55 protein-coding genes and 7 pseudogenes (1 of these 62 running past the window's edge) are annotated in these 55378 nt (G+C 59.9%); 28 read left to right on the top strand and 34 right to left on the bottom strand.

Annotated features, from left to right (window positions below; all coding sequences use genetic code 11):
- A protein-coding gene (locus tag GJU48_RS18670) for a hypothetical protein (RefSeq protein WP_094952592.1) crosses the window boundary here: on the bottom strand, positions 1-118 show its start. The gene continues 260 nt to the left of window position 1, outside the view; the window shows 118 of its 378 coding nt (coding positions 1-118); it begins with the start codon at positions 116-118; its stop codon lies beyond the left edge, outside the window.
- A gap of 198 nt (positions 119-316) precedes the next feature.
- Here GJU48_RS18670 and GJU48_RS18665 point away from each other — a divergent pair, with 198 nt between their 5' ends.
- The 3 genes from GJU48_RS18665 to def all read left to right on the top strand — a co-directional run bounded on the left by GJU48_RS18665 (position 317) and on the right by def (position 2189).
- Positions 317-502, top strand: a complete 186-nt coding sequence (locus tag GJU48_RS18665) for a CsbD family protein (protein WP_094952591.1) — start codon at positions 317-319, stop codon at positions 500-502.
- A gap of 182 nt (positions 503-684) precedes the next feature.
- Positions 685-1653, top strand: coding sequence for a YihY/virulence factor BrkB family protein (locus GJU48_RS18660; protein ID WP_094952590.1), 969 nt, complete (start codon positions 685-687; stop codon positions 1651-1653).
- Entirely contained in the window at positions 1650-2189 is a 540-nt protein-coding gene (gene def / locus GJU48_RS18655) for a peptide deformylase (RefSeq protein ID WP_094952589.1), read from the top strand. Before GJU48_RS18660 ends, def begins: the two co-directional genes overlap by 4 nt.
- Before the next feature lie 123 nt (positions 2190-2312).
- On the opposite strand, the gene GJU48_RS18650 is transcribed toward def, so the two are convergent.
- The gene (locus GJU48_RS18650; protein ID WP_094952588.1) at positions 2313-3131 is read right to left on the bottom strand and encodes a class I SAM-dependent methyltransferase; all 819 of its coding nucleotides are present in this window, start codon (positions 3129-3131) and stop codon (positions 2313-2315) included.
- 59 nt (positions 3132-3190) lie between these two features.
- Positions 3191-3628 (bottom strand): GNAT family N-acetyltransferase, encoded by a 438-nt coding sequence (locus GJU48_RS18645; RefSeq protein ID WP_094952587.1) that lies wholly within the window; start codon positions 3626-3628, stop codon positions 3191-3193.
- 302 nt (positions 3629-3930) lie between these two features.
- Here GJU48_RS18645 and GJU48_RS18640 point away from each other — a divergent pair, with 302 nt between their 5' ends.
- The 5 genes from GJU48_RS18640 (at position 3931) to GJU48_RS18620 (ending at position 8389) form a co-directional block, all read left to right on the top strand.
- Entirely contained in the window at positions 3931-4860 is a 930-nt protein-coding gene (locus GJU48_RS18640; protein ID WP_094952586.1) for a fatty acid desaturase, read from the top strand.
- Positions 4861-4869: 9 nt separating this feature from the next.
- Positions 4870-5682 (top strand): phosphate/phosphite/phosphonate ABC transporter substrate-binding protein, encoded by an 813-nt coding sequence (locus GJU48_RS18635; RefSeq protein ID WP_155296068.1) that lies wholly within the window; start codon positions 4870-4872, stop codon positions 5680-5682.
- Positions 5683-5757: 75 nt separating this feature from the next.
- Positions 5758-6381, top strand: coding sequence for a sigma-70 family RNA polymerase sigma factor (locus GJU48_RS18630; protein WP_256671161.1), 624 nt, complete (start codon positions 5758-5760; stop codon positions 6379-6381).
- Positions 6382-6453: 72 nt separating this feature from the next.
- Complete coding sequence (locus GJU48_RS18625; protein ID WP_094952584.1) at positions 6454-7467, top strand: ABC transporter substrate-binding protein; 1014 nt, start codon at positions 6454-6456, stop codon at positions 7465-7467.
- 13 nt (positions 7468-7480) lie between these two features.
- Positions 7481-8389 carry an aliphatic sulfonate ABC transporter substrate-binding protein gene (locus tag GJU48_RS18620; RefSeq protein WP_155296067.1) on the top strand — a complete coding sequence of 303 codons (909 nt, stop codon included), beginning with the start codon at positions 7481-7483 and terminating at the stop codon, positions 8387-8389.
- 382 nt (positions 8390-8771) lie between these two features.
- Here GJU48_RS18620 and gstA read toward each other — a convergent pair whose 3' ends face one another.
- Positions 8772-9374 carry a glutathione transferase GstA gene (gene gstA, locus GJU48_RS18615; protein ID WP_094952582.1) on the bottom strand — a complete coding sequence of 201 codons (603 nt, stop codon included), beginning with the start codon at positions 9372-9374 and terminating at the stop codon, positions 8772-8774.
- A 96-nt stretch (positions 9375-9470) separates the two neighbouring features.
- Here gstA and GJU48_RS18610 point away from each other — a divergent pair, with 96 nt between their 5' ends.
- The 3 genes and pseudogenes from GJU48_RS18610 (at position 9471) to GJU48_RS25765 (ending at position 11829) form a co-directional block, all read left to right on the top strand.
- Positions 9471-10340: a LysR family transcriptional regulator gene (locus GJU48_RS18610; RefSeq protein WP_094952581.1), complete on the top strand. Its 870-nt coding sequence runs from the start codon at positions 9471-9473 to the stop codon at positions 10338-10340.
- 169 nt (positions 10341-10509) lie between these two features.
- Positions 10510-11238 (top strand): annotated as a pseudogene (locus GJU48_RS25770) (PAS domain-containing protein); the annotation flags it as partial.
- 18 nt (positions 11239-11256) lie between these two features.
- The gene (locus tag GJU48_RS25765; RefSeq protein ID WP_371917704.1) at positions 11257-11829 is read left to right on the top strand and encodes a methyl-accepting chemotaxis protein; all 573 of its coding nucleotides are present in this window, start codon (positions 11257-11259) and stop codon (positions 11827-11829) included.
- 118 nt (positions 11830-11947) lie between these two features.
- On the opposite strand, the gene GJU48_RS18600 is transcribed toward GJU48_RS25765, so the two are convergent.
- The 5 genes from GJU48_RS18600 to GJU48_RS18580 all read right to left on the bottom strand — a co-directional run bounded on the left by GJU48_RS18600 (position 11948) and on the right by GJU48_RS18580 (position 17143).
- Complete coding sequence (locus GJU48_RS18600; protein WP_094952578.1) at positions 11948-12460, bottom strand: hypothetical protein; 513 nt, start codon at positions 12458-12460, stop codon at positions 11948-11950.
- Between the two features lie 133 nt (positions 12461-12593).
- Positions 12594-14009, bottom strand: a complete 1416-nt coding sequence (locus GJU48_RS18595; RefSeq protein WP_094952577.1) for an MFS transporter — start codon at positions 14007-14009, stop codon at positions 12594-12596.
- Positions 14010-14149: 140 nt separating this feature from the next.
- Complete coding sequence (locus tag GJU48_RS18590; protein WP_094952576.1) at positions 14150-14887, bottom strand: NAD-dependent epimerase/dehydratase family protein; 738 nt, start codon at positions 14885-14887, stop codon at positions 14150-14152.
- Positions 14888-14901: 14 nt separating this feature from the next.
- Positions 14902-15534 (bottom strand): glutathione S-transferase family protein, encoded by a 633-nt coding sequence (locus GJU48_RS18585; protein WP_094952575.1) that lies wholly within the window; start codon positions 15532-15534, stop codon positions 14902-14904.
- 577 nt (positions 15535-16111) lie between these two features.
- On the bottom strand, positions 16112-17143 hold the full coding sequence (locus GJU48_RS18580; protein WP_176462984.1) for an HTH-type transcriptional regulator GntR: 1032 nt from the start codon (positions 17141-17143) through the stop codon (positions 16112-16114).
- Positions 17144-17355: 212 nt separating this feature from the next.
- Here GJU48_RS18580 and GJU48_RS18575 point away from each other — a divergent pair, with 212 nt between their 5' ends.
- Positions 17356-17889, top strand: a complete 534-nt coding sequence (locus tag GJU48_RS18575; RefSeq protein ID WP_094952573.1) for a gluconokinase — start codon at positions 17356-17358, stop codon at positions 17887-17889.
- An 84-nt stretch (positions 17890-17973) separates the two neighbouring features.
- Positions 17974-19326 carry a GntP family permease gene (locus GJU48_RS18570; protein WP_094952572.1) on the top strand — a complete coding sequence of 451 codons (1353 nt, stop codon included), beginning with the start codon at positions 17974-17976 and terminating at the stop codon, positions 19324-19326.
- A 151-nt stretch (positions 19327-19477) separates the two neighbouring features.
- Here GJU48_RS18570 and alaC read toward each other — a convergent pair whose 3' ends face one another.
- A complete protein-coding gene (gene alaC / locus GJU48_RS18565; RefSeq protein WP_094952571.1) occupies positions 19478-20695 on the bottom strand; it encodes an alanine transaminase in 1218 nt (405 codons plus the stop codon).
- 196 nt (positions 20696-20891) lie between these two features.
- Here alaC and GJU48_RS18560 point away from each other — a divergent pair, with 196 nt between their 5' ends.
- Positions 20892-21374, top strand: a complete 483-nt coding sequence (locus tag GJU48_RS18560; RefSeq protein WP_094952570.1) for a GyrI-like domain-containing protein — start codon at positions 20892-20894, stop codon at positions 21372-21374.
- A 43-nt stretch (positions 21375-21417) separates the two neighbouring features.
- On the opposite strand, the pseudogene GJU48_RS18555 reads toward GJU48_RS18560, so the two are convergent.
- Positions 21418-21695, bottom strand: a pseudogene (locus GJU48_RS18555) (hypothetical protein).
- A 20-nt stretch (positions 21696-21715) separates the two neighbouring features.
- Positions 21716-22204 (bottom strand): GNAT family N-acetyltransferase, encoded by a 489-nt coding sequence (locus GJU48_RS18550; protein ID WP_094952568.1) that lies wholly within the window; start codon positions 22202-22204, stop codon positions 21716-21718.
- 148 nt (positions 22205-22352) lie between these two features.
- On the opposite strand from GJU48_RS18550, the gene GJU48_RS18545 reads away from it, so the two are divergent.
- The 4 genes from GJU48_RS18545 to GJU48_RS18530 are packed head-to-tail and all read left to right on the top strand — an operon-like array spanning position 22353 to position 24906.
- Entirely contained in the window at positions 22353-22772 is a 420-nt protein-coding gene (locus tag GJU48_RS18545) for a YybH family protein (protein WP_094952567.1), read from the top strand.
- 42 nt (positions 22773-22814) lie between these two features.
- A complete protein-coding gene (locus tag GJU48_RS18540) occupies positions 22815-23159 on the top strand; it encodes a YciI family protein (RefSeq protein WP_094952566.1) in 345 nt (114 codons plus the stop codon).
- 35 nt (positions 23160-23194) lie between these two features.
- The gene (locus tag GJU48_RS18535) at positions 23195-23671 is read left to right on the top strand and encodes an SRPBCC family protein (RefSeq protein WP_094952565.1); all 477 of its coding nucleotides are present in this window, start codon (positions 23195-23197) and stop codon (positions 23669-23671) included.
- The gene (locus GJU48_RS18530) at positions 23668-24906 is read left to right on the top strand and encodes an RNA polymerase sigma factor (RefSeq protein ID WP_155296066.1); all 1239 of its coding nucleotides are present in this window, start codon (positions 23668-23670) and stop codon (positions 24904-24906) included. Before GJU48_RS18535 ends, GJU48_RS18530 begins: the two co-directional genes overlap by 4 nt.
- A gap of 30 nt (positions 24907-24936) precedes the next feature.
- Here GJU48_RS18530 and GJU48_RS18525 read toward each other — a convergent pair.
- Both GJU48_RS18525 and GJU48_RS18520 read right to left on the bottom strand, forming a co-directional pair.
- Positions 24937-25035: pseudogene (locus GJU48_RS18525) on the bottom strand (IS3 family transposase); the annotation flags it as partial.
- 258 nt (positions 25036-25293) lie between these two features.
- Positions 25294-26148: a LysR family transcriptional regulator gene (locus tag GJU48_RS18520; protein WP_094953677.1), complete on the bottom strand. Its 855-nt coding sequence runs from the start codon at positions 26146-26148 to the stop codon at positions 25294-25296.
- 88 nt (positions 26149-26236) lie between these two features.
- Between GJU48_RS18520 and GJU48_RS18515 the strand changes: the two genes are divergently transcribed.
- Positions 26237-26677 carry a multidrug/biocide efflux PACE transporter gene (locus tag GJU48_RS18515; RefSeq protein ID WP_094953678.1) on the top strand — a complete coding sequence of 147 codons (441 nt, stop codon included), beginning with the start codon at positions 26237-26239 and terminating at the stop codon, positions 26675-26677.
- A gap of 317 nt (positions 26678-26994) precedes the next feature.
- On the opposite strand, the gene GJU48_RS18510 is transcribed toward GJU48_RS18515, so the two are convergent.
- Positions 26995-27753, bottom strand: a complete 759-nt coding sequence (locus GJU48_RS18510) for an SDR family NAD(P)-dependent oxidoreductase (RefSeq protein ID WP_094953679.1) — start codon at positions 27751-27753, stop codon at positions 26995-26997.
- A 104-nt stretch (positions 27754-27857) separates the two neighbouring features.
- On the opposite strand from GJU48_RS18510, the gene GJU48_RS18505 reads away from it, so the two are divergent.
- Complete coding sequence (locus GJU48_RS18505) at positions 27858-28754, top strand: LysR family transcriptional regulator (RefSeq protein ID WP_094953680.1); 897 nt, start codon at positions 27858-27860, stop codon at positions 28752-28754.
- Here GJU48_RS18505 and GJU48_RS18500 read toward each other — a convergent pair.
- Entirely contained in the window at positions 28751-29668 is a 918-nt protein-coding gene (locus tag GJU48_RS18500; protein WP_094953681.1) for a LysR family transcriptional regulator, read from the bottom strand. The two genes, GJU48_RS18505 and GJU48_RS18500, sit on opposite strands and share 4 nt — an antisense overlap.
- A 94-nt stretch (positions 29669-29762) precedes the next feature.
- Here GJU48_RS18500 and GJU48_RS18495 point away from each other — a divergent pair, with 94 nt between their 5' ends.
- From GJU48_RS18495 to GJU48_RS18485, 3 genes are all read left to right on the top strand, one after another.
- Entirely contained in the window at positions 29763-30521 is a 759-nt protein-coding gene (locus GJU48_RS18495) for a 5-oxoprolinase subunit PxpA (protein ID WP_094953682.1), read from the top strand.
- Positions 30522-30592: 71 nt separating this feature from the next.
- Positions 30593-31471 carry a 5-oxoprolinase subunit B family protein gene (locus tag GJU48_RS18490; RefSeq protein ID WP_094953683.1) on the top strand — a complete coding sequence of 293 codons (879 nt, stop codon included), beginning with the start codon at positions 30593-30595 and terminating at the stop codon, positions 31469-31471.
- A complete protein-coding gene (locus tag GJU48_RS18485) occupies positions 31468-32442 on the top strand; it encodes a 5-oxoprolinase subunit C family protein (protein WP_094953684.1) in 975 nt (324 codons plus the stop codon). The genes GJU48_RS18490 and GJU48_RS18485 overlap by 4 nt, the downstream gene beginning before the upstream one ends.
- A gap of 114 nt (positions 32443-32556) precedes the next feature.
- Here GJU48_RS18485 and GJU48_RS18480 read toward each other — a convergent pair whose 3' ends face one another.
- A complete protein-coding gene (locus tag GJU48_RS18480; protein ID WP_094953685.1) occupies positions 32557-34173 on the bottom strand; it encodes an inorganic phosphate transporter in 1617 nt (538 codons plus the stop codon).
- A gap of 1194 nt (positions 34174-35367) precedes the next feature.
- The gene (locus GJU48_RS18475; RefSeq protein WP_094953032.1) at positions 35368-36390 is read right to left on the bottom strand and encodes a transporter; all 1023 of its coding nucleotides are present in this window, start codon (positions 36388-36390) and stop codon (positions 35368-35370) included.
- A 260-nt stretch (positions 36391-36650) separates the two neighbouring features.
- Between GJU48_RS18475 and GJU48_RS18470 the strand changes: the two genes are divergently transcribed.
- A complete protein-coding gene (locus GJU48_RS18470; protein WP_094953033.1) occupies positions 36651-38279 on the top strand; it encodes a methyl-accepting chemotaxis protein in 1629 nt (542 codons plus the stop codon).
- Here the strand turns inward: GJU48_RS18470 and GJU48_RS18465 are convergent.
- From GJU48_RS18465 to GJU48_RS18455, 3 genes and pseudogenes are all read right to left on the bottom strand, one after another.
- Positions 38280-38405 (bottom strand): annotated as a pseudogene (locus tag GJU48_RS18465) (ATP-binding protein); the annotation flags it as partial. It lies immediately after the preceding gene.
- A 59-nt stretch (positions 38406-38464) separates the two neighbouring features.
- Positions 38465-38770 (bottom strand): PepSY domain-containing protein, encoded by a 306-nt coding sequence (locus GJU48_RS18460; protein ID WP_094953035.1) that lies wholly within the window; start codon positions 38768-38770, stop codon positions 38465-38467.
- 83 nt (positions 38771-38853) lie between these two features.
- Positions 38854-39981, bottom strand: a complete 1128-nt coding sequence (locus tag GJU48_RS18455) for a glycerophosphodiester phosphodiesterase (protein ID WP_094953037.1) — start codon at positions 39979-39981, stop codon at positions 38854-38856.
- Positions 39982-40212: 231 nt separating this feature from the next.
- Here GJU48_RS18455 and GJU48_RS18450 point away from each other — a divergent pair, with 231 nt between their 5' ends.
- Positions 40213-40536 (top strand): DUF2025 family protein, encoded by a 324-nt coding sequence (locus tag GJU48_RS18450; protein WP_094953038.1) that lies wholly within the window; start codon positions 40213-40215, stop codon positions 40534-40536.
- A 128-nt stretch (positions 40537-40664) separates the two neighbouring features.
- On the opposite strand, the gene GJU48_RS18445 is transcribed toward GJU48_RS18450, so the two are convergent.
- Both GJU48_RS18445 and GJU48_RS18440 read right to left on the bottom strand, forming a co-directional pair.
- Complete coding sequence (locus GJU48_RS18445) at positions 40665-40985, bottom strand: antibiotic biosynthesis monooxygenase family protein (RefSeq protein WP_094953039.1); 321 nt, start codon at positions 40983-40985, stop codon at positions 40665-40667.
- Positions 40982-41689 (bottom strand): CTP synthase C-terminal region-related (seleno)protein, encoded by a 708-nt coding sequence (locus GJU48_RS18440; RefSeq protein ID WP_094953040.1) that lies wholly within the window; start codon positions 41687-41689, stop codon positions 40982-40984. Before GJU48_RS18440 ends, GJU48_RS18445 begins: the two co-directional genes overlap by 4 nt.
- Positions 41690-41769: 80 nt before the next feature.
- Here GJU48_RS18440 and GJU48_RS18435 point away from each other — a divergent pair.
- Positions 41770-42642: pseudogene (locus tag GJU48_RS18435) on the top strand (LysR family transcriptional regulator); the annotation flags it as partial.
- On the opposite strand, the gene GJU48_RS18430 reads toward GJU48_RS18435, so the two are convergent.
- The 4 genes from GJU48_RS18430 to GJU48_RS18415 all read right to left on the bottom strand — a co-directional run bounded on the left by GJU48_RS18430 (position 42605) and on the right by GJU48_RS18415 (position 46698).
- Entirely contained in the window at positions 42605-43162 is a 558-nt protein-coding gene (locus GJU48_RS18430; protein WP_155296065.1) for a DUF1003 domain-containing protein, read from the bottom strand. The pseudogene GJU48_RS18435 and the gene GJU48_RS18430 overlap by 38 nt on opposite strands.
- A 76-nt stretch (positions 43163-43238) precedes the next feature.
- Positions 43239-44558 carry a methyl-accepting chemotaxis protein gene (locus GJU48_RS25505; protein WP_094953043.1) on the bottom strand — a complete coding sequence of 440 codons (1320 nt, stop codon included), beginning with the start codon at positions 44556-44558 and terminating at the stop codon, positions 43239-43241.
- A 263-nt stretch (positions 44559-44821) separates the two neighbouring features.
- Positions 44822-45880: a diguanylate cyclase gene (locus tag GJU48_RS18420; protein ID WP_094953044.1), complete on the bottom strand. Its 1059-nt coding sequence runs from the start codon at positions 45878-45880 to the stop codon at positions 44822-44824.
- A 191-nt stretch (positions 45881-46071) separates the two neighbouring features.
- Positions 46072-46698: a TetR/AcrR family transcriptional regulator gene (locus tag GJU48_RS18415; protein ID WP_094953045.1), complete on the bottom strand. Its 627-nt coding sequence runs from the start codon at positions 46696-46698 to the stop codon at positions 46072-46074.
- 123 nt (positions 46699-46821) lie between these two features.
- Between GJU48_RS18415 and GJU48_RS18410 the strand changes: the two genes are divergently transcribed.
- Entirely contained in the window at positions 46822-47880 is a 1059-nt protein-coding gene (locus GJU48_RS18410; RefSeq protein ID WP_094953046.1) for an MBL fold metallo-hydrolase, read from the top strand.
- A gap of 427 nt (positions 47881-48307) precedes the next feature.
- Here the strand turns inward: GJU48_RS18410 and GJU48_RS18405 are convergent, their stop codons facing one another.
- Together GJU48_RS18405 and GJU48_RS18400 are read right to left on the bottom strand one after the other, a co-directional pair.
- Entirely contained in the window at positions 48308-48628 is a 321-nt protein-coding gene (locus tag GJU48_RS18405; protein WP_094953047.1) for a helix-turn-helix domain-containing protein, read from the bottom strand.
- A gap of 197 nt (positions 48629-48825) precedes the next feature.
- Positions 48826-49674, bottom strand: a pseudogene (locus tag GJU48_RS18400) (hypothetical protein); the annotation flags it as partial.
- A gap of 317 nt (positions 49675-49991) precedes the next feature.
- On the opposite strand from GJU48_RS18400, the pseudogene GJU48_RS18395 reads away from it, so the two are divergent.
- A pseudogene (locus tag GJU48_RS18395) lies at positions 49992-50306 on the top strand (LysR family transcriptional regulator); the annotation flags it as partial.
- Positions 50307-50545: 239 nt separating this feature from the next.
- On the opposite strand, the gene GJU48_RS18390 reads toward GJU48_RS18395, so the two are convergent.
- The 5 genes from GJU48_RS18390 to GJU48_RS18370 all read right to left on the bottom strand — a co-directional run bounded on the left by GJU48_RS18390 (position 50546) and on the right by GJU48_RS18370 (position 55113).
- Positions 50546-51190 (bottom strand): HAD-IB family hydrolase, encoded by a 645-nt coding sequence (locus GJU48_RS18390; RefSeq protein ID WP_094950481.1) that lies wholly within the window; start codon positions 51188-51190, stop codon positions 50546-50548.
- Between the two features lie 72 nt (positions 51191-51262).
- A complete protein-coding gene (locus GJU48_RS18385; protein WP_094950482.1) occupies positions 51263-51979 on the bottom strand; it encodes an HNH endonuclease in 717 nt (238 codons plus the stop codon).
- Between the two features lie 99 nt (positions 51980-52078).
- The gene (locus tag GJU48_RS18380) at positions 52079-52657 is read right to left on the bottom strand and encodes a BRO-N domain-containing protein (protein ID WP_094950483.1); all 579 of its coding nucleotides are present in this window, start codon (positions 52655-52657) and stop codon (positions 52079-52081) included.
- A 348-nt stretch (positions 52658-53005) separates the two neighbouring features.
- Entirely contained in the window at positions 53006-54256 is a 1251-nt protein-coding gene (locus GJU48_RS18375; RefSeq protein ID WP_094950484.1) for a ribonucleotide-diphosphate reductase subunit beta, read from the bottom strand.
- A 587-nt stretch (positions 54257-54843) separates the two neighbouring features.
- Complete coding sequence (locus GJU48_RS18370; RefSeq protein WP_094950485.1) at positions 54844-55113, bottom strand: DUF2790 domain-containing protein; 270 nt, start codon at positions 55111-55113, stop codon at positions 54844-54846.
- Positions 55114-55378 lie beyond the last annotated feature (265 nt).

Raw genomic sequence — 55378 nt, 5'->3', positions numbered from 1 at the left:
ACCACCAGATGTTGCGTTTGTGGTCCAGGTCGGTGAAGTGGCAGTTGTTGACGCCGAGTACGGCACCGCCCAGTTCCTGGTTTCTGCGGGCGATGGCCTGTGCTTTATTGAGTTTCATAACCTTCCTACGGGATCTGTTATTCAGCGTTATAGCCTGAATGTGCCGCGCATTCTCGTGGGTTGGCCGCAAAACATAAAGCCAAACCTGCAGGCGGCGATGAAATGCGCGCTGAAAAATAATTGAAACTCTGCTGAACGGCTTCAGGTCAATCTCTACGTAATGACCAAAAACCTCGATTGTTCCAGGAGAAATACCATGAGCAGCACATCGGATAAGGCAAAAGGTTTGGCTAACGAAGCCGTCGGCAACATCAAGCAAGGTGTCGGCAAAGTCACCGGCAACGACAAGCTGCGCGCTGAAGGCGTGGTGCAGGAAAAGAAAGGTGAAGTGCAAAAAGCCGTCGGCGATACCAAAGACGCGATTAACAAGGCCACCAAGTAAGCCTGAATCGCTGGCTGTATGCGTGCAGCCCGACGGCCATCCACGGATGGCCGTTTTTATGTCTTACGTTGAAACTAAAATCTGGTAATTGTTTCAAAGTCGCCAAGTAGGCTACTTTTAATGTAGAAAACGGCCCCTGAGTCGCCCACGACCTCACTCTTTTTGCGGCGAAAGGAGACGCTATGATTTTTCCGGTACTAGACGGCCTCAAGCTCCACAAAGTGCTGGTGCGCACCGTCAAGGAATTCGTCGATGACGAAATGCCCACCTATGCCTCGGCACTGGCTTACCAGATGCTGTTCTCGTTGTTCCCCTTCCTGCTGTTTCTCATTGCCCTGATCGGCTTCCTGCACCTGCCGGACTTCTTCACCTGGCTGCGCTTGCAGTCGGAACTGGTGTTGCCGCCCCAGGCGCTGGAACAGGTCAACCCGGTGATCGACCAGTTGCAGCAATCCAAGGGTGGCTTGCTGTCCGTCGGTATCGTGATTGCGTTGTGGACTGCCTCGGCGGGCGTTCGCCTGATGATGAGCGCGATGAACGCCGCCTACGACGTGGTCGAAGGTCGACCGATCTGGAAGCGCTTCCCGCTCTCGGTGTTCTACACCGTCGGCATCGCCGGCATGCTGCTCGCCGCCGCCGCGTTGATGGTGCTTGGCCCGCAGGTGATGGGGTGGCTCGCCGGGCAGATCGGCATGCAGGAATTTGTGGTCACCTTGTGGACCATCCTGCGTTGGCCGCTGATCGTGATTTTGCTGATGTTCGCCGTGGCCCTCATGTATTACGTGATGCCCGATGTAGAGCAGAAATTCCGCTTCATCACTCCAGGCTCGGTGCTCGCCGTGGTGGTGTGGATCGTTGCTTCCCTGGGCTTTGGTTACTACGTCAAAACCTTCGCCGACTACAACGCCATGTATGGCAGTATCGGTGCGATCATCGTCCTGCTCCTGTACTTCTACATTTCCGCTGCCGTGCTGTTGCTGGGCGCGGAGATGAATGCCGTGATCGAACACATGTCGGCTGAAGGCAAGGACCCGGGGGAAAAGGAGTTTGAAGAAAACGCCGATGCAAGTTCTTACACGGATGAAAAACAGCACGTCTCAGGCCTAGGCCGGGACCACTCCAAGCCCACACCCATTGAGCCTGATCGATGATCCATGAAATTCTGAAAATGGGCGATGAGCGCCTGCTGCGTATTGCACCGCCGGTTCCGCCGGAGATGTTCGACAGCCCCGAGCTTTGGCAGTTGATTGATGACATGTTCCAGACCATGGAGCACGTCGGCGGTGTCGGTCTCGCCGCCCCGCAGATCGGCGTCGACCTGCAACTGGTGATCTTTGGCTTTGAGGCCAGCGAGCGCTACCCGGACGCACCGCCGGTGACGCAGACCATCCTGATCAACCCATTGATCACGCCGCTTAGCCCAGTACTGGAAGAGGGCTACGAGGGCTGCCTGTCCGTGCCTGGCCTGCGTGGCGCCGTGGACCGTTATCAGCATATTCGCTACGAGGGTTTCGACCCCAAGGGCGAGCCGATTGTGCGCATCGCCGAAGGCTTCCACGCGCGGGTGGTGCAGCATGAATGCGATCACCTGATCGGCCGGTTGTACCCATCGCGCATTACCGACTTCAGCAAGTTCGGGTTTATCGAAGTGATGTTTCCGGATATGGATCCCACGGCGGACGAATAGCCCCCTGACACACCATTGATCAGAAATGTGGGAGCTGGCAAGCCAGCTCCCACAGCTACACCATTGATCAGAAATGTGGGAGCTGGCAAGCCAGCTCCCACATTGGTGTTGCGTTCATTCAGACTATTTGGCCGGTTTCACAAACCGCAACGTCATCCGATCCGACTCCCCAATCGCCACATATTTAGCCTTATCCTGCTCCCCCAGCTTCAACGTCGGCGGCAACGTCCACACGCCACCTGGATAATCCTTGGTGTCTTTGGGGTTGGCGTTCACCTCACTCTGCCCGGCCAGCTTGAACCCGGCATCCGTGGCCAGTTTCACCACTTGGGCCGTGGTCAGGTAACCACTGTCCTTGATGGCTTCCAAATCGGCCCCGTCCTTGGCGCGGTGATCTTCCACGCCCAGCACGCCACCCGGCTTGAGCACGCTGTAGAACGCCGTGAACGTGGCGTTGGCGGTATCCGCCGCCACCCAGTTATGCACATTGCGAAAGGTCAGCACGGCATCCGCCGTCGCAGGTTTGCCGAACACCGGCGCCTTGGGGTCGAACTCCACCACGTCGGCCTTGGCATATCGCGTTGGGTCGGCGGCGAATTTCTTCTTTAGGTTTTCTTCGGAGGTGCGCGCGTAGGCGCTGCTGCTGGCGGCCTGCACGGCGGCGATGTAGTGCCCGTGGTCCTTGAGCAGTGGCGCCAGTATTTCGCTGTACCAGCCACCGCCTGGCGTGATTTCTATCACGGTCTGCTTGGCGCCCAAGCCGAAAAACGCCAACGTCTGCTGCGGATGGCGATAGCCGTCACGCGCGCTGTTGGCCGGGTCGCGCCAACTGCCGGCCAATACGCTTGAATATTGCTGGGCAGTAATGGGGGCGTCGGCTGCTTGGCTGAACGCTGGAAAGAGCAGGGCGGCTAGGGATAGAGCTGCGAGCGTCGTTTTCATGATCGTCCTGTAAGGGGTCACTGTGCCACCGAGGCTAGCACGGGCCCCGCACAGGTCGATCACACATTATCCGCAGTCGACCTCACCAAACGTTCTAAGCCCATGGCAATCATTGGCTTGTTACGTTTGTAGCGCGCCCACCGCTCGCTGAGTGATTGCGGCAGCACCGTGTCCTGGCTGAAACCCATACGCTGATACACAGCTTCCAAATCAGGATGGCACAGCAGCCATACCGTTCCTTCCACGTCGGCCACTGCCTGCACAATCAAGCGCGCCGCCAACCCTTGGCCGCGAAACCCAGGGTCAACAAATACGCCGGTCAGCCACTGCCCTCCGACCACGGGCGTGAGGCACAGCCCGGCCACAATCTCGCCGTCGCGCGCCACCCACAAACGCCCGCCCTTAAGCGCCTTCATCGGTGAATTATGGCTGCGGTAAAACTTGTTCAGCAGCGGCCACAGTGGCTCTGCCAGCGGTTCGATGAGCAGTTCGGGCATGGTCTTTAAGCCAGCGTTTTCAAGGGCCGGGGATTATAAGCGCCTTCTGCCCGGCAATAGGTGGTATACCCATTGTTACATCCCCTTTTAGTGGAGCATGCATCATGGCCAAAGGTATGGATTCAAAGAAAGCCGCGAAGAAGAAACCGGCAAAAACCGCCGATGAAAAGCGCGCCGACAAGAAGGCTAAGAAAACCGAGACAGGCCTGTTCGGTCACTGAGTTACAAGCTTAGAACCAAACGATCTGCAAGGTTTTTAGGTCTCGCTGCACAGAGCAGGAAACACCTGCTCTGAGCTGCCGATGGCCAACTACCTTGATCTGACCCAACGCCGGGAAATCGAAGCCCTGGCGCACCGCTTTACCGCCAGAACCGAATGGCCGACCTGGCTGCTGCTGATCGGCGTGTATGCCGGCTGGTTCTCTGTGATGCTCGCCAGCCCTTGGCTGGGCCTGTGGCTCAGCACCCTGTTGCTGGTTCCGTTGGTGACGCTGTGGCTGTCGGTGCAACACGAATTGCTCCACGGCCATCCCACCCGTTCCCTCTTCGTAAACAAACTGCTCGGCTACGCGCCCTTTGCCGTGTGGTACCCCTACACGCTGTACCGCAACAGCCATCTGCTGCATCACAACGATGAAGACCTGACCCTGCCGGGCATCGACCCGGAAAGCCGCTACCTGAATCAATCCCAATGGGACAACAGCTCGTTGTTTAAGCGCGGTGTGCATTGGTTGACCAAAACCGTGCTCGGCCGTTTCCTGCTCGCGGCCCCGCTGGCGATTGGTCGATTGGCGCGCCAGGAATTTCAACGCCTGCCACAGGTGTGGCCGATGTGGCTGGCCCACGGCGCCGTGACGGTCTTGATGCTCAGCTTTATCGCCCACTTCAGCGTAATGCCGGTGTGGCATTACCTGCTGCTGGTCAGCGTGCCAGCCTTGTCCCTGGCCTCGATCCGTTCCTACTATGAACACCGCCCGCACCTGCAACCGGAACAGCGCACCGTGCTCAACGAAGCCGCCTGGCCGTGGACCTGGCTGTTTCTCAACAACAACTTGCACCTGGTGCACCACGACTTGCCGAAACTGCCCTGGTACTTGCTGCCCACGGTCTACCACGCCCGCCGCGAACAGTGGGTGGCGCGCAGCGGTGGTTTTCTGGTGCAAGGTTACGGCCAGTTGATCAGCCGTCACGGCCTCAAGGCCATCGACAGCCCCCGGCACCCTTTTGCGTGAGAGACGACCATGAGTGATCACTATGCCGAGCTGTTGATGTACGTCGCGCCCGAAGCGGTGCAGCAAGCCAACCAGCAATGGCTGACGCGCATATTTGAGCGCCTGAACCTCAGTCGGCGCAACGCCGACCACCTCGACTTGCACAGCCTGTGGCGGGCGCCCGAACTGCTCGTCACGCAAACCTGCGGTTACCCGCTGATGACCCAACTGCGCGGCCAGGTGCGGGTGATCGGGCGCCCACGTTACGAGCTGGCCCACAGCAGCCACGGCGAACATTGCAGCCTGCTGCTGACCCGCGACGACAACCCGCGCACCGCCCTGGCGGACTTCTACAACAGCCGCGGCGTGATCAACGGCCACGACTCCAACAGCGGCATGAACCTGCTGCGCGAACGCCTCGCGCCGTTGCAGCGCGACGGCCGTTTCTTCACCCGTGTCGGCATCAGCGGCGCCCACCGCGAAAGCCTGCGTTGGCTGCGCGAAGACTGCGCCGACCTTGCCGCCATCGACAGCGTCACCTACGACTACCTCGCCCTTTTCGCCCCGCAGGAGGTGGCGGGGCTGCGCATCGTCACCCATAGCGCGCCAAGCCCGACCTTGCCCTACATCGGGCCGCTGCATCTGCGCGACGAACAGGTGGCGCAGATTCGTCAGGCGATGAACCTGGCGTTGCAGGACTTGCCGCAGGTCGTCGAAACGCTGGGTATTCAAGAAGTTTTATCCGCCAGCGAAGACGACTACCACGTGCTGTTGGGACCCCGCTTTCATACGCAGAGGGTTGGAACGATAAGTTATATAAAAATACCTTTTAGATATTATTAAAGAATAAGCAGCCTTGCTAGGATCGCTCCACCGGAACACCGGACATAACGCGCAACCTACTCAGATGGAGCCACTATGTCCGGCGCCGACACTTCACACTGCGATTACGTGGGCGGATTGTTCCGCAGTCATTACGACTGGCTGTGCAGCCGTTTGCACCGCCACTTGGATTCGCGTGCCCACGCCGAAGACATCGCCGCCGACGCCTTCGTCCAACTCCTGAGTTCGTCGGGTGTGACGCCGATCCGCCAACCCCGCGCCTTACTCACCACCATCGCCCAGCGCCTGATGTACCAGCTGTGGCGCCGCCGTGACCTGGAGCGCGCTTACCTCGACGCCCTGGGCAACGACGAAACCTGCACCGCGCCTTCGCTCGAAGACCTGGCGCAAATGCTCGAAGCCCTGCAGGCCATCGACCAGTTGCTCGACGGCTTGCCGGCCAAGGTCAAGGCGACCTTCCTGCTGTCGCAACTCAATGGCCTGACGTATCCCGAGATCGCTGCCGAACTGGGGATTTCCCAGCGCTCGGTCAGTGACTACATGGCCCGCGCGCTCAACCAAACCCGACGACTTCAACAGCCGCCGGCGCCGGGCCAGCAACACAGCTACCTGTCGCCGACCGCGCCGGAAGGGGCGTTCCACTGCACGCGGCCGCGTTCCACTGCACGCGGCTCAGTTATGACGTTCAACCGATCTTGACGACTGCGCAGATCGAATGTGGGAGCTGCCCACTTTGAATGTGTTGTGAATCGAATCTCCAAGAGGCTACTCATGAGAACACTAAAAAACCTGCTCGGTGGTTCGCTACTGGCACTCACCGCCCTGGCCCAGCCAGTCACCGCTGGTGAACCGGTCAAACCGATCCACTTCGGCGACATCACCTGGGAAAGCGGCAGCCTGATCACTGAAGTGCTGCGCCTGATCGTCGAGAAAGGCTACGGCCTGCCCACCGACACCTTGCCCGGCAGCACCGTGAGCCTGGAAGCCGCCCTGGCTAAGGACGACATCCAGGTGATCGGCGAAGAGTGGGCCGGGCGCAGTCCGGCGTGGGTCAAGGCTGAAAGCGAAGGCAAAGTGTTCGGTCTGGGCGACACGGTCAAAGGCGCCACCGAAGGCTGGTGGGTGCCGGAATACGTGATCAAGGGCGACGCCGAACGCGGCATCAAACCCCTGGCACCGGACCTCAAGTCGGTGGCCGACCTGGCGCGCTATAAAGATGTGTTCCGCGACCCCGAAGACCCGAGCCGTGGCCGCTTCCTCAACAGCCCCACCGGCTGGACCTCGGAAATCGTCAACAGCCAGAAGCTCAAGGCGTATGGCCTGACCGATACCTTCGTCAACTTCCGCACCGGCTCCGGCGCGGCGCTGGACGCCGAAGTGGCGTCGTCGATCCGACGTGGCAAACCGGTGTTGTTCTACTACTGGTCGCCGACCCCGCTGCTCGGGCGCTTCAAGCTGATCAAGCTAGAGGAGCCGCCGTTCAACGCACAAGCCTGGAAGACCCTGGCCGACGCCAACAACCCACACCCCATCGGCACCCGCTCGATGCCCGCGCACTTGGCGATTGGCGTGTCGGCGCCGTTCAAGGCGCAGTACCCGCAACTGGTGACGTTGTTTGAGAAAGTCGACCTGCCGATCGACCTGCTCAACGGCATCCTCGCGCAGATGAGCGAGAAACGTGAACAGCCACGCCAAGTGGCGCTGGCGTTCCTCAAAGAGCAACCGCAAGTCTGGCAACAATGGGTACCAGCGGACGTGGCGGCCAAGGTCAAGGCAAGCCTGTAGATCGTTCCCACGCGTGCTGGCTTCAGTTGTGTTGTCGGCAGCGGTTTTAGCCGCCGAACCTTCCACCTTGCGCATCGGCTATCAGAAAAGCTCGGTGAGCATGGTGCTGGCCCGTGAGCACAAGCTTTTCGAAGAGGCACTGCCCGGCACCCAAGTGCAATGGATTGAGTTTCTCGGCGGCCCGCCGCTGATCGAGGCGTTGAACGGCGGCAGCCTGGACATCGGCAATATCGGCGACATCCCGCCGATCTTCGCCCAGGCCGCCGGCATCGATTTGCAGTACTTCGCCGTCGAGCCCAACGAGGGTAAAACCGAAGCGGTGCTGGTGCCCAAGGCCAGCACGATTCAAAGCGTGGCCGAACTCAAGGGCAAGCGCGTGGCGCTGCTCAAGGGTTCCAGCGCGCACAACCTGTTCCTCAAAAGCCTGCTGCGCGCCGGTTTGCAATGGAAGGATGTGAACGTGGTGTACCTGTCGCCGTCCGACGGTCGCGCCGCGTTCGAACAAGGCAAGGTTGATGCCTGGGTGGTGTGGGACCCGTATTACTCCGCTGCCGTGGTCGACGGTTCCGCCCGTGTGCTAGGCGACGGCCAAGGCCTCAACCCGGCCGGCAGTTTCTTTGTGGTCAGCAGCCCGTTTGCCAAACAACACCCGCAGGCCGTCGGCGCGATTATCAAGACCCTCGCCAAGGCCCAGCGCCTGTCCCTGGACCAACCCGAGGACAGCATCGCACTGATGGCCAACACTTTGGGCCTGCCACCGGCCGTGGTCAAAAGCTACTTCGAACACCGCTCACCCGCACCGATTCGCCCACTGGAAGCCGTGGACATCGCCAACCAGCAACGCACCGCCGACCTGTTTTTTGCCAACGGCCTGATCCCCAAGAAGGTCGATGTGCAGCAGATCGTGCTCAAGGCCCCCTAAACCCTGCGGCCAGCGGGCTTCCTGCAACCCGCGGGCCTGTTGTGGCGAGCGGGCTCGCCACAGGAAGCCCGCTCGCCACAAAAACATCCGATTTTAATCAGTGAGCAGACAATGCAACCGATCTGAATCGACTTTCTCAACGGCCTGTACATCGGCGCGCTCCAGGCTTCCTGCAACCCGCGGGCCTGTTGTGGCGAGCGGGCTCGCCACAGGAAGCCCGCTCGCCACAAAAACATCCGATTTTAATCAGTGAGCAGACAATGCAACCGATCTGAATCGACTTTCTCAACGGCCTGTACATCGGCGCGCTCAACTTTTCCAACGACGAAATCCTCACCGCCATCGCAGGCAAGCCAGCTCCCACAGTGAATTGCATTTCAGGTCATGCGGCTTCGGCGGCCAATGCGGCGATCACAGCTTGCCGCTCACCCATCCGCTGCTCAAACGCCGCCAACGCTGGCCACTGCTGCAAATCAATCTCGTGAAACCCCGCCCAGCGCAGCACCACAAACAAATACGTATCCGCCACTGAATACTGCGCGCCGAGCAGATAATCCTGACGCTCCAACGTCTGCACCAGAATCGCAAACCGCTTGTACAACGTGGCCAGGAACATCGCCCGTACTTCACCCTGAATCGCACCATTAAAGAAAATCGCCAGCCCGCCATGAATCTCGCTGGCGATAAAGTTCAGCCATTCCTGCAAGCGCACACGCTCCCAGCTGCCATTGGCCGGGGCCAGGTGGGCGGCGGGCTGCAGGTCGGCCAGGTACTGCAGGATGGCGCTTGCCTCGGTCAGTACTTCGCCGTTGCCCAGTTGCAGCGCCGCGACGTAGCCTTTGGGGTTGATTTGTAGGAAGTCTTCGCCGCCGGCGAAGGTTTTGGCCTGGTTATTCACCCGCACCAGCTCGAACGGCAACGCCAATTCACGCAGCACGATATGCGGGGCGAGCGAACAGGCATTGGGGGAAAAATACAGTTTCATCTAAGGCCGCTCCGTTGGATTTGCGCCAGTCTCACGGGCATGGCACCTTGCGTAAAATTAAACCTTCAAACCCCATCCATAAGGACAGCTACTGCCATGATGAACCTGATGCACTGGCGTTTGTTGGTGGCTGTGGCCGATCACGGCAGCATCACGGCGGCTGCCGAACAGGTGGGCATGACCCAGTCCGCCGCGAGCCAGGCCATGGCGTCCATGGAGGCGACGCTGGGGGCGCAACTGTTCACTCGTGAGCCGCGCAAGACCTTGCCCACTGCGCTGGGGCTGAGTGTGATCGAGCAGGCGCGGGTGATGATGGGGGCGTTGCAAACCATTCGCACCACGGTGGATGAAGCGCGCCCGCTGCTGCGTGGGAGTATTCGCATCGCCAGTTTCCCGATGGTGTTGGCGACCGTTCTGACGCCGTTGTTGCAGCGTTTTCGTCAGTTGAACCCGGGTATCGAGGTCACCACCCTGGACGTCACGGACAGCGAAGTGCACACCTTGCTCGACGCCGGCCTGATCGACCTGGGCGTGGTGCTCAACCCCAAGCCCGAGCGCAACGCCACGGTATTGGGTCGCGGCCTGTGGATGGCGGTGTTGCCGACCCACCATCCACTGGCGCAGCGTGCGGCCGATGCCAGCGTGTCGCTTGAGGAATTGCTCGAACAACCCTTCGTGCTCGCCACCGGTGGCTGTACCGCCAATGCCCGCAGCCTGGCTGTAGACGCCGGGCTGAGCCTGCGCGACATCCGCGTGGAAGTGCGCGAATGGAACAGCGCCTACAGCCTCGTGCGCGAAGGCGTCGGCGTCACCCTAGTGCCTGAAATGGCCTTGCCGGCCCAGCGCAACGGCCTGCGCGTGATGCCGCTTACGGTCCCGCTGTACCGTGAGTTTGCCTTAGTCGGTTCACCAGCCCTTCCGACCTCGGCTGCCGTCAGCGCATTGTTAAAAATGCTGGCTGAATAATGGCCTTGCATAGCGCCAAGCCGAGTCTATGCTCACCCAGAACCGTTGATGACGTTTGGCATATATAGCGTTTTGGATGGTTTTTTCCCTATGAAGGTGTGCCAGCAATAGCCAACTGAAGAATGGAATGCGCCTTCCACGGGCGCCGGGAATCTAGGGTGATCTGACCATGTTCAACCGCCACCACCAATCCGACCTGCAAGAAATCGAACGTTTCTCCTGTGCCCTCACCGAAGCTAACGCCAAACTCGCCGCCATCAGCCGCTCCATGGCGATGATCGAGTTCGACGGCAATGGCGTGATCCTCGACGCCAACCCCAATTTTTGCAAAACCATGGGCTACACCGTCGAGGAGATTCGCGGCAAACATCACCGGCTCTTTTGCGAAGAGGCCTACACCCACACCGAGGCCTACACCAAACTCTGGCGCGACCTGGCGCGGGGCGAAGCCCTCAGCGGCACGTTCATGCGCCTGAACAAGCGCGGCGAAGAGGTGTGGCTCGAGGCCAGTTACATGCCGGTGCTGGACAGCAGCAATCAGGTGCAGAGCGTGATCAAGGTGGCGTCGGATATTTCCGCACGGGTCCACCGTGAACACGAGAACCAGAGCCTGATCGATGCCATCAGCCGCTCCATGGCGGTGATTGAGTTCACGCCCCAAGGCCAGATCCTCAATGCCAACGACAACTTCCTGCGCACCGTGCAGTATTCACGTGAAGAAATCATCGGCCAGCACCACAGCATGTTCTGCCATCGCGGCGAAGTGGAATCCCCAGCGTACAAGGCCTTTTGGGCCTCGCTCAATCGCGGCGAATATCACTCCCATCGCTTTGAACGCAAAAACAAATACGGCAAAACCCTTTTTCTGGAAGCCTCCTACAACCCGATCTTCGACGCCAACGGGCGCCTGTACAAAGTGGTGAAGTTTGCCAGCGACATCACCGAGCAGGTCACCACCCTGCGCACCGCCGCCGATTCGGCCCACGCCACGTCGGTACAAAACGACGCCTGTGCACGCAAAGGTTCGCAGGTGGTGCAGCAAACCGTGCAAATCATCGAAGCCATTTCCAACGACTTGAACCAGGCGGCCCAGAGCATCGATGCGGTGAACAAACAGTCGGACATCATTGGCTCCATCGTGCAGACCATCCGCAGCATTGCCGAACAAACCAACATGCTCGCGCTCAACGCAGCGATTGAAGCGGCGCGGGCCGGCGAGCATGGGCGCGGCTTCGCGGTAGTGGCCGACGAAGTGCGCAGCCTCGCGGCACGTACCAGCCAGGCGACGGTGGAAATTGTTGATGTCGTGCGCAAGAACCACGACCTGTCGCTGAGTGCGGTGTCGAGCATGCAGTCGAGCCTGAGTCGCACGGGGCTGGGGGTTGAACTGGCGAATGAAGCGGGGCAGGTGATCCTGGAGATTCAGGAAGGCTCACGGCATGTGGTGGATGCGATCAGCCAGTTCAACTCGACGTTGCAGCTGCAGTAAACGTCTTGGCGCTCGCTGTCGGCCCTGGGCCGGCAGCGAGCTTTGCGATTTACCCAAGGCGAAGGTTACTTGCGCAAGGAGGGGAGCAGAGTTGCTCCCCTCCTCAAAAGCTACGTAGTCAGATCGCAGCCAAGGTCTCTTTCACGCTCTGTGCCTGCGGGTCAGCGGTCTTCGCCGCGACTTGCTGCTCTTGCTGCTGCTTCATGCGCTCAGCCACTTGCTTGGCAATTGCGTCCTGTTTTTCCTGTGGCATGGCTTGCACCTCTGCCTCAGTCAAACCCTGCTCCTTGAGCAGCTGTTCGCGAATGCGTTCGGCCGGGGTTTTGCTCATGTAGTCGGTGAAGTCGGCACGCGCGGTGCTGGTGCTCGAGCCGGCCGCCGGCACATCCGTCGACGCCGTAGGGGCGGCGGTGGTGGCTTGCAACTGCACACGGGTCTTGGCGAAGGCTTCGTCGATACGGTCGTTGGCCTTGTCCAGGTCCTTCTGCGCAGTCGGCACGGTCACGCTCTGCTGCGCGGCTTGCACGGCACCGCTGTACAGCGCGCTGGCGGCTGCGTTGGCGGGGTCCATGTCGGGGCGCTTGAGCTGTTGCACGGTCGACACAGCTTGAGTGTTGTTGTTAACCAGCATGATCGGTTACCTGTGGATATGTTCGGTGCCACAGGTGGAGCAAATAGTGTGCCGGAGGCGATGCCCCCGGTTTTATTGGAGAGGGTGCGGCCGTCGCGGCAAACATTGTCCAGCTCGCGGCCAAGCGTTGCCGTCAGTGCGCAATATTCTCCAACGCCAAATTGCGCGTACGCGGCCCCAACCAACTGATGGTGATCATCACGATCAACATGCTGCTGGCAATAAACGCGAGCACCCCAGGCGTGCCCAAGTGTTCGAGGATAAAGCCGATCAACAAACTGCTGAACACCGTGGACAAGCGGCTGAACGAATAGCAGAACCCCACTGCCCGCGCGCGGATGTTGGTCGGGAACAGTTCGCTTTGGTAGGCGTGATAGCTGAAGCTCAGCCAGGCGTTGCAGAAGGTGATCATCACCCCGCAGATCACCAGCCCCAGCGCTGTGGTTTGCAGGGCGAACAGGCTGCCGAAGATCATCGCGCCCATGGCCGAGCCGACGATTTGCCATTTGTTTTCAAAGCGGTTGGCTACCTTCACAAACAGCAACGGCCCCAGCGGGTAGGCGAGGGTGATGATAAAGGCGTACATCAAGCTGTGGGTCACGCTCACGCCCTGGCCCGACAGCAACGCTGGCAACCAATTGCCAAAGCCGAAAAAGCCGATGGCCTGGAACACGTGGAACACAATCAGCATCAACGCCCGGCGCCGGTACGGCGGTTGCCAGATATCGGCAAAGCGGCCGTTGCCTTGCACGCTGACGGCTTGCGGCTCCGGTTCATCCAGCGGTTTGCCGTGGTCTTTCTGGCAGCGCGCCTCCAGGCTGTCCATGATCTGCCCGGCTTCGTCAAAGCGGCCTTTCTGTGCGAGCCAGCGCGGTGATTCTGGCAGGCGTTTGCGCAGTTGCCAGATAAACAGCGCAAACACCGCGCTGCTCAACACCACCCAGCGCCAGCCGGAGATGCCAAACGGCGCCTGGGGCACCAGCCACCACGACATCAACGCCACCGCCGGCACCGACAGAAACTGGATAAAAAACGCAAAGGCAAACGCCGAGCTGCGCATGCGTTTGGGCACCAGTTCCGAGAGGTAGGCGTCGATGGTCACGAGCTCAATCCCTAAGCCAATGCCCACCAGAAAGCGCATGCCGATGATGCCCAGGGCGGACGTCTGAATGCCCATCAACACCGTGGCGATCGTGTACCAGATCAGCGCGAAGGTGAAGATTGCCCGGCGCCCGAAACGGTCGGCGATGGGGCTGAGCAGGCTGGCGCCGAGGAACAGGCCCAGGAAGGTCGCCGAGGCAAACGCTGCCTGGTCGGAGAAGCCGAATACGCCTTCGCTGCCGGTGTGGAAAATCCCGTCGCTGATCAAGCCGGGGCTGATGTAGGCGGTCTGGAACAGGTCATACAGCTCAAAAAAACCGCCAATCGACAGCAACGCCACCAGGCGCCAGACGGTGGCGACGGCGGGCAGGCGGTCAATGCGCGCGCTGATATGAGCGGCACGGATTGGGTCGATGCTGTCCGTGGCTGAGGCAGTGAGTGTCGACATGGGGTGGATTCCAGGAGCAGTGACCTGGAATCTTAGCGGGCTAACGGAAATCGGCGCTTGTGAAATTACGTGCGGCAGGCCTCACATTCGCTGATTTATTGCGCCAGGGTGTCAGGTTTAAAGGTTTTATGGCGCGGGGCTCAATAAGTGATGGGGATCTCGAAGGTCTGGAACGCGTCATCCACTGGCTGGTAACCCAACACCCGTGTGGTCTCACTCAAGTCCAGGCGCTTGAAGCGGTTATTGGAAATGCCATGGGCGATCAGGTGCTTCACGCCCTCGGCCTCTACCGAGCGTTGCAGCAGTTGCACGGCGTCACGCGGGCTGAGCCAGGCGCTGAGGTCGCGGGCGTTGTTCAGGTCATGGGTTTCAGGGGATTCGAACGCGCCGATGCGCAGGGCAATGGTCGAGAGGGGCGTCTTGGCTGCGTAATAGCCGCACAGCGCTTCGCCGTAGCATTTGCTCACGCCATACAGGTTGGCGGGCAATACCGGCATGCCGGGGGTGATCTGCCGGTCCACGGGGTAGCCTTCGATGGTTTGCGCACTGCTAGCGAATACCAGGCGTTTAACCCCGGCGGCCACGGCGGCTTCGAACAAGTAGGTGGTGGCGAGGATGTTGTTCGGCAGTAACTCATCGAATGAAGCGCTGGCGTGGGGGATGCCCGACAGGTGCACGATCACATCGATGCCGTCGAGCAGGGCGGCCAAGCTGGACTTGTCGCTGAGGTCGGCGTGCACAAAACGGTGCTCGCCCAGGTCGAAATCCGGCGCGATGCGGTCAGTGAGGGTGAAGCGGTAGCGGTTTTTCGAGGCTTCGAAAAACGTCTTGCCGATTCTGCCGCAGGCGCCGGTGAGCAGTACGTTGAGTCCTTTCACGAAGTGTCCTTGTGTTAGTTATGACCGTCGAGGGCAAAGGTCTTGAAGCCTGGACGCTGGCTGAGGCGTTGGTAGTACGCCGCAATGGCGGGGTAGGGCGGGCGCGCCATGGGCGTGTTCTGCCAGCGGTGCACCGAGAGGCCGATGAGGATATCGGCGAGGGTGAATTCATCGCCGGCCACATAGGCGCAGGTTTCAGCCAGCTGTTGCTCCAGCAGGCCCATCTTGTCATTCCACCGGTGTACCGCGGCGGCAATCTGCGCAGCGTCCAGGCCGTCCGGGTTGTTGCGCACCAGCGCGGTAAAGGCATCGCCCCAGGCGCGGTTGAGTTCCACGGCTTGCCAGTCCACCCATTGCTCGATGCGCGCACGGGGCGCGGGTTCGACGGGTAGCAGGTCCGTGCGTTGGTAAAGGCCGATCAGGTAGCGACAGATGGTGTTGGATTCCCACAGCACGCCATGGTCGTCGATCAGCACCGGCACTTGGGCGTTGGGGTTCAGAGCGAGAAACTCGGCAGACTGGGTGGGCTTGAAGCCGATGCCCCAGTCTTCGCGCACGTAGTCGATGCCCAGTTCCTGGCAGGTCCAGAGCACTTTGCGCACGTTGATGGAGGAGGTGCGGCCTAAGATTTTCAGTGAGTGTCCCATGGTGCTTCCCTGACGATGGAGATGACCAATCTAGCAGGGGTCGGGAACGACAGCGAGGGCGAGAAGTGCACAGGGGCCAAATGTGGGAGCGGGCTTGCTCGCGAATGCGGTGGGTCAGTTAGCCCATCTGTAGCTGACCCGCCGCCATCGCAGGCAAGCCAACTCCCACATTTTTGACCGAGTAGGGCTTGTGTTTGCTGGTCCACTCTGAGGCGCCCCGTTAACCACGATGGCCGAACGCAGGCTTTGGAGCGTGGGTAAACCGGCAGGACGCCGGGTTAGCCGCGATGGGCCAAGGATGGCCCATGGCGGCGGCCCACGGTCCAAAGCCTGCGTGAGGGCACACCGAGCCTAGGCGAGGTGCCGAGTGGTGGGGCAAGAGCGTTTTGGTTACTTTTGCGCTCTTTCAAAAGTGACCCGCTGTAAGAGCGGAACCAATAGAGGCCATGGCCCAAATAACGGATATGCACCCAGCGCCCCCGCGACAACCAAACAGCGGACGCTCTGCGTCCAAAGCATGACGCAGAGCGTCACAAGAGGCATTCCCACGCAGAGCGTGGGAACGATCAGGCCGCGCTCAGGTGCTTTCGCGCACCTGCAACTCAAACCCCATATCCACCACCGGCTTGGCAATCTTGTTGCCCGCCATGATGGTCAGCAAATGCTCCGCCGACCGCCGCCCAATCGCTTCACGCGGTGTGCTGATGCTGCTCAAGCGCGGCACCATGAACGACGACGCCGGCAAGTCGTTAAAGCCCAGCACCGCTACGCGCTCCGGCACGTTGATACCGTGGCGCATGGCTTCCAGCAGCGCACCTTGGGCCAAGTCGTCGTTGCCAAAGAAGATCGCATCCACATCCGGATGGCTGGCCAGCAACTGCAAAAACAACTCGCCACCCAAGCCCACAGAGGAGGGGCGCGGCGTCAGCAATTCCAGCGCCGGGTCATACAAGCCCGCCTGTTGCAGCGCGCGGCGAAAACCTTCACCGCGCAGCAACGTGCGTTGGTCCAACTGCGCGCCGATATACGCCAGGCGCTTGCGCCCACGTGAGATCAAATGTGCCGCTGCCGTTTCACCCGCACTCAGCTGCGAGAACCCTACGCAGTTCACGCCGGCATTCGGGTCCAGGTCCATCATGTACACACACGGCACATTGCTGGCCTCGACCATCCGTCGCGCGCTTTCAGTGCGGTCAAACCCGGTCAGCAGCAAACCGCGTGGCTGGTAGGCCATGTAGTTGCGCAGCAGGTTCTCTTCTTCGTCGCGTGAATAGTGGGAGTTGCCGATCAGTACTTCAAAGCCCTTGGGTCGCAGCACCTGGTGGATGGCTTCGAGGGTTTCGATAAACAGCAGGTTGGACAGCGACGGCACGATGACCACCACTGAATGGCTCTGCGCCGAGGCCAAGGCGCGGGCGGCGGGGTTGACCACGTAGTTGAGTTCGGCGGCGGCCAGTTGCACTTTTTTCACCAGTTCGGTGGCGACCGTGCTGACGCCACGCAAGGCGCGGGACGCGGTAATAGGGCTGACGCCGGCCAGGCGGGCGACTTCATTCAAGGTCGGACGACCGGTGGTGCGGGTATTTTTATCGTTCTTGGAGGTCATCAGGCGGTTGCCAAACAAAAATCGAGGCACTAAGGTAGCGCTGTCTCCAAAAGGCTGCAAATGCTTGAACACAGGGTTGCCTGATCCGGTTCAACGGTTTTGGAGAGGATGCACGCGTCACTCCATAAAAATGACAAGTCGGCGCGGGAAAAGCCTGTTTTTGCACTAGCCTTACAGCGTGCAAAGGTAGCGCTATCTGCGTCCTGAGGTGTTTCATGAGTCAACCTGTTACCGCCCTGGTCATCATGGGTGTTTCCGGCTGTGGCAAGTCCAGCGTCAGCGAAGCCTTGTGCCGCCTGAACGGCGCCACCGCCATTGAAGGCGACAGCTTTCACCCTGCCGCGAACATCGAGAAGATGAGCGCCGGCCACCCCCTCAACGACGACGACCGCGCCGGCTGGCTCGACATCCTGTGCGATGAACTGCGCCGCGCGCTCAAAGCCGGCGAGCATCCGGTGCTCACCTGTTCGGCCCTGAAGAAAAAATACCGTGACCACCTGCGCGAAGCCGCGCCGGGCCTGGGCTTTGTGTTCCTGGAGCTGACCCGCGCCGTGGCCGCCGACCGCGTGTCCCATCGCCCCGGTCATTTCATGCCCGCCAGCCTGATCGACAGCCAGTTCGCCACCCTTGAATCGCCCGTGGGCGAGCCGCTGACCCTGGCGTTAAACGCCAGCGAAGACAGCATCGAGGACCTGGCCGAGCAAACCAATGCCTGGTGGCTGCAGCACGGCTTTGAACCAACCCATTAATTTTTTGCCGGAAAAGATAGCGCTATCCCCGGCGAAAGATTCAACACCGGCTTTAATAACAACAACAAACAGGAGAGACCCCCCATGTTTGGCATGTCCCACGAGTCCTACCTGCTGCTAGATGCAGTGGTCACAATCATCGGGCTGATCGTACTGATCACCAAGTTCAAGGTGCACCCGTTCATTGCACTGATCATCGCGGCCGGCTTCCTCGGCCTGACCTCGGGCATGCCCGTGGACAAGATCATCAAGGCGTTCCAAGACGGCTTCGGCGGGGTGCTCGGCTTTGTCGGCATCATCCTCGCGCTGGGCACGATGCTCGGCAAGATGATGGCTGAATCCGGCGGTGCCGATCAGATCGCCCAGACCTTGATCCGCGCCTTCGGCAAAGACAAAGTGCAATGGGCCATGATGTTCGCCGCGTTCCTGGTGGGCATCCCGCTGTTCTTCGAAATCGGCTTTGTGCTGTTGATCCCGCTGGTGTTTATCGTCGCGCTCCGCACCGGCGTGTCGCTGATCAAGATCGGCATCCCGCTGCTCGCTGGCCTGTCGGCGGTGCACGGCCTGGTGCCACCGCACCCGGGCCCGTTGCTGGCTATCGGCGTGTTTGGCGCGGACATCGGCAAGACCATCCTGTACGGCCTGATCGTCGCATTGCCGACCGCCATCATTGCCGGCCCGATCTTCGGTACGTTTATCGCCAAGTACATTCCGGGCAACCCGTCCCAGGAACTGGTCGACCAACTGGCCCGCGAGCCGGAATCCAAAGACCTGCCGAGCTTCAGCATTACCCTGATCACCGTGCTGCTGCCGGTGTTCCTGATGCTGCTCAAAACCTTTGCTGACGTCGCGCTGCCGGACGGCCACGCCATCCGTAACTGGATGGACATGATCGGCCATCCGATCACTGCGCTGCTGCTGGCATTGCTGCTGTCGCTGTACACCTTTGGCCATCGCCAAGGCATTCATTCCAAGCAAATCCTCAAGCTGCTCGACGCCAGCCTCGCGCCGACCGCGGCGATCATCCTGATCATCGGCGCCGGTGGTGGTTTCAAGCAGATGCTCGTGACTAGCGGCGTAGGTGATGTGATCGGCCATATGGCCGTGAACGCGCAGATCAACCCGATCCTGCTGGCGTGGCTGGTGGCGGCGGTGATTCGCGTGGCCACCGGTTCCGCGACCGTGGCGACCATTACTGGCGCAGGCATTGTAGTGCCGGTGGTAGGGATGATTCCGGGTGTGAACCTTGAGCTGCTGGTGTTGGCGACGGGGGCGGGTTCGTTGGTGTTGTCTCACGTCAACGATGCGGGGTTCTGGCTGGTGAAGCAGTACTTCAACATGACCGTGCTCGAGACGTTCAAAACCTGGACGGCGATGGAGACCATCCTGTCGGTGGTGGCGCTGATCTTTATCATGCTGCTGTCGTTGGTGGTGTAAGCCAGCGGCGCTGACCTCTCGTCGGAACTGTCAACGTTGACAGGTAGTTTGAATGAGCGCCTGTTGCTAGAAAACTCAGTATTTATGATTGATCAATAGCACCCGCTATTGACCCCTGAGGCAGGAGCGAATCAGATCGCTCCTGCCGATCTCAGGCCTCGGTTTTGCGAACTAAGCCATCCGCCCGAAACATCCCGCGAATACCGCGTATCGCCTGGCGAATCCGGTCCTGGTTCTCGATCAGCGCAAAGCGCACGTGATCATCCCCATACTCACCAAAGCCAATCCCCGGGGACACGCACACCTTCGCTTCCAACAGCAGTTTCTTGGCAAATTCCAACGAGCCCATGGCGGCATACGCCTCGGGAATTTTCGCCCAGACGTACATCGACGCCTTCGGGTTCTCGACCATCCAGCCCAGCTCATGCAAGCCCTTAACCAGTACGTTGCGGCGCTGGCGGTACTGCTCGGCGATGTCTTTCACGCATTGCTGATCGCCTTCCAGCGCCGCAATGGCCGCCACTTGCAGCGGGGTGAAGGTGCCGTAGTCGTGGTAACTCTTAATGCGCGCCAGGGCGTTGACCAGTTCCGGGTTGCCGACCATAAAACCAATGCGCCAGCCAGCCATGTTGTAGCTCTTGGACAGGGTGAAAAACTCCACCGCAATGTCCTTGGCGCCGGGCACTTGCATGATCGACGGGGCTTTCCAGCCGTCGTAGACGATGTCGGCGTAGGCCAAATCGTGCACCACCAGTACGTCGTACTGTTTGGCCAGTGCAATCACCCGTTCGAAGAAATCCAGCTCCACGCACTGCGCGGTCGGGTTGGACGGGAAGCCCAGAATCATCATCTTTGGCTTGGGGATCGATCCACGAATCGCCCGTTCCAGCTCGGCGAAGAAGTCCACACCCGGCACCAGCGGTACCGAGCGCACCTGGGCGCCGGCAATCACGGCGCCGTAGATATGAATCGGGTAGCTCGGGTTGGGCACCAGCACGGTGTCGCCTTGGTCCAGGGTAGCCAGCATCAGATGCGCCAGGCCTTCCTTGGAACCGATGGTCACGATGGCCTCGGTTTCCGGGTCGATGTCCACTGCGTAGCGGTCTTTGTACCAGCGCGAAATGGCCCGACGCAGGCGCGGAATGCCTTTGGAGGTGGAGTAGCCGTGGGTGTCTTCACGCTGGGCGACGGTGACCATTTTTTCCACGATGTGTGGAGGCGTGGCGCCGTCTGGGTTACCCATGCTCAAGTCGATGATGTCTTCGCCGCGCCGACGCGCAGCCATCTTCAGCTCAGCAGTGATATTAAAAACATAAGGGGGGAGTCGATCTATGCGCGCAAAGCGGCGCGGCGAACCTTGGTCTGCCATTGTTGCCTCGAGGTACGTAAGCGCCCGGAACCGTCCGAGCGACGTCGGCCACTGCGGTGGCCTGCGGGGCAGACAATACGGTCGATGATGGCCAGTTGTCCAGATGTCGCGGGAAAAATTTCTGCTTGAGGCACCGCACGGATATGCCCCTATACTCGATGCGGGTTTGTTCCCTCATAAGAAGGAGACTGTTCAGATGGATCAGCAGACAAAACAACCGTTAGAGCCACGCATGGAAGCCGGTAAAGCCCTGGTGATCGCAGGCGTCCAAGGGCGTTATTCGAAGGCCACCGTGGGTGATATCCCCAAACTGTGGGAGTTGTTCGACACCTGCATCAAGGACATCAAGCAGCGCGTCGGCGGCGTGACGTATGGCGTTTGCCATAACCCCAAAAATGCCGAATTTGACTATATGGCCGGTGCTGAAGTCCCCACCCGGGGCGACGTGCCGGGCAACTTCGAGTGCATCGAAATTCCGCCGCTCAACTACGCCGTGTTCCCGCATTACGGGCCGGTACAGGCACTTGAGCAAACGTACGAGCGCATCATGTTCGAATGGCTGCCGCACTCGGGCTACAAGGTGATGGGGGCGGATTTCGAGCGCTACAGTGCCGATTTTGATGTGCGCAAAGGTACGGGGACCGTGGAAATCTGGTTGCCGATCGGGGAACGAGGCTGACTGCCGCCTTGCAAGCGCCGGCCAGCCGGCGCCTGCAATGGGCTCAATACAACGTGCTTTTGACTCGCTCTGGCATCTCACGGTCATACGCATCGGCGTCAAACTGCCCATCATTGAGCCGCTTGTGAAACGCCCCGGCCGACGGCAATGCCGAGCGGTCCAGATGCTTCTCGGGTCCGGCCCGGATGAACTCACCACCACCAGCGGCGACGCCCGCACCATGGCCTGGTAATCCTCGTTGAGAAACGCGATTTCCTTGCGCACCGCCCGCTCGTGGGGGAGGCCGTAGAGGGTTTCAAGTTGTTCTAGGGTTGTCAGCATATTCACCACCTCCTTATCGTTCAAAACACCAACGCCAGCCGGCGCTCACACCCAACCCGCCCCTTATACGCCTCCCCGCTGTCCACCCATCCGGCGCCCAAATACAAGCCCATCGCCGCCCCATTATCGGTGTCCACCGACAACTCTAACCCCTTGATCTGCGGCCAGGCCTGCAGCGCCACCGCCGGCAGCGCTTGCAAGCATGCCTTGCCAAAGCCACGCCCCTGCTGATGCCGATCAACCTGAAACGCATGCAGCGTCGCACTGTGTTCATCGGCCCAATGGGGCAGGCAAGGCGGGCGTTTGAGCAGCAGGAAGGCCACGGGCTGTTCGTCGGCAAGCAGGGCGAAACCTTTGATAGCGCCGGGGTTGGGATTGACCAGCAGGCTGTTCAGCGCGCAGTAGATATCGCCGGAAAACACCAGTTGCTCGGGGTGCACTTGCAGCGTGTCGAGCTGCTGTTTTTGCACAAGGCTCAGCGTCTCATAGGGGACGAGGCGAGTTTCCATCAGGGGTGCATCCGAAATCCTACAAAGAGGTGTGGATTCTATCGGGTTTGCGCAGGGCGAAATTATTTTTAAACAGGATGTCTATTTACCCCAAAGCCATTCGACTGAGGGTGTTCTTCGTGATTTTCCAACCCTCAGGAGTATCGCTATGAGTACCGTAATCAACACCCTGATCGAGCAATGGAAGCAAGCTGTTCTTGACCGGGATATCGACAAAATTGTCAGCTTTTACGCCGACGATATCCTCTCGTTCGACGCCGTCACCGCGCTGCAATTCAAGGGCAAGGCCGCCTACCGTGCACACTGGGAAGACTGCATGAAGCATTGCCCCGGCCCCGGCATTTTCGAGTTTCATGACCTGCATATCGTCGAGGCGCCAGACAGTGCGTTTGCCCACTGGCTGGCCCATTGCGGCGGTGCCGGGCCGGACGGCGTGGTGAAGGCCTGCTGGATGCGCGTAACCGCCGGCTATCAGCGGATCAACGGCCAATGGCGCGTGGTGCATGAACACTGGTCGGCGCCTTTCGATATGGCGAGCGGCACGGCGCTGTTCGACCTGAAACCCTGACCGCCACGAACTATAGTCAGTAGTCCGAAAACGGAGACGCACATGAAATACCTCTGCTTGATCTACAGCAACGAACAGGTGCTGCACACCTCGCCGGACAGCCCGGAGGACCCTGAGTGTTTCGCTTATGCCGAGGCGATCCAGGCCAGCGGGCGCATGCTCGCCGCCGAGCCGCTGGAGTCGGTGAGCAGCGCCACCACCGTGCGCGTGCGCAATGGCAAGCTGTCGATTACCGACGGACCGTTTGCCGAAACCAAGGAGCAGCTCGCCGGGTTTTACCTGATCGAGGCCAAGGACTTGAACGAAGCGATCCAGGTGGCCGGTGGCATTCCGGCAGCAAGGGTTGGCAGTGTGGAAGTACGCCCCGTGCGTGAATTGAATCTCTGAACACAACAACCAAAAGGCTTCAGGAGGTTTACCCCATGACAACGCAACCTGCCGAATTTGAACTGTGCATCAGCCGCTTGATCGACGCTCCGCGCAACCGCGTGTTTCGCGCCTGGACCGAGCCTGCTTTGTTGCAACAATGGTGGGGCCCGCACGGCATGACCACCCCCGAGTGCGAAATGAACCTGTGGGTCGGTGGCCTGTTTCGCACCCTGATGTGCGCGCCCGATGGCGCCGAATACCCGACCCAAGGCGTGTTCCTGGAGATCGAGGCGCCGAGCCGGCTGGTGTTTACCGATGCGTACTCGCCAGGCTGGATTCCGTCGGGCAAGCCGTTCATGACCGCCAAAGTCACTTTCGAAGAGCGCGACGGCAAAACCCTCTACACCGCCCGCGCCATGCACTGGAGCGAAGCCGACAAGCAGGCCCATGAAGCCATGGGCTTTTATGACGGCTGGGGCCAGAGCCTGGACCGCCTAGTGACGCTGGTGACCCAAGGCATGCCCGATTGACGCCTCAAATCGAGGCGATTTACCGCAGCGAATCACGGCGCGTGCTCGCCACGCTGATCCGCCTGCTCGGCGATTTCGACCTCGCCGAAGACGCCTTGCACGAGGCCTTCTTTGTCGCGGTCGAACGCTGGCAGCAAGACGGCGTGCCGAGCAATCCACGCGCCTGGCTGGTCTCGACCGGCCGCTTCAAAGCCATCGACCGCCTGCGCCGCCAAGCGCGCTTCACGCCGTTATTGCAGGAGCAAGCCGACGCGCTGGAAGCGGCGCAGTGGAGTGAGGAAGACGTGGAAGACGACCGCCTGCGCCTGATCTTCACCTGTTGCCACCCGGCGCTGGCGCCCGATGCCCAGGCGGCGCTGACCTTGCGTGAGATCTGCGACCTCACCACCGAAGAAATCGCCCGCGCCTTTCTCGTCACACCCACCACCATCGCCCAGCGCATCGTGCGCGCGAAGGGCAAGATCCGTGAGGCAAACATTCCTTATCAAGTGCCGTCCCTCGACGCGCTGCCCGAGCGCTTAGAGAGTGTGTTACGCGTGGTTTACCTGGTGTTCAACGAGGGCTATTCGGCGTCCATGGGCGCGGACCTTACCCGTGAGGATTTGACTCGCGAAGCGATTCGGCTAGGGCGCCTGCTGATGGAGTTGCTGCCGGAGCCGGAAGTCATGGGCCTGCTGGCGTTGATGCTGCTCCACGAGTCGCGCCGATCCGCACGCACCTCGGCCAGCGGCGAGTTGGTGCTGCTGGATGAACAGGACCGTAAGTTGTGGGACGCGTCCTTGATTGCTGAAGGCTGCGCGCTGGTGGAACAGGCGTTGAGAACACGGCGTTTTGGACCGTATTGCCTGCAGGCGGCGATTGCGGCGGTGCATGCCGAAGCGCCGAGCGCCGGGAAGACGGACTGGCTGCAGATTGTCGGGCTTTATGATGTGTTGCTCAGGGAAGTGCCGTCGCCAGTGATCGAGTTAAACCGCGCCGTGGCGGTGGCGATGCGTGATGGGCCGTTAGCGGGGTTGCAGGTAGTGGAAGGTATTTTGCAGCGAGGTGAGTTGCAGGATTACCACCTGGCGCACTCGGCGCGCGGGGAGTTTTGTCGGCAGTTGGGGCGTATCGAAGAGGCCAGGGCGGCCTACGAAAAAGCCCTGTCACTCACGCAGCAAGCCCCCGAAAAACGCTTCATAGAGCGCCGCCTGGCCGCTAVAACAATGTGGGAGCGGCTTGCGCGAGCGGTGTGAAGTGCGCCCCAAAAGTTGGACAGCTAATGGTTAGGCTACCGCGGACCGGGTTCTGTAAGCCACAGGGCTCAGTCCGCCAAGCTTCGTTTTGATTCGCTTATGGTTGTAGTAATGGATGTACTTATCCAGCCGGCCTGCATCTTCAGAACCTCTCTATAGGGGCGAAGATCAACTGTGGGAGCTGTGGGGGCCCTAATGGCGGAAAGCTTGAACTGCGTCGTGTATTTGCTCATGAAAAGCCTCAGGAGTTGGACGAGTGTCCAACTTCTGGGGCGCACTTCAGTGCGTCAGTTAGCAGAGATGCAAGCTGAACCACCGCCATCGCAGGCAAGCCTGCTCCCACAGGTTTGTGTCTCTATTGCCAAATTGGCAGAAAGGGCGTGTTTATCACTCCAACATCTGCCCCAACATCCAACTCCCCGCTGGCCCCGGCGGGTGCTGGCGTGACCACAGCGCATCCACCGCCACCGAGCGTGGCCAGCTGCGTACGTTGAGTTCAACCAGCTCGGCATTGCCAAAGCGCTCCACCAACCAGCGCGGCAGCGCTGCCCAGCCGAAACCGAGCTGGGCCATCTCCATCAGCATCAGAAAACTCGGCGCCGACCACACGCGGCCGGTGGGGCGCGTTTCATTCGGGCTGATGATGCTCGCCAGACGTAATTCGCGGTGCTGCTGCAAGGTGGGCTGGTCGATGTGTTGCAGGCTGGCCAATGGATGCGTGGGGGCCACGAACAGGGCCATCTCCGCGCGTTCCGCCACGGGCGCGCGGGTCAGGTCGGGCGGATACACCCCCTGGGCTTCAATCAAGGCAATCTGCGTCCGGCCACTTTGCACCAAGGCGATCAGGTCTTCGCACTCGGCGATCAACCACTCCAGTTCCAGGTCCGGGTAGCGTTGTTCAAAGGCTTTGAGCACGAGTTCGAAACGCTCGGATTGGTAAGTATCGGACATGGCGATACTCAGCTTGGGTTCCAACCCTTGGGCCAACTGGTTCGCCGCCAACTCCAGTCGGCTGCTGGCTTCCAGCACCTGTTCGGCGCGTTGCAGCAATACGTGGCCAGCCGGGGTGAGCGTCGGCTTGCGGCTGCTGCGGTCAAACAGCACCACATCCAAGTCAATCTCAAGGCTGGCCACCGCCGCGCTGACGGTGGACTGGCTCTTGCCCAGCTTGCGCGCCGCTGCGGAAAACGAGCCCTGTGTGGCCGCCTGGACAAATGCCTGCAGCACTTCGTTAGAGGCCATGAGTATCGCCTTTGTCGATGGTTATTGGTTATGAAGTATCGATCAAGGGGGTAATGATGGCAACCATCGTCACTCACGGAGCTGTGTTATGAACCCTACCAAGTCGATTACTGAACGTGTTTGCCAGGCCATTGGTTTTGAGGTGCTGGCGTTGTTGATCTGCACCCCGTTGCTGGCGTGGATCATGGATAAGCCCGCCCTGGAAATGGGCATGGTCGCCCTGGCGATCAGCCTGATGGCGTTGACCTGGAACGTGATCTTCAACGGCTTGTTCGACCGCCTGAAGGCGCGCTGGAAACTGGCCAACAATGGCTGGACCCGAGTGCTGCACGCGCTGATGTTCGAAAGCGGCCTGATTCTGGTGTGCGTACCGTTGATCGCGGCGTGGCTGAATATCAGCCTGATGCAGGCGTTCATCCTCGACATCGGCGTGCTGCTGTTCTTCCTGCCGTACACCTATGTGTATCACTGGGGCTACGACGTGCTGCGGGACAAGTTCGTACAACGTCGCCTGGTCAGCCAAGCTTGAGGGACGCGACAAAATCCAGAAACGCCCGCACCTTGGCGGCGGGCAAAACTGCCGCTGTCGACCACGGCGGCTAACACTCCCATGCCGCCGGCCACACCGGGATCAACACTCATCGGACAAGTTCGTACAACGTCGCCTGGTCAGCCAAGCTTGAGGGACGCGACAAAATCCAGAAACGCCCGCACCTTGGCGGCGGGCAAAACTGCCGCTGTCGACCACGGCGGCTAACACTCCCATGCCGCCGGCCACACCGGGATCAACACTCATCGGTGATTGCCTGTCAGTAGTCTGTAGGCATTGATGCCAGCGCAGAATGCCTACAGAAACATGCCGCCCGAGGCTTCGATGCGCTGCCCGGTGATCCAGTGACTGCCATCGGCCAGCAAGGTCGAAATCGCCCCGCCAATATCGTCCGGCAGGCCGGCACGGCCCAAGGCGGTGTTGTGGGCGACCATCGCATTCACATCCGGGTTGTCGCGCACCGCGCCGCCGCTGAAGTCGGTGGCAATCGCGCCGGGTGCCAGGGTGTTTACGGTAATCCCGCGCGGGCCCAGCTCTTTGGCCTGGTAGCGCGACAGCACTTCTACTGCGCCTTTCATCGAGGCATACGCCGAATAGCCCGGCAGGCTGAACCGCGCCAGGCCGCTGGAAATATTGATGATGCGCCCGCCATCGCTGATCAACGGCAGCAGCTTCTGGGTCAGGAAAAACGGCGCCTTGAAGTGGATGGCCACCAGGCGGTCGAACTGCTCTTCGGTGGTGTCGGCAAAGCTGGCGTGGGTACCGATACCGGCGTTGTTGATCAGAAAGTTGAAGTGATCCTGTGCGAAAACACCCTTGAGCAGCGTGGCGACTTGGCCGACGAAAGCATTGAAGCTGCCGCTCTGACTGACATCCAGTTGCAGCATGGTGGCGCGGCCACCCAAGGCTTCAACCTGTTCCACCACCGCTTGGGCTTCGCCCGCAGCGCTGTGGTAAGTGCCGATGATGTCGACGCCTTGTGCGGCCAGGTGCAGCGCGGCGCTTTTGCCCAGGCCGCGGCTGGCGCCAGTGATCAGTGCGATTTTACGGGTCATGGTGCAGTCCTCGGCGTTGATGTGGGACTGAGTGTATTTGTCCGGCTGTTACGTGATAAACAGGGTGATATCGGAATCACTGGCCGGATAAGGCGAACAATCCCATGAACAAGCTGGAGCTGTTGCGCACCTTCGTGCGGGTCACTGAACTGTCGAGTTTCACCCAGGCGGGCGAGAGCCTGGGCCTGCCGCGCTCCACCGTGTCCGAGCATGTGCAGGCGCTGGAAGAACTGCTCGGCGCGCGCCTGCTGCAACGCACCACGCGCAAGGTGCAAGCCACTCAGGACGGGCGCGTGCTGTATGAGCGCAGCAAGGATGTGCTCGCGCACATGGAGGAACTTGAAGGCTTGTTTCGCCAGGATGAAGCGCAACTCAGCGGGCGCATTCGCGTGGACATGCCCAACGTGATGGCGCGGGACTTGATCCTGCCGCGCCTGCCCGAATTTATGCATGCACACCCGTTGATCGAGCTGGAAATCAGCACCACCGACCGCCAGGTCGACCTGCTTGCCGAAGGGTTCGACTGCGTGTTGCGCGTCGGCGCGCAGCCCGACCAGTCGGTGGTGGCGCGGTTGCTGTGCAGCATGCCGATGATCAACTGTGTCAGCGCCGAATACGTTCAGCGGTATGGCATGCCCGAGACCTTGGCCGACCTGGCGCATCACCAATTGGTGCACTACGTGCGGCCATTGGGTTCACGTTCAGCGGGGTTCGAATACCAGCAGGGCAACAAGGTGCACCGCGTGCCGATGGCCGGGCGCGTCACGGTCAACAGCACCGATGCCTACAAGTCGGCGTGCCTGGGTGGCTTCGGCATCACTCAAGTGCCGGTCCTGGGGATTCGCGATTTGCTCGACAGTGGTGTGCTGGTGTCCGTGTTGCCCGACTACCCCGCGCCGGCGTTGGACGTGTCGTTGCTCTATGCCGGGCAACGGCATCTGCCACAACGGGTGCGAGTGTTTATGGCGTGGCTGGCCGCCACGTTGCAATCCCAGCTCTAACGCCGCGCCGACAACTGCTGCGGCGCCAGGAACGCGTCGTGGAAGTAATCCCGAAACGCCTGCATCGCCGGGGTAAATGCACGCTCGCGGTGCCAGGCCAGGCCCACGCTCATGGGCGTTACCGGGTCGGTCACGGTCAGGGTTTCGATGCGCTTGCCTTCCAGTGACCAGGGCCGATGCACCAGGTCTGACAGAATCGCTACGCCGCTGCCATTGGCGACCATGCTGCGCACCGCCTCCACTGAGCTGGTGCGCAGCCGCACCTCTGGCGTTTGCCCGGCCTGTTCCCAGTAACGCATGGCGCTGTGTTCGGCTTCATCGACGGTGAGCAGGATGTAGGGTTCCTGCGCCACATCGGCCAGGCTCACCGCGCCGCGTTCGCACAACGGGTGATGGCTGGGCAGCCACAGGCGCCGCTCCGAATTGAACAGGATTTCTGAGACGATATCCGCGTGAGTGAGGTTGGCGGTGAGCACCACGGCCATGTCGAACTGGCCGTCGAGCAGGCCCTGTTCGATGGCCTGGCGCTCCTGTTCGAAGACCTCGATGGTCACGTCCGGATGCCAGTGTTCCATGCGCTGTAGGTGATGAGGCAGGAAGTAGCCGAGCACCGTGTAACTGGCCGCCACCCGCAGCACGCCGCTGGCGCGGTAGTCCGGCAGCGGGCTGTTCAGCGCGTCGTCCACGCTGCGCACAATCACATAGGCACGGTTGAGAAAATGCCGCCCGGCGTCGGTCAGGTTCATGCCTTGGGCCGAGCGCACGAACAACTGCACGCCGAGCATCGCTTCCAGCTCCTTGATTGCCGTGGTCACCGCCGACTGGGAGATGTTCAGGTGAATCGCCGCCTGGGAAACCTGGCCGATCTCGGCGGTGGCGACGAAGTAGCGGACTTGGCGCAGGGTCAATGACATTCGATTCAGAAGATGGCCCATCTGATAATAGATCTTCCCAAGGGGTCAAGCGTCAGCCTACTTTCAGCCATCACCCTTTGGCGGAGCAGCCCCAATGCAGGCAGTGGATTTCAATTCAGACATGGGCGAAGGCTTCGGCCCTTGGACCATCGGCGATGGCGTCGACGCGGAACTGATGGCCTACATCAGCTCAGCCAACATCGCTACCGGCTTCCACGCCGGCGACCCCGGCACCATGCGCCGCACCGTCGCGCGTGCCAAGCAACTGGGCGTGGCTATCGGCGCGCATCCGGGCTTTCGCGACCTGGTGGGTTTTGGCCGTCGGCATATCAACGCTCCGGCCCAGGAACTGGTGGACGACATGCTCTACCAGCTCGGCGCCCTGCGCGAAATCGCCCGCGCTCAAGGCGTGGCCCTGCAACACATCAAACCCCACGGCGCGCTCTACATGCACCTGGCCCGTGACGAAGAAGCCGCGCGATTGCTGGTGCAAAATCTGCAACTCATCGAGCCGACGCTGTTGCTGTATTGCATGCCCAACTCGGTGATCTGGCGCGTTGCCAAAGAACTCGGGCAACCGGTGGTGCGCGAGTTTTACGCCGACCGTGAGTACGACCTGAGCGGCTCCATCGTGTTTACCCGCACTGTGCGCGCGCTGGACCCGGCAACGGTTGCGGCACGGGTCCTGCGTGCTTGTCAGACGGGGTTGGTGCGAACCGTGGAAGGCGAAGACCTGATGATCGAATTCGATTCCATCTGCCTGCACAGTGACACCCCCGGCGCCCTGGAACTGGTGGAAGCCACCCGCGAAGCCTTGGACCAGGCGGGCATTGAAGTCAGAGCTCTTCAATAAGAGAGCTCCCCAATAAGATTGAAACAGCCCTTTTTGCCTGCCTTTCTACAATGATTCCAAGAGGAACAGACATGGCTCAAACGACCCCCATCCGCTATAGCTTCGGCGCTGATGAACACCTGTTTGCCGAGGTCAGCGACAGCATGTCCCTGGAGGCTTTTTTCAAAGGCATGGCCGTGACCCGCGCCGTGGAGCGACTGGCGCTGGACGGTGTGCTGGACGTGTGCCTGGCCAATGCATCGTTCCAGATCCGCTTCGACCCCGACCGCATCGCGCCGCATGTGCTGCTCGACGCCGTGCAAAGCGCCGAAGCCCAGGCCGTTGCCGAACGCACCTTGCACACGCGCATCATCGAAATCCCGGTGCTCTACAACGACCCCTGGACCCATGAAACGCTGATGCGTTTTCGCGACCGCCATCAAGACCCCAGCGCCACTGACTTGGAGTACGCCGCGCGCATCAACGGTTTGGCCGATGTGGACGCGTTTATCGCCGCTCACAGTGGCGCGCCGTGGTTTGTGTCGATGGTCGGTTTTGTCGCGGGCCTGCCGTTCATGTTCCAGATGGTCGAGCGCGAGCGGCAATTGCAGGTGCCCAAGTACCTGCGCCCGCGCACCGACACGCCCAAACTGACCCTCGGCCATGGCGGCTGTTTTGGTTGTATCTACTCGGTACGCGGCGCCGGTGGTTACCAGATGTTCGGCGTGACCCCTGCGCCGATCTACGACCCGGCGCAGCAGTTGGCGTACCTCAAGGAGCACATGGTGTTCTTCCGCCCCGGCGACATTGTGCAGTTCAAACCCATGGACCGTGACGCCTATGACCTGGCGGTTGCCGAGGTGGACGCCGGGCGTTTCGACCTGCGCATCCGCCCGGTGGAATTTTCCCTCGATGCCTTTCTCGCCGACCCCATCGGCTATCCGAAAACCCTGCAGGAGGCGCTGGCATGATCAAGGTGCTCAAACCCGGCCTCGCCACGTCCGTGCAGGACCTTGGCCGTGAAGGCTATTACCACCTGGGCATTCCGCCATCGGGTGCGCTGGACCAATACGCATTGAGCGCGGCCAACCATCTGGTGGGCAATCCGCTCGGCGCGGCGGGTTTGGAATGCACGTTGATTGGCCCCGAGTTGCAGTTTCAGCAGGACGCGTTGGTGGCACTCAGCGGTGCACTGATGTCGCCGCGCCTGGACGGCGAAGTGGTGCACCAAGACACCGCCTTCCAAGTGCGCGCCGGGCAGGTGTTGCGCTTTGAGTTTCCCAAGGCGGGCGCGCGCACGTACCTGGCGGTGGCGGGTGGCATTGATGTGCCGCTGGTGCTCGGCAGCCGCTCGACCTACACCCTTGGCGCACTCGGCGGGTTTCAGGGGCGGCGCTTGCAGGAGGGCGATGAACTGCCGATTGGCGAGGCCAGCGGGCAGGCGTGCGCAGGCAATAGTTTGCCGATGGCGTTGCGTCGCTCAGTCGGCGGCGACGTGACGTTGCGCGTGGTGCCGGGGCTGTATTACGACCGGCTGACGGATGGCGCGAAAACCAGCTTTTTTGCCGAGCCGTGGACGGTGGGCTCGGAGGCGGACCGTATCGGCTATCGCTTCAAGGGCGGCAGTGCGTTGAGCTTTCAGCCACGCGAGCAACCGTTTGGCGCGGGGTCGGATCCGTCGAACATCGTCGACAGTTGCTACCCGATTGGCTCGATTCAGGTGCCGGCGGGGTTGGAGCCGATTGTGTTGCACAGGGATGCGGTGTCGGGCGGCGGTTACGCGATGATTGGCACGGTGATCAGTGCGGACCTGGATTTGATCGGGCAGATGCAGCCGAATCAAAGGGCGGGGTTTGTGGCGGTCAGCCTGGAGGAGGCGTTGGAGGCGCGGCGGGTGTACAAGAAGCGGCTGAAGGCCATGGCTGGCCTCTTTACTTCCTGACACACCCTAAAACCCCTGTGGGAGCAGGCAAGCCAGCTCCCACAGTTTTCTGACACACCCTAAAACCCCTGTGGGAGCAGGCAAGCCAGCTCCCACAGTTTGATCTGTGTTGTGTCAGAACAGTTTGGTGAACAGCCAGTACAAACTGCCCGACAACAGAATCGCCGCCGGCAACGTCAGCACCCAGGCCATCAGCAGATTGCGGATGGTCTTCATCTGCAACCCACCGCCATTCGCCACCATGGTCCCGGCCACACCCGACGACAGCACATGGGTGGTCGACACCGGTAACCCGAACATATCCGCTGCGCCAATCGTCAGCATCGCCACCGTCTCGGCCGAGGCGCCTTGGGCATACGTCAGGTGCGTCTTGCCAATCTTCTCGCCCACCGTCACCACGATGCGCTTCCAGCCGACCATGGTGCCCAGCCCGAGGGCGATGGCCACGGCGATCTTCACCCACAGTGGAATAAAGCGGGTGGAATTGTCGATCTGTTGCTTGAACAATTGCAGCTTGCCTTGGGTGTCGGCATCGAAGTTGCCGACCTTGCCCTTGTCCATCAGGCGAATGGTTTCGCTGCTCAGGTACATGTCGTTACGCACGTTGCCGACCGCTTCGGCGGGGACTTTGGCCAGGGAGCCGTAGCCTTTGACTTCATCACCGATCTGGCCGGCGAGGGCGGCGAGGGCTGGCACCAGTTCCGGGGTGGCTTCCTTGGTGCGCACGTAGGTCGAAAGAATCGGCCGCGGGTCGCCGGGCAAGGCTTGCGGCGCGCTTTTCATCAACGCCACCTGGGTCACTTCAGCCACCGCCGCGAACTGCAAGGACTGCTCGGCGGGCATGGTGCGGTTCAGTGCGTAGGCCATCGGCAGGGTGCCGACCAGGATCAGCATGATCAGGCCCATGCCTTTCTGGCCATCGTTGGAGCCGTGGGCGAACGACACGCCGGTGCAGGTGACGATCAACATGCCGCGAATCCACCAAGGCGGCGGGGTATCGCCCTTCGGTGCTTTGTACAGCGAGCGGTTTTTCACAAAGGCGCGCAGGGCCAGCAACAGCAAGGCGGCAAAGGCAAAGCCGATCAGCGGCGAGAGCAGTAAGGCATACCCAATCTTGATCGCCTGGCTCCAATCCACGCCGCTGGTGCCGTCACGCCCATGCATCAAGGCATTCGCCACGCCCACGCCGATGATCGAGCCGATCAGGGTGTGCGACGACGAGGCCGGCAAGCCCAGCCACCAGGTGCCGAGGTTCCAGAGGATCGCCGCGATCAGCAGGGCAAAGATCATCGCAAAACCGGCTGAGGAACCCACCTGCAAAATCAGCTCGACTGGCAGCAAGGCAATGATGCCGAACGCTACTGCACCGCTGGACAGCAGCACGCCGAGGAAGTTGAAAAAGCCCGACCACACCACTGCAAAATGCGGCGGCAGCGAGTTGGTGTAGATCACCGTTGCCACCGCGTTGGCGGTGTCGTGGAAGCCGTTGACGAACTCGAAACCCAGGGCGATCAACAGCGCCACGCCGAGCAGCAGGAACGGCGTCCAGGTGGTCACCACCGTGCCCAGTTCGTGCATGTCGTGCATCAGGCTGTAGGCGGTGAACAACAGGCCCATGGCAAGTACGGCGAAGAAAATGATCACCGTCACCAGGCCGGGTTTCTTGTCCAGCTGGGGTTTGGGGTCTGCGTATGAGGCGGTGGTGGAGGCAGTCAGGGAAGGGGTGGCCATGCCGGAGCATCCAGTGTGAGGAGGATGTCGTTGATGATCATTGCAGAATGTTACAGAGATGCTGCGGTAAGTCAGTGTTTAGGGAATTGGGTGTGCCACTGGTCTACAAACCCCCGCAAAACTAATGTCAAGTGCAATCAATGTGGGAGCGGCTTGCCTGCGATGCCAGGGTATCTACGCAACTTTTTGTGTTGCGCTAAGTTTTGGGGTTTTGGTGTTGGTACATATCCGTTGCTGCGGTAACGGCTGCTGGGTTCCGCCTTACGCGGGTCACTTTTGGAAAAGAGCCCGGAATGCCGGCCCAGCCAAAAGTAACCAAAAGGGCTCTTGCCCCACCACTCGGCACCTCGCCTAGGCTCGGTGTGCCCTGGCTTGTGGGCGCCGCCATGGGCCATCCTTGGCCCATCGCGGCTAACCCGGCGTCCTGCCGGGTTACCCACGGATTCAAGCCTGCGTTCGGCCATCGTGGTTAACGGGGCGCCTCAGATCAAGATCAAAAGCAGATCAAAAGCAAGAGCACGGCGGCCTAGTAGCCGACCTGAGTGGTTGAAGCAAAAGCAGGGCAGAAGCAAGCACACCTTCTACTGATGTATGATTGTGGGAGCTGGCTTGCCTGCGATGGCATCAACTCGGTGTACTTGATGGACCGAGGTGTCTGCATCGCAGGCAAGCCAGCTCCCACATTAGATTGAGTTCAGTTTCAAATATCAGGTCGGCTGTCAGGCCGCCTCGGCTTGCTTTTGATCTAACCACTCAGGTCGGCTACTAGGCCGCCGTGCTCTTGCTTTTGATCTTGATCTTGATCTTAGGCGCCCCGTTAAACCACGCTGGCCGAACGCAGGCTTTGGAGCGGGGTAAACCGGCAGGACGCCGGTTTAGCCGCGATGGGCCAAGGATGGCCCATGGCGGCGGCCCACGGTCCAAAGCCTGCGTGAGGGCACACCGAGCCTAGGCGAGGTGCCGAGTGGTGGGGCAAGAGCCCTTTTGGTTACTTTTGGGGCTCTTTTCCAAAAGTGACCCGCGTAAGGCGGAACCTAGCAGCCGTTACCGCAGCAACGGATATGTACCCAGCGCCCCCGCGACAACCAAAGAATTCAACCCATAAAAAGATGTGTAGATACCTATGCGCGATCGGGCAGBCACCTTGACTGACGCTCCACAAGCCAGCTCCCACAGTTTGATTGCATTCCAAGGTCAGTAATCTTTGCGTTTGCGAAACGCCCAGCGCCCGGCAATCAAGGTAAATGTCGCCACCAACGCCACCAGAATCCAAAACCCCTCCGGGTCAGTCGAGAGCGGCACACCTCCCACGTTCATGCCGAAAAAACCGGCAATGATATTGATCGGCAATGCCAGTACCGTCACCACCGTGAGGGTGAACAGCGTGCGGTTGCTTTGCTCGTTGAGGTTGGCGGCGATCTCTTCCTGCAACAACTTGATGCGCTCACCCAGGGCCGTCAGGTCGTTGATGATCAGCGCAAACTCCTCGGTGGATTTGCGCAACTCCTTCACGTCTTCTTTTTGCAGCCACTGCGGCGGGCGATTGAGCAGGCGCAGCAACGAGCCCGGTTCCAGCGCCAGCAGGCGTTGCAGGCGCACCAGCACTCGGCGCGCGGCACCCAGTTCGGCGCGGTTGGTGGACAGGCGCGAAGACAGCAACTGGTCTTCGATATGGTCGACGCTGAGGCTGGTCTTACGCACGATCTGCGTCAGCACTTCGCCTTGGTCGCGCAACAAATGCACCAGCAGTTCCAGTGGCGAGCGAAAGCGTTCACCGGCCTTCACCGACGAGCGCAATTTGTCCACCGAGTGCAACGGTTGCAGGCGCGCACTCACCAGCAAGCGGCTGCGGGCGCACACCCACAGCGTGGAAATATCCGAGGAAACCATGCTGCTGAAGTTGAACACCACGTCGTTGACCACCGCCAGCAAGGCCGAGTCGACGTGTTCGATACGCGTGGAGCGTGAGCCTTCGTGCAGCGCTTCAAAAAACTCATCCGGCAACGACAGGTGCGTCTGCATCCAGCGCTCGCACGCGGCGTGAGCCAGGTTCAGGTGCAGCCAAAGGAATTCTTCCGGGTCTTGTGGTGCCTGCAAAGCCGCCAGCGCGGTGGCTGAATCAATCTGCTCGCCTTTTTCTCCAGGGCGAAAACGGAAACCGTAAAGCAGGCCAAACAGATCGGGATCCTGGTGGCCGTGGTCGATGCTGTGGTTCATGGAGGCTCGCAGAGAAAGCGCCTGTAGGACGTTTCACAGGTTCGCGTGGGCGAATCATTGCAAGGTAATTTGACAATTTTGTGACGGGTTATGATGTATTTCCTGGAGATGACATTTTATTGACCGTCGGTCTGGAATCCTTAAAGAAGCCTCTAGCACGGCCGACTCCAAGCACAAGGCCCGCTGCGAATGGGCTGAGCCTTGATGACAGGGATGTTATGGCGTGCTTGCACCTTTTTCCTTGTTTTGAGGCTTTCCCCATGAACATTTTGCGTACTTCCTTGAGAGCACAAATTTTGTCGCTGCTCGGTGGCAGTCTGCTTGCGATCTTGTTGATCGCCCTGGCCTGTTTCAACTTCCTCTCTAACGGCGTGCAAAGTTATCGCAGTTTGATCGAAGGGCCCTTGCTCACGTCTCAACTGATTGATGAAGCCAACCTGCAATTCAAGGTACAAGTGCAGGAGTGGAAAAACGTCCTGCTACGCGGCAAACAGCCCCAGGACATGGAGAAATACTGGGGCCAGTTCCAGGACCGGCAACGCGATGTGCAGGGCATCCTCACTCGGTTGGTCACCCAGACCCAGGACGACCCAAGCCTGAGCCGGCGCATTGATAGCCTGCGCCAGGAACACCTGCAGTTGGGTGTGGCTTACCAAAAGGGGCGCGATGCCTACGTAGCGGCGGGTGGCGACCCGACTGTCGGCGACACCGCCGTCAAAGGTGTGGACCGCGCCACCAGCGACCAGATGAGCGCGCTGGTCAGTGACTTGCGCGCGCAGGGCAGCCAGCAATCCCAAGCCATCAGCGCCTATGCCGAGCGCACGGTCATGGTGGGGTTGGCAATCATGTTGCTGTCGGGTGTGTTGATCGGCCTGTTCAGCTTGTGGCTGATCAACCGCAACCTGATCCTGCCGATTCGTGGCTTGATCGACTACGTGACGCAACTGAGTCACGGCCGGTTTGCCGAACGCGTCGCCAGTCGCCGCCAGGATGAACTGGGCCACTTGGCGGCCGTCGCCAATACCTTGCGTGACTTCCTCGCCGAAACCTTCAGCCGCTTGCAGCGCAGCGCCACCGAACTGGTCAGCGCCAGCGGCGAGTTGAGTTCGATTGCCGGGCAGATGGCAAACGGCACCCACGAACAATTCAACCGCACCGACCAAGTGGCCACGGCCATGACCGAGATGTCCGCCACTGCCCAAGAAGTTGCCCGCCACGCCGCCAGTGCCTCGCGCGCCGCCGACGAGGCGGATCATTCGGCCCGCGAAGGCGGGGAAGTGATGAAGGTCACCATCGCCACCATCGGCCAGATGCGCAATGAAATCCTCAACACCGGCACCATCATCCGCCGCCTGGAAACCGACAGCGTGCGCATCGGCAAGGTGCTCGAGGTGATCCGTGGGATCGCCGAACAGACCAACCTGCTCGCGCTCAACGCCGCGATTGAAGCGGCGCGGGCGGGTGAGGCGGGCCGTGGTTTTGCGGTGGTGGCCGATGAAGTGCGCAGCCTGGCGCAACGCACGGCGGCGTCGATCATCGAGATCAACCAGATTATTCACGCGGTGCAAACCGGTGCGGTGGATGCGGCCGAGGCGATTGTCAGCGGCCAGTCCTGCAGTGATGACAGCGTGGAAAAAGTTTCCCAGGCCGGTGCCATGCTTAATCACATCACCCAGGCCGTGGAGGCGATCCGTGACATGAATCGCCAGATCGCCACGGCCGCGGAAGAGCAGACCTCGGTGGCCGAGGATATCTCGCGCAATATTACCCAGATCACCACGGTGGCCACGGCGAACATGGACAACGTGCAGCGCACTGAAGCGGCGAGCCAGAACCTGCGTGGTTTGTCGGCTGAGCTGAATGAAGTGACGGCGCGTTTGGGCGCCTGATCAGCCTATCGGCAGGCTGAAGCTGAACACGGTGCCGTGCTGCTCATCAGTGGACACGCTCAGTTCACCCCCGTGAGCCTGGGCGATCTGCTTGACGATATACAACCCCAGGCCGGTTTGGTTTCGAGCAGGCATAAAAAAACCGCGCCACTTAAACAGTGGCGCGGTTTTTTTGGCGCTGGAACTCAGGTGTCTTGCTTGTTTTCCAGCACGGCGCCGGTCTTGGCGTCGAGCTTCACTTCAAAGCGTTTGCCAGCGGTGTCGGTGACGTCAACTTCGTAAACCAGTACACCGTTTTTGTGGTCCAGCTCGGTGTCGGTGATGGTGGCGCCAGGGTGCGTGGCGACGGCTTTGGTGTTGAGTTGCTCAAAAGGCATCACGGCGCCGGACTTGAGCAGGCCTTCAATGTGATCCGGACGAACATCCGCCTGGGCCAGGCCGGCGGTCAGGGTCAGGGCGGTAGCGGCGAACAGAGCAGTCAGGGTTTTCATGGTGTGTGTCCTTCTTCGGTGAGCTGTTTAAGTGGGCTCAGGTTAACCAGCGCAACTTAACTCACCCTACACGCGGGTTTCACTCAGTAGCCGTTGTCCTTGAGCAGGTCCTGCACACTCGACGACGGCCAGCGCTTGTAGAACTTCAGCAGCTCGGCGGCGCGGTTAGTGAAGATGCCATCGACGCCGGCTTTCATCACTTTCTCGAAGTCCACCGGCTCATCGACGGTATAGACGTGCACCAGCAGGCCTTTGTCGTGGGTCAGCTTGTTCATCTCAGGCTTCACCAGGTCGGTGTAGCTCTGGTCGCCATGGTTGGTCAGCTCGGCCGATGGGCCAGTGCCGATGGCGCCGAGGCTCTTGGCTTCGTCGACCCATTTTTCGAACTCGGCGGCGTCTTTCGGCTCTTGCTTGGCGTAGTAGGCGGCCTTGGTCGGCTCGCCGGACTCGGCGAAGGTCTGCGCGGACTTCGGTTCGATGCTGCCTGGGCCGACCCACAACAGCAGGATTTTCGGGGTGTTGGGCATTTCTTTTTGCAGCTCTCTCAAGCTGTCTTTCTCAAACGTTTGCAGCACGACGCGGCCCTTGCCCTGGCCAACGCCGGTGTTGCTCTTGCCCAGCTTGGAACCGGCGGAGCTCAACCAGCCTTTGTCCAACAGCTTGTTTTTCAGGTCGGCTTCGATGCCCGGAAACTGTTTGGGCTCTTTAGTCTCGATGTACAGGCCGGGTTTGTGCTGCGGGTTGCCTTCGGCGATCTTGATGATTTCGTCCAGGCTCTGGATTTTCAGGCCGACGAAAGCAGGGCGCGCGCGGTCTGGGTAGGCAGTGTTGAACCAGCTGCCGGCGTCCAGGGTGCGCAATTCAGCCCAGGTGAATTCGTTGGCCGGGGCGTCTTTGCGCTCCGGGAACTTGGTGGCCACGTCGGTGGTGCGCTGCAGGTTGTTGTCGTGCAGGGCGAACAGCACGCCGTCCTTGCTGCGCTGCAGGTCCATTTCCAGGTAGTCGGCACCCAGGTCGCGTGCGAGCTTGTAGGAAGCGGCGGTGGATTCGGGGGCGTCGTAGGAAGCGCCGCGGTGGGCGATGACGGCCGGGTACGGAATGCCTTCGTTTGTCGACAATTCAGCCGGGCTGATCGGGTCGCCAGCCTGCGCTTGGCCAAGGCCGAGCATCAGCGCGAGCAGCAGGGCGCTCTTGGAAAACGTGACAGGCATAAGCGAAGTCCTTTCGTGGAGGTAACTTTGAGAAGGCATCCTTTTTAACAATTGATTGCGAAAGGCGCTATCACCAAACCGACATTAACGTGCGCGCGGGCCATTTTTCTGGGTTTTTTTGTGCTGCATTGCAGTATTCTTGGCCGAATTGCCCCGTTAGAGGGCAGTGATTTCTGCCACGCGTGTAAACCATCTTTCCAGTCCCTGTGGGACTTTTCAGTGAGGTTTACCATGCGCATCACGTCCGAGCTTATCTGCCAGGCCGCCGACCAACTCCACGGGTTTGTCGGCCTGAACCGCAAAACTGGCCAGTACATCGTACGTTTCAGCGAAGATTCCTTCGGCATGGACGTGGCCGATGACGGCATCATCCCCACCGCCGAATTTGTCTGGCTGCCGGCCGCCGACCACGCGATGACCTTATCGCGCGAACGCCTGCAATTGCTGCTGGACCAGAACATCGACGATCGCATCAACATCACCGAGCCGTTGCGCGTGTATATGCGCCGAGTGGAGATCCCGCAGATCAGTGCGCTGCGCAGTTTGGTCAGCTAAGCGAATGTCGTTTTTGCAGACAATAAAGATCAAAGGTGGGAGCTGGCTCCCACAGGGGTAAGCATTTCAGTTTTGGAAGGCGTAGCCAAGATCAAAGGTGGGAGCTGGCTCCCACAGGGGTAAGCATTTCAGTTTTGGAAGGCGTACGCCCGCTCCACCTTGCACACGCGCGTGTGGAACGCCGAGTACCAGCTGGCGCGACCTTGCTCGCGCACCTCGCGATGCTCGGCCTGCTGTTTCCAGGCCAGTATCGCGGCCTCGCTCTGCCAATAGGACACGGTGATCCCCAAGCCGTCTTCGCGGGCCGATTCCACCCCAAGAAACCCCGGTTGTTCGCGCGCAAGCTCCAGCATGCGCGCGGCGGCCTGGCCGTAGCCTTGATCGCCCTCGGTGCGCAGTGAGCTGAAAATAACCGCGTAGTAGGGCGGGGCGGGTGTGTTGGCGATCATCGTGCCAGCGCCTGGCAGGCCTGGAGCAGGGCAGTCGCCAACGGCGGGGTAGTGCCTTTGAGCGCGGCGCGTTCAGGCTGGAACAGGGTGGCGACGAAAAACGGGTGGTCCAGCAGCTCCATGGCGCGCAGATCACCCGCCGAATCGTGGCCGCTGGCAATCAAGTCGCCTTCAAGCAGTGCGTTGGCGAATTCGGGGTTGATGCCGTAGCGGCAGCGGTAACCTTCATGGATATCCAGGCTGGCGTAGGCCTCGGCGATGCGGGTGTACGGCACCAGGCGCACGGTATCGGTCGCCTCCACCAATGCGCAGTTGAGTGGCGTGATCACCGCGCGTTTGGCCTGCGGGGCCAGTTCGCCGTGTTCGGCATCCGCCCAGCCCAGCACGTTGCGAGCATATTCCAGCACCGCGTGTTGAAAACCACCGCAGGTGCCGAGGAAAGGGCGCTTGTGCTCGCGGGCAAAACGGATCGCCCGCAGTGCGCCGTCGGTGTCGCGGTAGGGGCTGGCGGGCACGCACCAGAAGCCATCGAAGCGGTGCAGTTGGGTGTTGGGTGTGAGCGAATCTGTGTCGAGCCATTGCACGTGGACGTTCAGGCCCAGGGCTTCGGCCGCCTGTTGCAGCGCCACGGGAATGGCTTGGTGCGCAATCACGTCAGGGTTGTAGTCGCCGATCAGGGCGAGGTGCAGGGTGCTGGCTTTCATCGTGTAGGCCCCATGGCTTGTTGTGTCTTGGTACGCACTATAGATTGGCGCTCACGCAATCAAAATTGGCGTTTGCCCACATGCTCAATGCAGCCACGCACTATCAAATTGACTACCCAGACTTGTCGCTGATCCTCGCCTTGGTGCGCGGCGGCACCCTGGCGCGGGCGGCGGCGTTATTGCGGGTGGATGTATCCACGGTGTTCCGTGCGGTGCGGCGGCTGGAGGCGGCCCTGGGCCAGACCCTGTTTGAAAAAAGCCGCGCCGGTTACCTGCCCACCAGCTTAGCCAGTCACCTGGCGCAGCAGGCCGAAAACGCCGAACAGGCCCTGGAAGCGGCGCGCATTGGCGTGGAGCAGGGCGGTGAAGTGATCAGCGGCACCGTGCGCCTGACCTGCACCGACTCAGTATTGCAAGGCTTGCTGCTGCCGGCGTTGGCGCAGTTCATGCCCGAGTACCCGGCGTTGACCCTGGAGTTGAGCACCTCGAATGATTTCGCCAACCTCAGCCGCCGCGATGCGGACATCGCTCTGCGCCTGACCAAGACGCCGCCGGAGCACCTTGTGGGGCGTTGCCTGGGCACGGTGGCCTATCAGGTGTGCGCCAGTGCCGGTTTTGTGCGCCAGCATGCAGGCCGCGAGTTGGCCGACCTGCCCTGGATCGCGCCGGACGACTTCCTGCCCGATCACCCCACGGTCGCCTGGCGCCGCGAGCACTTGCCGGGCGTGCGCCCCAGTTATCGCTGCAACAGCATGTTGTCGGTCACTGAACTGGTGCGGGCGGGGTTGGGCGTGGCGGCGCTACCGGATTTTCTCTTGGGCGATGGCTTGCAACCGTTGGGGCCTGCGTTGGCCGGGCGGGATAGCGCACTGTGGCTGCTGACGCGCCCGGACTGCCGGGCGCTGCGTTCGGTGGTCACGTTGTTTGATGAGCTGGGGCGGCATGTGCGGTTGCCATGGTTTTGCGCACAAACTGATCATGCATTTCGCAGGTCAGGCTTTCGATGCGTTCGGTCAGTTGCTTGGTCATTTCCGTCAGGCGGGTGTTTTGCTCCAGCAGTTCCAGCAGCTGTTTGGTGGTCTGCGCCGCTTGGGCCTGGCGCTCGGTGTTTGCAATGGCGATGTCTTCGCGGTGCTGGGCATCGGCGTCGGACTGGGCTTTGTCGCGGGCGGCCTGGCGTGTCTGGGCCAGCAGGATCAGCGGCGCGGCATAGGCTGCTTGCAGGCTGAAGGCGAGGTTGAGCAGGATGAACGGGTACACGTCGAAGTGGGTGATGCCGGTGATATTCAGCACTATCCATACCAACACGATCACAGTTTGCGCGCCGAGGAAGGTCGGCGTCCCGAAGAACCGTGCGAACGCCTCAGCCTTGAGGGCAAAAGTGTCGTTGCCGAAGGTCGACATCAGGTGCGCGTGGCTTCGGTGGAAACGCAGGTGATCGACGGGGGCGGCGTCTGGCTTGTCTGGGGTCATGGCGGGCTCGAATCCTTAGCGTAAGACTAGTCAGCACTATAGACCGAGCCCCCGGGCCAAACACATGAAGATCGGGTCAGTTGGTGCCCCGCTCATTGGCAAACGCGCTCACCGCCTGTACGGCCTCGCCAGTGCCTTCGCGAATCTGCAGGATCACCGTCCCGGCCTGGTTGGCCAGCTCCACACCCTGTGCGGCACGGTCGCGAGTGCCTTCCATGCTGTCGATGGCCTGACGGGTTTCCTCTTGGATCATCGCGATCATGCTGGAGATTTCCGCCGTCGAGCCGCTGGTGCGTGCCGCCAGTTGGCGCACTTCATCAGCGACTACGGCAAAGCCGCGACCTTGCTCGCCAGCGCGCGCCGCTTCGATGGCGGCGTTGAGGGCCAGCAGGTTGGTCTGGTCGGCGATGCCGCGGATGGTGTTGACGATGGCGGTGATCTGCTGCGAACGCTCGCCCAGCTTGGCGATCAGTTGTGAAGAGCCGTCAATGTCAGCGGCAATTTCGCGCATGCCGCTGGCGGTTTGCTGGATCACATTGGCGCCTTTTTCGGCGATGTCCCGGGTGTTCAAGGAGATGTGATAAGCCTGGGCGGCGCTGGCGGCATCGGCGGTGTGTTGCTGCACCTTGGCGGTAATGTCGGAGGCGAACTTCACCACTTTGCACAGGCGCCCACTGGCGTCGTACACCGGGTTGTAGTTGGCTTCGAGCCAGACCGTCTGGCCGTTTTTGTCGATGCGTTCGAACTGGCCGCTGAACAGTTCGCCCTGGTTCAAGCGTTTCCAGAAATCGTCGTATGTCGCGCTGTTGGCCAGCTCCGGCTTGCAGAACAGGCGGTGATGCTTGCCCTGGATCTGCGTCAGGCTGTAGCCCATGCGCTGCAGGAAATTGTCGTTGGCGGTGATGATGGTGCCGTCGAGATTGAACTCGATCACCGCCATGGCGCGGTCGATGGCGCCCAGCTTGGCATTGGCTTCGCTTTCGGCCTGCAGGCGTGGGGTGACGTCCATGGCGTACTTCACCACCTTGATGACCTGGCCTGTGTCATCGCGCACCGGGTTATAGCTGGCTTCCAGCCACACCGACTGGCCATCGCCGGCCACCCGTTCAAAGGTGCCTGACTGGAATTGGCCATTGCGCAATTGCGTCCACAACTGGTTGTACTCGGCGCTGCGGCTGAAGGCGGGCGTGCAGAACATCCGGTGAGGCTGGCCCACGATCTGTTCGGCGCGGTAGCTCATGGTTTTGAGGAAGTTGTCATTGGCGCGCAACACCGTGCCTTGCAGGTCGAATTCGATCACTGCCATGGAGCGCTCGATGGCCTCCAGCAGGCTGGCGTGTTGGGCGTTGGTGTGTTGCAGGGTACTGATGGTTTTTTTATGGGCGTTGAATAGCATGTTCGAAGGCTCGGGGAACCACGCGTCTGAGGTATCCATGAATATGCGCCTGCCCCCGTAGGGCACCAGGCCTTACGGTTGACTTGCTCATTGTCAGCTTCCTTGTGCTGACAGAGTGGGGTGGAACAACGGGGTCAGAGTGATCGGTCGGTCAAGAAGTTCGCCGCCGGAACGGGCATTTTCAGGGGAAGCGACCAATGGAGGCATTATGCTATTGCGGCAGGCTGGCGTAAGAGAATTCAGACGAGATGTTGTAGGACGACTTAGGCGGAATGGGCCATTACATAGTCGCTGACATTCACTCGGTTGCGACCGGTGTCCTTGGCCGCGTACAGCGCGCGATCCGCGGCGTTGAGCCACATCGCGGCATCGCTGAAGGTGGGCTGGAAGTCCGCCAGGCCAATGCTCAGGCTCACGCGCAGCTCGGGTATCTGCGGGTTGCGGTAGTTACTGAATGTTTCGCGCATGTGCTCCATGACCTTCGCGGCTGCTTGCAAAGGCATTTGCGGAAGAATCACACAGAATTCATCGCCACCGTAACGACCGGCCAAGTCGTTTTCTCGCAGGACTTTGCGCAGTTCCAGGCTCAGTTGCCTCAGTACGGCATCCCCCACGATATGGCCGTGGGCGTCATTGATCTGCTTGAAGTGGTCGATATCAATCAGGGCAATGGTGGCGTGGCTTTGTTGCAGTTGGCATTTGTGGAATTTCAAGTGCAGCAGGTCTTTCCAGGAGCCGTGGTTGAGCAACCCGGTCAAGCTGTCCGTGCGGCTCAGGGCGCTCAGGGCGCGTTTGTGTTCGGACAGTTTGATTGCCAACTGATAGCAGACCATACCGATGGCCATCGGATAGAGCGTCAACATCGGCAGGCAGGTGTAGACCTGGGTGAGGCTGACGTTGGGGTTGAACTTGATCCCGAACAGCCCCCACGCCAACCCGATGCCGGCGGCCTGTGCCAGCAGCCCGCGCAGGAACAAACGCTTGCCGCCCGCAGCGACGTTATTCATGGTCATCATTGACAGGATGGTCACCGTCGTCAGCGGCGTGAGCTGGATAGCCGCGGCCCAGAAACCGCCGAACAGTGAGTCGTAGAGCAGGTTGCGTTGTTCGGCCTGGAAGGGAAACTGCGAACGCGTTGAAAGCTGGTAGGCCACGTGGGCCCAGATATAACCGTTAAATAGCAGAAACGCCCAGACCCAGCCGGGCATTGCCAGAGGGTAAAGCGCGCCAGCGACACTGATACAACCGATGCCCAGGCCGATGATCCTTGGCTTGTAGATACGCCTGGCAAATGAAAGCCCTTTGCCTCGTCTGTTTTCCATAATGTTCCAGGTCAGCTCTTTTTTGCAGATACGACAGCATGCGTCAGCGGTTGGAACCGTTGATCGGATAATAGTTGTGAATATTGTCAGTTATTCGCGTAGCAATAATCAGTGTCCTTCCAGGCCATTTGCGCAGCACTGCGTGCAAATCGGCTAAAAACGACCTGGAATGTCGCGCCTGCAACAGGCTTTTACTGCGGGCAGGGCGCGCTGACTTCGTAGCCGGCCAGGAACAGGTCGATAGCCGATTCGATAACGCTGGCCTGACTGGCGTCGTCAAGGACCGGCTGGCCCAGGGTGATCTGGGGCCAGAAGGCGAAGGCCTTGAGCAGGCTTTGTATCTGGTGGGCTGCGAAGGCCGCGTCGGTGCAGCGCAGCCGCCCATCGTCCTGGGCGGCGCGTACCCATTGGGTGAAACCTTCTTCGCGCTTGCTCAGGCGGTTGACCATATCTTGCGCGCGTTCCGGCGAATGGATGGTGGCGGCAATCGCGACGCGGGCCAGGTCGAGGAAGTTGGCGTCTGCCATCATCTTCATCTTCGCTTGCAGCAAGCCGCGCAATTGCTCGCGCAGGGGGCGGTCACTGGTGTAGCTCACGTCCAGTTGTGCAACGCTGCTGGCCCACAATTGGTGGAGGATTTCGGCAAACAACTCTTCCTTGCTGGGGAAGTGGTTGTACACCGTGCGTTTGGAAACGCCGGCGGTGGCCGCAATTTTGTCCATGCTGGTGACCTCGAACCCGTTAACCCGAAACTCGGCGATGGCCGCAGCCACGATGGCTTCGCGTTTACGGTCGGTGAGGCGCAGGGGAGCAGTCATGGAGGGCGTTCGACTCTAGAAGGAAAATTACACTCGGTAGTTTACTTGCTCCGGGATTTGTTGCAATCTAGAAACTATACTGTGCAGTGTAATTATAGGGCGGAATGTAGGAGTCACTCAGTTATGGCCACGATTTCAAGCCGACTCGACCCAGCGCCAACGGCACTCAAGCCTGCCGAACAGGCGCAAGGGCACTTCAGCAACGACGCCCCGGTGCAACACGGTGGCTTTGGCAAAACGTTGCGGATTTTCTGGAACATGCTTTTCAACAAGCCACGCAGCACGCGGCCGGTAGGCAAGATTCCGGTGCAACCACTGACGCGCGAGCAACTGCTGGCCGCCCCTGACCACAGCGTGTTTCGCCTGGGGCATTCCGCTGTGCTGCTGAAAATGCGCGGTAAATTCTGGGTCACCGACCCGGTGTTTGCCGAGCGCGCCTCGCCTTTCAGTTGGGCCGGGCCCAAGCGCTTTCATCAGCCGCCTATCAGCCTTGAAGACTTGCCGCCGCTGGAGGCGGTGATTCTTTCCCACAACCATTACGACCATCTCGACCACAAGGCTGTCGTCCAACTGGCCGACAAAACCCGATACTTTCTGGCCCCGCTGGGCGTGGGCGACATCCTGGTGAAGTGGGGTGTGGACGCCAGCAAAGTGCGGCAACTGGATTGGTGGGAAGGCACCGAGGTGGACGGCATTCGCTTTGTCGCCACGCCGGCCCAGCATTTTTCCGGGCGTGGCCTGTTTGATAGCAACCAGACCCTGTGGTGTTCCTGGGTGATGATCGACGGCGCGCGGCGGATCTTTTTCAGTGGCGACACGGGCTATTTCGACGGCTTCAAACGTATCGGTGAACACTACGGCCCGTTCGATCTGACGCTGATGGAAACAGGTGCTTACAACGTCGACTGGCCTCATGTGCATATGCAGCCGGAACAAACCCTGCAAGCGCATATCGACCTGAAAGGGCGTTGGCTGCTGCCGATTCACAACGGCACCTTCGACCTGGCGTTCCACGCCTGGCACGAACCCTTCGACCGCATCATGGCCCTGGCCTGGGAGCGCAACGTGTCGATTACCACCCCGGCGATGGGGCAGGCGTTCAGTTTGAACCAGCCTGAACGCGGGCATGTGTGGTGGCTGGACGTGGAAACTCAGGGTGTAAAAGAGCACGCTGCGGGGTAAGGCCAAGCGTTCTGGAAAAAGGGTTTTTCAGGGTGTTTCAGCTCTGCGACAAACGTCAGATGGGAGTGCGATGATCCCGGGCAGACTATTCTCGGGGGTGTAGGTTTTGATGGATAACTATTGTAGGGTGCATTGGTGCATGAGGTTGCCGTGCCCGATAGGGCATTCATTGCCCTTGACCGAGGAACCGGTCGGTTCGCCGCTCGCATCAACCCATTCTCAAACGGATAAGCCAAACTCGGGCGGTATTGTCGCGCGTGCTAATTCCCGGCTATAACACCTTGGCTCCGCATCTGAGGTCCGTCCTGAACAGAACCGGGCATCAACTGAAGATCTTTTTTACTGCCGCCCACCCATAGGAGTGGCTTCCATGGACTCATGAGACGACATACCTAAATAGGGATAAGCGTGAGTGCGAGTAAATAATTTACTCTGCCGCCTCATAAGCCAAAGGCGCTGATGGTTTGAGTGACGCTCCGCGCACACTCATCCCCCACCCCGGCGCAAACCCCGGAAAAAACACCAGCCCTTCAGCCTCCAGCCGAAAGGCCAATGCCAGGCGAGTGTCATCATCCACATCACCCTGACTTTCAAAGCGTTGTACCGCTTCCACCGTCAACCCGGCTTGTCGGGCCAGTTCTTCGCGGCTCCAACCGAGCATCGCGCGGGCCTGCACGCTGTGTTTGGTGGTGAATTGATGCAGGACGATCTGCTGTTCTACGAAAGAGCTCATTGCCAGAGAGGACATGGGGTTTCTCCAGGTTCGACGGGGGAGGGCAAACTATACTGTGTTTTTGTACAGTTGTTTTGACCGCTCATCAACTGGATTTTTCATCATGACTACCCCTGCGGCCTCCATGATGAGCTCAGGAGGTTGCAGCGCTCATGTATCAATAGGAAAACCGTGATTGGACGCTGTTACCTGGAAACTATTGGGCGCTGATTGACATGTTGCAACGCTGGCGTCACACCATAGAAGAAGCAATACAACGCCCGTTCACTGTCCACCGCCGCCTTGATCTGCTCCAGGAACGCCTTGCGCTTGCGGTAGTTCTCGATGAGTTTTTTGCTCAGGTAGACGTTGACCGAATAGGGTTTCTTGTCGAGCCACACCTTCTTTTCGAAGTCGATGCGAAAGCTGCTGGTGTAGTCCTTGATCGCTTTGATCTTGCCCCAGTAGATCAGGCCTTTGTTGTCTTGCAGGTATTCGACCTTCTTGAAAAACGTCCAGTAGGTCGCGGTGTGCTCGCCGATCTTCAGCGGCATGGCCTTGAGCTTGTCTTTGTCGTCGATATTCGACACATAGCATTCCACCGGGTGGGCGAACACGCTGGTTTTGTCCGGGGTGGTGTCGCTGGCGCTGTGGGATGTGGCGGTGCGGGGCGAAGGCGCTTTCGTTGGATCCTGCGGGACGTGTCCCTCGGTGCCCGCGAGTGGTGTTTTGCGTGGGTACTGACGCCGCGTCAGTACAAATTCTGATGGGAAATTGTCCTCGCGCTCGTCGTCACTTTCACCGGGCGCGCTCTTGTGCGTGCTGGCATAGCGGCAGCCATCAATGTGTTGGGTGCTGGTCTTGTTCTTGAAGTGCGGCGTGCGCTGGTAATTGATGTTTTTCGCGTTGAAGGTGCTCAGCGCATTGCCCGCATCGAATGCTGCGCGGCATTCGTCGTTGGGGCACAGGAAACTGTCCTTGTCGGAGTCGAAAGGGCTGGTTTCGTCGAAATTCAGATCTCGTACGTCGTAGATCGACAGTTTTTCGTCGAGACTCAGGCTATAGGCCGTGTCGAATTTCATGGGGCTCGGGTCCGTGAGATGAGTTGCTGGATATTACGCAAATATCCTTTATTAAGGAGATCAAAAATGTGGGAGCTGGCTTGCCTGCGATAGCGGAGTATCAAGTCAGGTATAGGCAAGCTGACCCACCGCAATCGCAGGCAAGCCTGATGTGCTGCGTCAATACCAAGTGGTCAACCACCGGTACGCGGTCCACCGCGACAAATTACGCAAATATCCTTTATTAAGGAGATCAAAAATGTGGGAGCTGGCTTGCCTGCGATAGCGGAGTATCAAGTCAGGTATAGGCAAGCTGACCCACCGCAATCGCAGGCAAGCCTGATGTGCTGCGTCAATACCAAGTGGTCAACCACCGGTACGCGGTCCACCGCGACAAGGCCAACTTCGTCACCTACGACAGCCAGTCCGCCTCGGCCTCACAAGTGGAAGCCGTCGCCGTCCTGATCCTCACCGGCCGCTTCCAACACTACGCCGCGCCACTGGTAAGGGAAGGGCGCCTGCGCGCACTGTGCCCGGAACAGGTTCACCTGAGCACCGCATTCAACCTGATCCTGCGCCACAACGCGCCAAGAAGCTCGATGCTAAAAGCCTTCGCCACAGCCCTGGGCATAGACCTCAAAGCCCCGATCTAAACCCCCGCCGAACACTGATCAATGAGCCTACAAAGCTCAAATGTGGGAGCTCTCGAGCCCCAGCGAGGCAGCGATGGGATCGACTCGGTCTACCTGCCGCCCCCATCCACTGCATCGACCCCCACACCTCATGCGAGTGCGCACCCAGCCCTGCACCGATCAAAATGTGGGAGCTCTCGAGCCCCAGCGAGGCAGCGATGGGATCGACTCGGTCCACCCGCCGCCCCCATCCACCTGCATCACCGCTGCAACCGAGCCCGCTTCTTTTTCGCATGAAAATGCCGAAAATGCGCATCCTGCGCCGCCGCCAACAACTCCCGATCCCCACGCGTATCGCCCCAAGCGCGCAGCCGATACTCGCCCAAATCCCCATACACCGCCTCAAGCCGCAGCACCTTATTCTCACAGCGGCAATTATTCCCCGTGAGCTTGCCTGTCAACACCCCGTCGACCACCTCAAGCTCAGTGCCAATCAACTTGATCCCCAACCGATTCGCAAACGGCTGCAACACCAATGCCGGCGATGCCGAACACAAGGTCACCACCGCCCCGGACTTCACCTCATCCGCCACCGACTGCAACCCGGTGGGGCGCATCAACTTGCTCCAATAGCGCTGGCAATACGCCTCAGCCTGCTGCTGCACCCACGCCTTCTCCACCCCAGTCATAAAGGTGCGGATCAACTGCGCCTTCAACTCATCCCGGCTGATCTGCCGCAGCAAAAAGCGCAGCCCAGGCACCGCCAGCTTGACCATCCGGCCATAAAACTCGCCGGGGCCAAAGGCAAACTTGAGGAACGGCACGAAACTATCGTGATGGGTCAGGGTGCCGTCGAAGTCAAAGACGGAGAGTACTTTGGCGTCTACTGGGCCGGCTTCGAGCATGTCTGGGTTCACGGGTTGGCCTCGGTCCTATCTAATATTTTTTAAGCGTGCATCAGGTGTGACAGCAGGATTTTACTCCTGTATCAATCGACTGATTTTCGAGTACAGCCCAGCGGTGAATTCATCCCGGTCGCTCGACCGGTGACAACGCTGATGGCAATTGGGGCACAAGGCTACAGCATTGGTGGTGCGATCCGAACCCTTCTGGGCGAGGTGCTTGACGTGATGTACTTCAAGAAATGGCTGGCCGTTATCTAGAGTAAACGGAGCCTGTAGGCCGCAACCCTCACAAATACCCGCCGCCTGCTGACGCACCCAAGCGCGTACTTCCGGATCGCGGACGTAAGATGTGCTGGTTGTGCTGACCTGTTGCGGCGTGGCGATGCCTTCGGGCTTAGTCTTGATGGGTTTGCTTTGAAGCTTTGCCGCGCGCCGCTCCAATAGCTCTTCATCAAACGTGGGGGCGTTGTTTTCAGATTCAACGATGCCGCGCTGTTCAAGCATTCGACGAATACGAGAGACGATTCCCGAGCCGACATTATTTGCAGCTGTGTAGCCTGCAATTGGCGTCTGATTCAGTGTTTCAAATACAGCAGAAATATTGCGCATGCGGTAGTCGACCGACGCCAAGGACCGATCGCTTAGAGCGCCCTCGCGCAGAAGCTCGTGTTCAGCTTTCTTGTTAAGCGACTGGCCGAGACTTTCCAGCTTCAACATTTTCAGGTAGCCATCGACGGACGCTTCAAGCTCCTGATCGCTCCATCCGGTATTACTTTTTTGCGTATCCATACAGCCGCCGAGGGTAGAAAACCCTCGGACGATACTGAGTAGCCATTATGGCGTCTACGAAATTTCCTGCGGATCGGTCAGATTTGGCTGTCGTCGAATTTAGTGAAATCGCTGCTTCATTCGGAAAGGTTGAATGAGCTTGCGCCACCACAGAGTCTTTGTTGATTCTCCCCGATAGGACCGATTCACTAACAAATACGGCATATCCCGAAGTCGTATCCAACCTTCATCCTGCCAATGCAGCAGGTTCAACGACATCTCAGGCCAATCCAACATGCTCAACAACGGTCGCTCCATCGTCCGAGGCTGACGCTCGTCCCGCAACGTCGGAACTACTTCATGAGTCAGCCAGCTACGCAGTAGGCGATTCCCCGGTGTGTAGTGATAAACCAGCAATGCGTAAGCCCCGGATTCACTGATCATCAGCATTTCTTGCGGCTGACCGTGAAACAGTAGTTTTAGAGTTCTTCGCTGGTCTTCATCGAGCTTGCGCGTCGTTCGCTCATCTAGATACCAGCCCATCAAACGCCCAAGGTCGCGCGCGCAGAACCAGGGTTGGTTTTCTAAAAGGAGGGTGTGAAGTTGAAGGTTTTGGCGGGTGAAAACGACGGCAACAAAGGGCTCAGCCGTGGCAACCTTCTTGGCTGTCGGCAAGTCGAGCAGATATTGGCTAGGCATTTCCTGTGATCTCTACGTGATTGTCGCGAGGGCAGGAGCCCAACGTAGAGAGCGGGTTTAAGAAACTCCAACTTGCCTGGCCTCAAAGCAGCATTAAGTTCGCATGAATGAGATCAGGCGGATTTTGGCTGTAAGTGTGGCTAGCTTCTACGTTGGGCGTTTCTTAGGCACCGGTGGACGAGACTATTCAGCATTGAAACTCACATCAACCCTTGAATGGATGATCTTGGTGTAAGAAGGCTCCTATTCAAATCACGGAGCATAAAAAAGCCCTGAACATGTCAGGGCTTCTTGATGTTGCCGGCTTAGGGATTAATCCCAGCTCAACGTTTAGATCTATGCCGTGGACTAATCCCAGCTCAACGCGCCGCCAGTTTGATACTCGATCACGCGGGTTTCGAAGAAGTTTTTCTCTTTCTTCAAGTCCATGATCTCGCTCATCCACGGGAACGGGTTGGTGGTGCCCGGGTATTCTTCTTTCAAGCCAATCTGCGACAGACGACGGTTGGCGATGAACTTGAGGTAGTCCTCCATCATTGCCGCATTCATGCCGAGAACACCGCGCGGCATGGTATCGCGCGCATATTCAATCTCCAGCTGCGTCCCTTGCAGGATCATCTGGGTCGCTTCTTCTTTCATTTCAGCATCCCACAAATGTGGGTTTTCGATTTTGATCTGGTTGATCACATCGATACCGAAGTTCAGGTGCATCGACTCGTCGCGCAGGATGTACTGGAACTGCTCGGCCACGCCGGTCATTTTGTTACGACGGCCCATGGACAGGATCTGGGTGAAGCCGCAGTAGAAGAAGATGCCTTCCAGGACGCAGTAGTAGGCGACCAAGTTGCGCAGCAGCTCTTTATCAGTCTCAACGGTGCCGGTTTCGAACTTCGGATCGGAGATCGAACGGGTGTACTTCAGGCCCCAGGCGGCTTTTTTAGCCACCGATGGGATCTCGTGGTACATGTTGAAGATCTCGCCTTCATCCATGGCCAGCGATTCGATGCAGTACTGGTAGGCGTGGGTGTGGATCGCTTCTTCGAAGGCCTGACGCAGGATGTACTGGCGGCACTCCGGGTTGGTGATCAGGCGGTACACGGCCAGCACCAGGTTGTTCGCGACCAACGAATCCGCAGTGGAGAAGAAGCCGAGGTTGCGCATGACGATGCGGCGTTCGTCGTCGGTCAGGCCTTCGGGGTTTTTCCACAGGGCGATGTCGGCGGTCATGTTGACCTCTTGCGGCATCCAGTGGTTGGCGCAGCCGTCGAGGTACTTCTGCCAGGCCCAGTCGTACTTGAAGGGCACGAGTTGGTTGAGGTCGGCGCGGCAGTTGATCATGCGCTTTTCGTCAACGGCGACGCGGGCGGCGGAGCCTTCGAGCTCAGCGAGGCCTTCGGCGACGTCGAGTTTGTCCAGGGCGGCCTTGGCGCGCACGATGGCGGCGGAGTCACTGGCGGTGACGGCGCGGGCTTCGATGGCGGCGGCAGCGCCGGCACCGTCGAGGCGGTCGATGTTGGCTTCGGTGGCGTGGCCGGCGTTGGCGCCTTTGGCAACTACTTCGCCGTCTTCTTCTTTGTCGAATTCGTCCCAGCTCAGCATGACGTGTCGTCTCCTGCGTGAGGGCTCAAAGGTGCCCGTGTGAAACCGGATGGTTGGGTGTTCACACGGCCCTCGGGCCGCGGTGGATCTTAAGGAATCGTTTGTTGCAACAGCTAGCGCAGGCATTAAACGGAATAGGGTAACGGGTGCTCTGCGTGAGGCTTGAGGGGCGGAGCGACAGGTGCATGCTCCAGCGGGGGCCTCAGGTCTGGCTCTTCATCCCCGTGTAAAGGGATATTGCAGGCCCGATTTACCCGCGCATTATAAGGAAAAATTTGTCTTTGTGTTGCGGCGGATGGTCACGATGGAGGGCCAAAATGCCGTGGTTTTCGGCCAAGGCGTGTGTTTGCAAGGCTTTGCCAGGGTAGGAATTTTTTGACGGGCGGTGGGATAGTTTTTGTGGGACTGGAGGAGGCGGGGATGTGGAGGGCTTTGGGAAGTGTGAGGCGTGTGTAAGGCCGAAATCGCCATCGCAGGCAAGCCAGCTACCACATTTGTTTCGTGGTGGGCTCTGGATCGGCTCTTTGCCGCAAGAACGATTTCTTGCGGCGAATAAGATCTGGGTTTAACTCCACGGCGGGAAGTTGTTATCCGTTAGAGCAACCATTGCCCATCACTTGGTAATTAAGAATATGGCGCTGGCCGTGTGAGTCTTCATATTCCATCTTCACCGGTACAACTTGGCAGACTTCTGGAACAGCGCTCATGGACAATACTTTGGCCACATCCAAGTGTGTGCTGTAGGTGTAATCTTCAACAATCGGGGCGTTCTGGCCGGCCAGCTCGGTCGGGGCCTCATCGGCCAGGGCGGCGGTGGCGCACAAGCTGCTGAGGGCCATAACTACGAGAGCTTTCATTACTGTATTTACCTTCTTCAGGGCGAAAGGGGTCACGGGGCCCTTATGAGGCCGCGTGTGTAACTTAAGAGTTGGGAAGTTCGGATTAACGTTGCCTTCGTGGGGGCTGTTACGGTGTTAATCACATTGCCTTGGTTGGCGGAGTTGATTCTAGGCTCGCGGGTTATATTCATATACCCGTGCTTTTGATAAAGACTATTGGCGGTTTTTGTAACAATCCTGTGGTAAAGGTTTTTTCACCCAGCGTGAAAGCCACGCAGGGCGC

Source organism: Pseudomonas sp. IB20, assembly GCF_009707325.1.
GTDB lineage: Bacteria > Pseudomonadota > Gammaproteobacteria > Pseudomonadales > Pseudomonadaceae > Aquipseudomonas.
The sequence above is the reverse complement of the archived record's forward strand: the minus strand, read 5'-3'. Positions and strand labels throughout refer to the sequence as shown.

Coding starts and splice junctions, on each gene's coding strand:
- GJU48_RS18665 (WP_094952591.1), top strand. CDS start 317: ATGAGCAGCACATCGGATAAGGCAAAAGGTTTGGCTAACGAAGCCGTC.
- GJU48_RS18660 (WP_094952590.1), top strand. CDS start 685: ATGATTTTTCCGGTACTAGACGGCCTCAAGCTCCACAAAGTGCTGGTG.
- def (WP_094952589.1), top strand. CDS start 1,650: ATGATCCATGAAATTCTGAAAATGGGCGATGAGCGCCTGCTGCGTATT.
- GJU48_RS18650 (WP_094952588.1), bottom strand. CDS start 3,131: ATGAAAACGACGCTCGCAGCTCTATCCCTAGCCGCCCTGCTCTTTCCA.
- GJU48_RS18645 (WP_094952587.1), bottom strand. CDS start 3,628: ATGCCCGAACTGCTCATCGAACCGCTGGCAGAGCCACTGTGGCCGCTG.
- GJU48_RS18640 (WP_094952586.1), top strand. CDS start 3,931: ATGGCCAACTACCTTGATCTGACCCAACGCCGGGAAATCGAAGCCCTG.
- GJU48_RS18635 (WP_155296068.1), top strand. CDS start 4,870: ATGAGTGATCACTATGCCGAGCTGTTGATGTACGTCGCGCCCGAAGCG.
- GJU48_RS18630 (WP_256671161.1), top strand. CDS start 5,758: ATGTCCGGCGCCGACACTTCACACTGCGATTACGTGGGCGGATTGTTC.
- GJU48_RS18625 (WP_094952584.1), top strand. CDS start 6,454: ATGAGAACACTAAAAAACCTGCTCGGTGGTTCGCTACTGGCACTCACC.
- gstA (WP_094952582.1), bottom strand. CDS start 9,374: ATGAAACTGTATTTTTCCCCCAATGCCTGTTCGCTCGCCCCGCATATC.
- GJU48_RS18610 (WP_094952581.1), top strand. CDS start 9,471: ATGATGAACCTGATGCACTGGCGTTTGTTGGTGGCTGTGGCCGATCAC.
- GJU48_RS18600 (WP_094952578.1), bottom strand. CDS start 12,460: ATGCTGGTTAACAACAACACTCAAGCTGTGTCGACCGTGCAACAGCTC.
- GJU48_RS18595 (WP_094952577.1), bottom strand. CDS start 14,009: ATGTCGACACTCACTGCCTCAGCCACGGACAGCATCGACCCAATCCGT.
- GJU48_RS18585 (WP_094952575.1), bottom strand. CDS start 15,534: ATGGGACACTCACTGAAAATCTTAGGCCGCACCTCCTCCATCAACGTG.
- GJU48_RS18575 (WP_094952573.1), top strand. CDS start 17,356: ATGAGTCAACCTGTTACCGCCCTGGTCATCATGGGTGTTTCCGGCTGT.
- GJU48_RS18570 (WP_094952572.1), top strand. CDS start 17,974: ATGTTTGGCATGTCCCACGAGTCCTACCTGCTGCTAGATGCAGTGGTC.
- alaC (WP_094952571.1), bottom strand. CDS start 20,695: ATGGCAGACCAAGGTTCGCCGCGCCGCTTTGCGCGCATAGATCGACTC.
- GJU48_RS18560 (WP_094952570.1), top strand. CDS start 20,892: ATGGATCAGCAGACAAAACAACCGTTAGAGCCACGCATGGAAGCCGGT.
- GJU48_RS18550 (WP_094952568.1), bottom strand. CDS start 22,204: ATGGAAACTCGCCTCGTCCCCTATGAGACGCTGAGCCTTGTGCAAAAA.
- GJU48_RS18545 (WP_094952567.1), top strand. CDS start 22,353: ATGAGTACCGTAATCAACACCCTGATCGAGCAATGGAAGCAAGCTGTT.
- GJU48_RS18540 (WP_094952566.1), top strand. CDS start 22,815: ATGAAATACCTCTGCTTGATCTACAGCAACGAACAGGTGCTGCACACC.
- GJU48_RS18535 (WP_094952565.1), top strand. CDS start 23,195: ATGACAACGCAACCTGCCGAATTTGAACTGTGCATCAGCCGCTTGATC.
- GJU48_RS18520 (WP_094953677.1), bottom strand. CDS start 26,148: ATGGCCTCTAACGAAGTGCTGCAGGCATTTGTCCAGGCGGCCACACAG.
- GJU48_RS18515 (WP_094953678.1), top strand. CDS start 26,237: ATGAACCCTACCAAGTCGATTACTGAACGTGTTTGCCAGGCCATTGGT.
- GJU48_RS18510 (WP_094953679.1), bottom strand. CDS start 27,753: ATGACCCGTAAAATCGCACTGATCACTGGCGCCAGCCGCGGCCTGGGC.
- GJU48_RS18505 (WP_094953680.1), top strand. CDS start 27,858: ATGAACAAGCTGGAGCTGTTGCGCACCTTCGTGCGGGTCACTGAACTG.
- GJU48_RS18500 (WP_094953681.1), bottom strand. CDS start 29,668: ATGTCATTGACCCTGCGCCAAGTCCGCTACTTCGTCGCCACCGCCGAG.
- GJU48_RS18495 (WP_094953682.1), top strand. CDS start 29,763: ATGCAGGCAGTGGATTTCAATTCAGACATGGGCGAAGGCTTCGGCCCT.
- GJU48_RS18490 (WP_094953683.1), top strand. CDS start 30,593: ATGGCTCAAACGACCCCCATCCGCTATAGCTTCGGCGCTGATGAACAC.
- GJU48_RS18485 (WP_094953684.1), top strand. CDS start 31,468: ATGATCAAGGTGCTCAAACCCGGCCTCGCCACGTCCGTGCAGGACCTT.
- GJU48_RS18480 (WP_094953685.1), bottom strand. CDS start 34,173: ATGGCCACCCCTTCCCTGACTGCCTCCACCACCGCCTCATACGCAGAC.
- GJU48_RS18475 (WP_094953032.1), bottom strand. CDS start 36,390: ATGAACCACAGCATCGACCACGGCCACCAGGATCCCGATCTGTTTGGC.
- GJU48_RS18470 (WP_094953033.1), top strand. CDS start 36,651: ATGAACATTTTGCGTACTTCCTTGAGAGCACAAATTTTGTCGCTGCTC.
- GJU48_RS18460 (WP_094953035.1), bottom strand. CDS start 38,770: ATGAAAACCCTGACTGCTCTGTTCGCCGCTACCGCCCTGACCCTGACC.
- GJU48_RS18455 (WP_094953037.1), bottom strand. CDS start 39,981: ATGCCTGTCACGTTTTCCAAGAGCGCCCTGCTGCTCGCGCTGATGCTC.
- GJU48_RS18450 (WP_094953038.1), top strand. CDS start 40,213: ATGCGCATCACGTCCGAGCTTATCTGCCAGGCCGCCGACCAACTCCAC.
- GJU48_RS18445 (WP_094953039.1), bottom strand. CDS start 40,985: ATGATCGCCAACACACCCGCCCCGCCCTACTACGCGGTTATTTTCAGC.
- GJU48_RS18440 (WP_094953040.1), bottom strand. CDS start 41,689: ATGAAAGCCAGCACCCTGCACCTCGCCCTGATCGGCGACTACAACCCT.
- GJU48_RS18430 (WP_155296065.1), bottom strand. CDS start 43,162: ATGACCCCAGACAAGCCAGACGCCGCCCCCGTCGATCACCTGCGTTTC.
- GJU48_RS25505 (WP_094953043.1), bottom strand. CDS start 44,558: ATGCTATTCAACGCCCATAAAAAAACCATCAGTACCCTGCAACACACC.
- GJU48_RS18420 (WP_094953044.1), bottom strand. CDS start 45,880: ATGGAAAACAGACGAGGCAAAGGGCTTTCATTTGCCAGGCGTATCTAC.
- GJU48_RS18415 (WP_094953045.1), bottom strand. CDS start 46,698: ATGACTGCTCCCCTGCGCCTCACCGACCGTAAACGCGAAGCCATCGTG.
- GJU48_RS18410 (WP_094953046.1), top strand. CDS start 46,822: ATGGCCACGATTTCAAGCCGACTCGACCCAGCGCCAACGGCACTCAAG.
- GJU48_RS18405 (WP_094953047.1), bottom strand. CDS start 48,628: ATGTCCTCTCTGGCAATGAGCTCTTTCGTAGAACAGCAGATCGTCCTG.
- GJU48_RS18390 (WP_094950481.1), bottom strand. CDS start 51,190: ATGCTCGAAGCCGGCCCAGTAGACGCCAAAGTACTCTCCGTCTTTGAC.
- GJU48_RS18385 (WP_094950482.1), bottom strand. CDS start 51,979: ATGGATACGCAAAAAAGTAATACCGGATGGAGCGATCAGGAGCTTGAA.
- GJU48_RS18380 (WP_094950483.1), bottom strand. CDS start 52,657: ATGCCTAGCCAATATCTGCTCGACTTGCCGACAGCCAAGAAGGTTGCC.
- GJU48_RS18375 (WP_094950484.1), bottom strand. CDS start 54,256: ATGCTGAGCTGGGACGAATTCGACAAAGAAGAAGACGGCGAAGTAGTT.
- GJU48_RS18370 (WP_094950485.1), bottom strand. CDS start 55,113: ATGAAAGCTCTCGTAGTTATGGCCCTCAGCAGCTTGTGCGCCACCGCC.